At 66.1% G+C, this 55,485-nt stretch carries 51 protein-coding genes and 1 pseudogene (1 of these 52 only partly in view); 21 read left to right on the top strand and 31 right to left on the bottom strand.

Going from position 1 to position 55,485, the window contains the following annotated elements:
- On the bottom strand, nucleotides 1-1,095 hold the 5' portion of the coding sequence (gene urtA, locus NAO55_RS08985; protein ID WP_041108008.1) for an urea ABC transporter substrate-binding protein. The gene continues 174 nt to the left of window position 1, outside the view; only the first 1,095 of its 1,269 coding nucleotides appear in the window; the start codon lies at nucleotides 1,093-1,095; the stop codon falls past the left edge of the window.
- A gap of 280 nt (nucleotides 1,096-1,375) precedes the next feature.
- Between urtA and NAO55_RS08980 the strand changes: the two genes are divergently transcribed.
- A complete protein-coding gene (locus NAO55_RS08980; protein WP_102838730.1) occupies nucleotides 1,376-2,005 on the top strand; it encodes a pseudouridine synthase in 630 nt (209 codons plus the stop codon).
- A 21-nt stretch (nucleotides 2,006-2,026) separates the two neighbouring features.
- Here the strand turns inward: NAO55_RS08980 and NAO55_RS08975 are convergent, their stop codons facing one another.
- From NAO55_RS08975 to pmcY, 5 genes are all read right to left on the bottom strand, one after another.
- The gene (locus tag NAO55_RS08975; protein WP_003298283.1) at nucleotides 2,027-2,245 is read right to left on the bottom strand and encodes a DUF2788 domain-containing protein; all 219 of its coding nucleotides are present in this window, start codon (nucleotides 2,243-2,245) and stop codon (nucleotides 2,027-2,029) included.
- Nucleotides 2,246-2,420: 175 nt separating this feature from the next.
- Complete coding sequence (locus NAO55_RS08970) at nucleotides 2,421-2,813, bottom strand: globin (protein WP_063540890.1); 393 nt, start codon at nucleotides 2,811-2,813, stop codon at nucleotides 2,421-2,423.
- Nucleotides 2,814-2,962: 149 nt separating this feature from the next.
- Nucleotides 2,963-3,442, bottom strand: a complete 480-nt coding sequence (locus tag NAO55_RS08965) for an Lrp/AsnC family transcriptional regulator (protein ID WP_017246503.1) — start codon at nucleotides 3,440-3,442, stop codon at nucleotides 2,963-2,965.
- 322 nt (nucleotides 3,443-3,764) lie between these two features.
- Complete coding sequence (locus NAO55_RS08960; RefSeq protein WP_063540891.1) at nucleotides 3,765-4,655, bottom strand: cation diffusion facilitator family transporter; 891 nt, start codon at nucleotides 4,653-4,655, stop codon at nucleotides 3,765-3,767.
- Between the two features lie 25 nt (nucleotides 4,656-4,680).
- Nucleotides 4,681-5,097: a periplasmic Zn2+ metallochaperone PmcY gene (gene pmcY / locus NAO55_RS08955; protein ID WP_102838729.1), complete on the bottom strand. Its 417-nt coding sequence runs from the start codon at nucleotides 5,095-5,097 to the stop codon at nucleotides 4,681-4,683.
- Between the two features lie 214 nt (nucleotides 5,098-5,311).
- Here pmcY and NAO55_RS08950 point away from each other — a divergent pair, with 214 nt between their 5' ends.
- Complete coding sequence (locus NAO55_RS08950) at nucleotides 5,312-5,812, top strand: hypothetical protein (protein ID WP_232244572.1); 501 nt, start codon at nucleotides 5,312-5,314, stop codon at nucleotides 5,810-5,812.
- A 59-nt stretch (nucleotides 5,813-5,871) separates the two neighbouring features.
- A complete protein-coding gene (gene hrpB, locus NAO55_RS08945) occupies nucleotides 5,872-8,397 on the top strand; it encodes an ATP-dependent helicase HrpB (protein WP_102838728.1) in 2,526 nt (841 codons plus the stop codon).
- A 3-nt stretch (nucleotides 8,398-8,400) separates the two neighbouring features.
- On the opposite strand, the gene NAO55_RS08940 is transcribed toward hrpB, so the two are convergent.
- A complete protein-coding gene (locus NAO55_RS08940) occupies nucleotides 8,401-9,216 on the bottom strand; it encodes a substrate-binding periplasmic protein (protein WP_102838727.1) in 816 nt (271 codons plus the stop codon).
- An 81-nt stretch (nucleotides 9,217-9,297) separates the two neighbouring features.
- Here NAO55_RS08940 and NAO55_RS08935 point away from each other — a divergent pair, with 81 nt between their 5' ends.
- Complete coding sequence (locus NAO55_RS08935) at nucleotides 9,298-10,125, top strand: SDR family oxidoreductase (protein WP_102838726.1); 828 nt, start codon at nucleotides 9,298-9,300, stop codon at nucleotides 10,123-10,125.
- 10 nt (nucleotides 10,126-10,135) lie between these two features.
- On the opposite strand, the gene NAO55_RS08930 is transcribed toward NAO55_RS08935, so the two are convergent.
- Both NAO55_RS08930 and NAO55_RS08925 read right to left on the bottom strand, forming a co-directional pair.
- A complete protein-coding gene (locus NAO55_RS08930) occupies nucleotides 10,136-10,564 on the bottom strand; it encodes a VOC family protein (protein ID WP_011914724.1) in 429 nt (142 codons plus the stop codon).
- A gap of 76 nt (nucleotides 10,565-10,640) precedes the next feature.
- A complete protein-coding gene (locus tag NAO55_RS08925; RefSeq protein WP_102838725.1) occupies nucleotides 10,641-11,321 on the bottom strand; it encodes a YciC family protein in 681 nt (226 codons plus the stop codon).
- A gap of 117 nt (nucleotides 11,322-11,438) precedes the next feature.
- On the opposite strand from NAO55_RS08925, the gene NAO55_RS08920 reads away from it, so the two are divergent.
- Nucleotides 11,439-11,915, top strand: coding sequence for a LabA-like NYN domain-containing protein (locus NAO55_RS08920; protein WP_102838724.1), 477 nt, complete (start codon nucleotides 11,439-11,441; stop codon nucleotides 11,913-11,915).
- A 202-nt stretch (nucleotides 11,916-12,117) separates the two neighbouring features.
- Here the strand turns inward: NAO55_RS08920 and dxs are convergent, their stop codons facing one another.
- The 16 genes and pseudogenes from dxs to NAO55_RS08840 all read right to left on the bottom strand — a co-directional run bounded on the left by dxs (nucleotide 12,118) and on the right by NAO55_RS08840 (nucleotide 29,465).
- Complete coding sequence (gene dxs / locus NAO55_RS08915) at nucleotides 12,118-14,016, bottom strand: 1-deoxy-D-xylulose-5-phosphate synthase (protein WP_102838723.1); 1,899 nt, start codon at nucleotides 14,014-14,016, stop codon at nucleotides 12,118-12,120.
- Nucleotides 14,017-14,124: 108 nt separating this feature from the next.
- Nucleotides 14,125-15,012 (bottom strand): polyprenyl synthetase family protein, encoded by an 888-nt coding sequence (locus tag NAO55_RS08910; RefSeq protein ID WP_102839653.1) that lies wholly within the window; start codon nucleotides 15,010-15,012, stop codon nucleotides 14,125-14,127.
- Nucleotides 15,012-15,254, bottom strand: coding sequence for an exodeoxyribonuclease VII small subunit (locus tag NAO55_RS08905; RefSeq protein WP_003283056.1), 243 nt, complete (start codon nucleotides 15,252-15,254; stop codon nucleotides 15,012-15,014). The genes NAO55_RS08910 and NAO55_RS08905 overlap by 1 nt, the downstream gene beginning before the upstream one ends.
- A 141-nt stretch (nucleotides 15,255-15,395) precedes the next feature.
- Nucleotides 15,396-16,157, bottom strand: coding sequence for a siderophore ferric iron reductase (locus NAO55_RS08900; protein ID WP_102838722.1), 762 nt, complete (start codon nucleotides 16,155-16,157; stop codon nucleotides 15,396-15,398).
- Entirely contained in the window at nucleotides 16,141-17,949 is a 1,809-nt protein-coding gene (locus tag NAO55_RS08895) for an IucA/IucC family protein (protein WP_102838721.1), read from the bottom strand. Before NAO55_RS08895 ends, NAO55_RS08900 begins: the two co-directional genes overlap by 17 nt.
- The gene (locus NAO55_RS08890; protein ID WP_017246493.1) at nucleotides 17,946-18,533 is read right to left on the bottom strand and encodes a GNAT family N-acetyltransferase; all 588 of its coding nucleotides are present in this window, start codon (nucleotides 18,531-18,533) and stop codon (nucleotides 17,946-17,948) included. The genes NAO55_RS08895 and NAO55_RS08890 overlap by 4 nt, the downstream gene beginning before the upstream one ends.
- On the bottom strand, nucleotides 18,530-19,684 hold the full coding sequence (locus tag NAO55_RS08885) for an MFS transporter (protein WP_102838720.1): 1,155 nt from the start codon (nucleotides 19,682-19,684) through the stop codon (nucleotides 18,530-18,532). Before NAO55_RS08885 ends, NAO55_RS08890 begins: the two co-directional genes overlap by 4 nt.
- Nucleotides 19,681-21,000 carry a lysine N(6)-hydroxylase/L-ornithine N(5)-oxygenase family protein gene (locus tag NAO55_RS08880; protein WP_102838719.1) on the bottom strand — a complete coding sequence of 440 codons (1,320 nt, stop codon included), beginning with the start codon at nucleotides 20,998-21,000 and terminating at the stop codon, nucleotides 19,681-19,683. The genes NAO55_RS08885 and NAO55_RS08880 overlap by 4 nt, the downstream gene beginning before the upstream one ends.
- Nucleotides 20,997-22,523 carry a pyridoxal phosphate-dependent decarboxylase family protein gene (locus tag NAO55_RS08875; protein WP_102838718.1) on the bottom strand — a complete coding sequence of 509 codons (1,527 nt, stop codon included), beginning with the start codon at nucleotides 22,521-22,523 and terminating at the stop codon, nucleotides 20,997-20,999. The genes NAO55_RS08880 and NAO55_RS08875 overlap by 4 nt, the downstream gene beginning before the upstream one ends.
- A gap of 195 nt (nucleotides 22,524-22,718) precedes the next feature.
- Nucleotides 22,719-23,216, bottom strand: a complete 498-nt coding sequence (locus NAO55_RS08870) for an RNA polymerase sigma factor (RefSeq protein WP_102838717.1) — start codon at nucleotides 23,214-23,216, stop codon at nucleotides 22,719-22,721.
- A gap of 89 nt (nucleotides 23,217-23,305) precedes the next feature.
- Nucleotides 23,306-25,696, bottom strand: coding sequence for an EAL domain-containing protein (locus tag NAO55_RS08865; protein WP_102838716.1), 2,391 nt, complete (start codon nucleotides 25,694-25,696; stop codon nucleotides 23,306-23,308).
- Nucleotides 25,690-26,625 (bottom strand): ABC transporter substrate-binding protein, encoded by a 936-nt coding sequence (locus NAO55_RS08860; RefSeq protein WP_102838715.1) that lies wholly within the window; start codon nucleotides 26,623-26,625, stop codon nucleotides 25,690-25,692. Before NAO55_RS08860 ends, NAO55_RS08865 begins: the two co-directional genes overlap by 7 nt.
- 142 nt (nucleotides 26,626-26,767) lie before the next feature.
- Nucleotides 26,768-26,902: pseudogene (locus NAO55_RS08855) on the bottom strand (chemotaxis protein CheB); the annotation flags it as partial.
- 108 nt (nucleotides 26,903-27,010) lie between these two features.
- A complete protein-coding gene (locus NAO55_RS08850; RefSeq protein WP_102838714.1) occupies nucleotides 27,011-27,772 on the bottom strand; it encodes a TerC family protein in 762 nt (253 codons plus the stop codon).
- Nucleotides 27,773-28,017: 245 nt separating this feature from the next.
- Nucleotides 28,018-28,545, bottom strand: coding sequence for an inorganic diphosphatase (gene ppa, locus NAO55_RS08845; RefSeq protein ID WP_063541497.1), 528 nt, complete (start codon nucleotides 28,543-28,545; stop codon nucleotides 28,018-28,020).
- A gap of 107 nt (nucleotides 28,546-28,652) precedes the next feature.
- Nucleotides 28,653-29,465: a M90 family metallopeptidase gene (locus tag NAO55_RS08840; RefSeq protein ID WP_102838713.1), complete on the bottom strand. Its 813-nt coding sequence runs from the start codon at nucleotides 29,463-29,465 to the stop codon at nucleotides 28,653-28,655.
- 148 nt (nucleotides 29,466-29,613) lie between these two features.
- Between NAO55_RS08840 and NAO55_RS08835 the strand changes: the two genes are divergently transcribed.
- Nucleotides 29,614-31,185, top strand: a complete 1,572-nt coding sequence (locus tag NAO55_RS08835) for an alkaline phosphatase D family protein (RefSeq protein ID WP_102838712.1) — start codon at nucleotides 29,614-29,616, stop codon at nucleotides 31,183-31,185.
- A gap of 6 nt (nucleotides 31,186-31,191) precedes the next feature.
- On the opposite strand, the gene eutC is transcribed toward NAO55_RS08835, so the two are convergent.
- From eutC to exaC, 5 genes are all read right to left on the bottom strand, one after another.
- Nucleotides 31,192-31,974, bottom strand: coding sequence for an ethanolamine ammonia-lyase subunit EutC (eutC, locus tag NAO55_RS08830; protein WP_102838711.1), 783 nt, complete (start codon nucleotides 31,972-31,974; stop codon nucleotides 31,192-31,194).
- Nucleotides 31,971-32,099 (bottom strand): hypothetical protein, encoded by a 129-nt coding sequence (locus NAO55_RS08825; protein WP_256070137.1) that lies wholly within the window; start codon nucleotides 32,097-32,099, stop codon nucleotides 31,971-31,973. Before NAO55_RS08825 ends, eutC begins: the two co-directional genes overlap by 4 nt.
- Nucleotides 32,096-33,487: an ethanolamine ammonia-lyase subunit EutB gene (locus NAO55_RS08820; RefSeq protein ID WP_102838710.1), complete on the bottom strand. Its 1,392-nt coding sequence runs from the start codon at nucleotides 33,485-33,487 to the stop codon at nucleotides 32,096-32,098. The genes NAO55_RS08825 and NAO55_RS08820 overlap by 4 nt, the downstream gene beginning before the upstream one ends.
- A gap of 11 nt (nucleotides 33,488-33,498) precedes the next feature.
- A complete protein-coding gene (gene eat / locus NAO55_RS08815) occupies nucleotides 33,499-34,947 on the bottom strand; it encodes an ethanolamine permease (RefSeq protein ID WP_102838709.1) in 1,449 nt (482 codons plus the stop codon).
- Nucleotides 34,948-35,142: 195 nt separating this feature from the next.
- Complete coding sequence (exaC, locus tag NAO55_RS08810; protein WP_102838708.1) at nucleotides 35,143-36,663, bottom strand: acetaldehyde dehydrogenase ExaC; 1,521 nt, start codon at nucleotides 36,661-36,663, stop codon at nucleotides 35,143-35,145.
- Between the two features lie 189 nt (nucleotides 36,664-36,852).
- Here exaC and mpl point away from each other — a divergent pair, with 189 nt between their 5' ends.
- The 4 genes from mpl to ftsH all read left to right on the top strand — a co-directional run bounded on the left by mpl (nucleotide 36,853) and on the right by ftsH (nucleotide 41,244).
- Nucleotides 36,853-38,202, top strand: a complete 1,350-nt coding sequence (gene mpl / locus NAO55_RS08805) for a UDP-N-acetylmuramate:L-alanyl-gamma-D-glutamyl-meso-diaminopimelate ligase (protein WP_102838707.1) — start codon at nucleotides 36,853-36,855, stop codon at nucleotides 38,200-38,202.
- Between the two features lie 189 nt (nucleotides 38,203-38,391).
- On the top strand, nucleotides 38,392-39,021 hold the full coding sequence (ubiX, locus tag NAO55_RS08800; RefSeq protein ID WP_013984098.1) for a flavin prenyltransferase UbiX: 630 nt from the start codon (nucleotides 38,392-38,394) through the stop codon (nucleotides 39,019-39,021).
- A 1-nt stretch (nucleotide 39,022) separates the two neighbouring features.
- The gene (locus NAO55_RS08795) at nucleotides 39,023-39,313 is read left to right on the top strand and encodes a YceK/YidQ family lipoprotein (RefSeq protein ID WP_102838706.1); all 291 of its coding nucleotides are present in this window, start codon (nucleotides 39,023-39,025) and stop codon (nucleotides 39,311-39,313) included.
- Nucleotides 39,314-39,405: 92 nt separating this feature from the next.
- Nucleotides 39,406-41,244: an ATP-dependent zinc metalloprotease FtsH gene (gene ftsH, locus NAO55_RS08790; RefSeq protein ID WP_102838705.1), complete on the top strand. Its 1,839-nt coding sequence runs from the start codon at nucleotides 39,406-39,408 to the stop codon at nucleotides 41,242-41,244.
- On the opposite strand, the gene queG is transcribed toward ftsH, so the two are convergent.
- Nucleotides 41,241-42,311 (bottom strand): tRNA epoxyqueuosine(34) reductase QueG, encoded by a 1,071-nt coding sequence (queG, locus tag NAO55_RS08785; protein ID WP_102838704.1) that lies wholly within the window; start codon nucleotides 42,309-42,311, stop codon nucleotides 41,241-41,243. The genes ftsH and queG overlap by 4 nt on opposite strands.
- A 73-nt stretch (nucleotides 42,312-42,384) precedes the next feature.
- Here queG and NAO55_RS08780 point away from each other — a divergent pair, with 73 nt between their 5' ends.
- From NAO55_RS08780 to NAO55_RS08730, 11 genes are all read left to right on the top strand, one after another.
- Nucleotides 42,385-43,875: an NAD(P)H-hydrate dehydratase gene (locus NAO55_RS08780; protein ID WP_102838703.1), complete on the top strand. Its 1,491-nt coding sequence runs from the start codon at nucleotides 42,385-42,387 to the stop codon at nucleotides 43,873-43,875.
- The gene (gene tsaE, locus NAO55_RS08775) at nucleotides 43,863-44,333 is read left to right on the top strand and encodes a tRNA (adenosine(37)-N6)-threonylcarbamoyltransferase complex ATPase subunit type 1 TsaE (protein ID WP_102838702.1); all 471 of its coding nucleotides are present in this window, start codon (nucleotides 43,863-43,865) and stop codon (nucleotides 44,331-44,333) included. Before NAO55_RS08780 ends, tsaE begins: the two co-directional genes overlap by 13 nt.
- A 17-nt stretch (nucleotides 44,334-44,350) precedes the next feature.
- The gene (locus NAO55_RS08770) at nucleotides 44,351-45,766 is read left to right on the top strand and encodes an N-acetylmuramoyl-L-alanine amidase (RefSeq protein ID WP_102839652.1); all 1,416 of its coding nucleotides are present in this window, start codon (nucleotides 44,351-44,353) and stop codon (nucleotides 45,764-45,766) included.
- Nucleotides 45,763-47,640: a DNA mismatch repair endonuclease MutL gene (gene mutL / locus NAO55_RS08765; RefSeq protein WP_102838701.1), complete on the top strand. Its 1,878-nt coding sequence runs from the start codon at nucleotides 45,763-45,765 to the stop codon at nucleotides 47,638-47,640. Before NAO55_RS08770 ends, mutL begins: the two co-directional genes overlap by 4 nt.
- An 80-nt stretch (nucleotides 47,641-47,720) precedes the next feature.
- Complete coding sequence (gene miaA / locus NAO55_RS08760) at nucleotides 47,721-48,692, top strand: tRNA (adenosine(37)-N6)-dimethylallyltransferase MiaA (protein WP_102839651.1); 972 nt, start codon at nucleotides 47,721-47,723, stop codon at nucleotides 48,690-48,692.
- Between the two features lie 93 nt (nucleotides 48,693-48,785).
- Complete coding sequence (gene hfq / locus NAO55_RS08755; RefSeq protein ID WP_003298547.1) at nucleotides 48,786-49,040, top strand: RNA chaperone Hfq; 255 nt, start codon at nucleotides 48,786-48,788, stop codon at nucleotides 49,038-49,040.
- 11 nt (nucleotides 49,041-49,051) lie between these two features.
- Nucleotides 49,052-50,353, top strand: a complete 1,302-nt coding sequence (gene hflX, locus NAO55_RS08750; RefSeq protein WP_102838700.1) for a ribosome rescue GTPase HflX — start codon at nucleotides 49,052-49,054, stop codon at nucleotides 50,351-50,353.
- A 98-nt stretch (nucleotides 50,354-50,451) separates the two neighbouring features.
- Nucleotides 50,452-51,627: an FtsH protease activity modulator HflK gene (gene hflK / locus NAO55_RS08745; protein ID WP_102838699.1), complete on the top strand. Its 1,176-nt coding sequence runs from the start codon at nucleotides 50,452-50,454 to the stop codon at nucleotides 51,625-51,627.
- Nucleotides 51,627-52,493: a protease modulator HflC gene (hflC, locus tag NAO55_RS08740; RefSeq protein ID WP_102838698.1), complete on the top strand. Its 867-nt coding sequence runs from the start codon at nucleotides 51,627-51,629 to the stop codon at nucleotides 52,491-52,493. Before hflK ends, hflC begins: the two co-directional genes overlap by 1 nt.
- A gap of 284 nt (nucleotides 52,494-52,777) precedes the next feature.
- Entirely contained in the window at nucleotides 52,778-53,965 is a 1,188-nt protein-coding gene (locus NAO55_RS08735) for an ATP phosphoribosyltransferase regulatory subunit (protein WP_102838697.1), read from the top strand.
- Between the two features lie 90 nt (nucleotides 53,966-54,055).
- Nucleotides 54,056-55,351: an adenylosuccinate synthase gene (locus NAO55_RS08730; protein WP_102838696.1), complete on the top strand. Its 1,296-nt coding sequence runs from the start codon at nucleotides 54,056-54,058 to the stop codon at nucleotides 55,349-55,351.
- Nucleotides 55,352-55,485 lie beyond the last annotated feature (134 nt).

The following is a 55,485-nucleotide window of genomic DNA, read 5'->3' as shown; positions in this document are numbered from 1 at the left end:
CAGGGTGTAGCCGCTCGGCGCCTCGAAGGTCTGCCCTGCGAGGGCATCGCGCACCTTGTCCACCTCGGTGCTGCCGGCCTTCTCGACCGCCTGCGCCCACATATGGATGCCGACGTAGGTGGCTTCCATCGGGTCGTTGGTCACCGCCTTGTCGGCGCCCGGCAGGTTCTGGGCCTTGGCGTAGGCCTTCCACTTGCTGACGAAGGCTTCGTTGACCGGGTTCTCCACCGACTGGAAGTAGTTCCAGGCGGCCAGGTGGCCGACCAGCGGCTTGGTGTCGATGCCGCGCAGCTCTTCCTCGCCGACCGAGAAGGCGACGACCGGAACGTCGGTGGCGTCCAGGCCCTGGTTGGCCAGCTCCTTGTAGAAGGGCACGTTGGAGTCGCCATTGATGGTCGACACCACGGCGGTCTTGCCGCCGGCGGAGAACTTTTTGATGTTGGCGACGATGGTCTGGTAATCGCTGTGACCGAAGGGGGTGTAGACCTCTTCGATGCTGGATTCGGGCACGCCCTTGCTGATCAGGAAGGCGCGCAGGATCTTGTTGGTGGTGCGCGGGTAGACGTAGTCGGTACCGAGCAGGAAGAAGCGCTCGGCGCTGCCGCCGTCTTCGCTCATCAGGTACTCGACGGCCGGGATGGCCTGCTGGTTCGGTGCGGCGCCGGTGTAGAAGACGTTCGGCGACAGTTCCTCGCCTTCGTACTGCACCGGGTAGAACAGCAGGCCGTTGAGTTCTTCATAGACCGGCAGCACGGATTTGCGCGAAACCGAAGTCCAGCAACCGAAGGTCACCGCGACCTTGTCCTGGGTCAGCAGCTGACGGCCTTTCTCGGCGAACAGCGGCCAGTTGGAAGCCGGATCGACCACCACCGGCTCGAGCTGCTTGCCGAGCACGCCGCCCTTGGCGTTGATCTCGTCGATCGTCATCAGCGCCATGTCCTTGAGCGAGGTCTCGGAGATGGCCATGGTGCCGGACAGCGAATGCAGGATGCCGACCTTGATGGTTTCGGCGGCCTGCAGGGTGAAGGGGAACAGACCGCTGAGCATCAGGGCACTGGCGGCGAGGGTGGTCTTGATCAGAGGACGGCGTTTCATTTGGGGCTCCTTGGCTGTCCGTGCGCAACTGTGGGCTGGGTACATCGGAACGCCTGGAGCAATGGCAGCATCCGTGCCAAATGGCGCAAAGCCTTCTACGACGCCGCTTTGCGCCGATCCTGGGTTGATCCGGCAGCTTGCGTGGTGAGCCATGCTGGTGCATCGCAGGGCGCCTGGTGCACTGCCAGGGCCCGCTTTGCCCGATTTCGGTGCCGGCCCGCCACTTGCCCGTTGCAGGCCTGGCTTCTAGCATGGCCGGCCCGCTCCGAGACCCGTCGCCATGCCCCGTCCACCGCGCTCTCCATCCTCGCGATCGCCTGCCAGACCGCCTGCGCCGCGGCGCGTCGCCAAGGCACCGCTGGCCGAGCCGCGGCTGTTGCTGCTGAACAAGCCGTTCGACGTGCTGACGCAATTCAACGATGCCGATGGTCGCGCGACGCTGAAGGATTACGTGCAGGTGCCGGGCGTCTACCCGGCCGGCCGACTGGATCGCGACAGCGAGGGGCTGTTGCTCTTGACCAACGACGGTCGGTTGCAGGCGCGCATCGCCGACCCCAAGCACAAGCTGCCCAAGACCTACTGGGTGCAGGTGGAGGGCGAGGTGGACGAGACACAGCTGGAGCGGCTGCGTCAGGGCGTCGAGCTGAACGACGGCATGACCCTGCCGGCCGAAGCGCGGCAGCTCGATGAGCCCGAGCTATGGCCACGCAACCCGCCGGTACGCTTTCGCAAGAGCGTGCCGACCTGCTGGCTGGAACTGGTGATTCGCGAAGGGCGCAATCGCCAGGTCAGGCGCATGACGGCGGCGGTTGGCTTGCCGACCCTGCGTCTGGTACGGGTGCGCATCGGGCCGTGGGCGCTCGATGGCCTGCAGCCGGGTGAGTGGCGGGAGGTGCCGGCGCAGCTGTAGCGCGCCGGCCGGTGCCTCAACTCAGTGCGGGATGCCCTGAGTCACTTCGATGACGTAACCGATGACCGGCTTGGCGAGAAAGGCGAACAGGCACAGCCCCAGACCGAGGAAGAGAATGGCGGTGCCGAGGCGACCGGCCTTCGACTTCTTGGCCAGGTCCCAGATGATGAACGCCATGAAGGCCATCAGCCCGCCGACGAGCACGATCATCATCCACTTTTCGAAAACTTCGGGCTCCACAGGGATCTCCTGAGTGACTTCGACGAATGCGCCCGTGGCAGGCCGGGCGCGAAAGCGGCGCAGTATACGCCGCCAGCGAGTGGCGGGTGTGCCACCGCTGGTTGGACGGTCGAGCTCGCAAAGCGTTCGGATCGCGCCGGCCGGGCGCCGGTGCGGCGAAATGTCTCACCGGTATTCAGTAGGCCGCCTTGATCACGTCGATGCCCTTGTTCAAGACCATGTGCCAGGCCTTCAGGTCCTGTTGCTGCAGTTCGCCATCGTGCTGGCGGATGGTCTTGAGCAGCGCGTCGATCCATAGGTCATAGAGCTCCGGGCGGATGTCCAGGCGTGCCCGTGAATGGCTCTCGCCCAGCGCGCGAAGCTTGGTGTCCGGCATGCCGCGGGCGAACAGCACCAGGTTGAGAATGCCGGCGCGTAGCAGCTGCTTTTGCGCGGTCATGTCGGTGCGGGCGAACTTCTCCCGTATCGCCGGCGAGCTGGCGAGGAAAGTCACGTAGAAATCGTCGAAGAAGCTGGGGCTCGCGCAGCAGCGGCCATAGCTCTGCATGACGCGGTTGGTGTCGTTCATGGGGCGTCCCTTGCACGAAGGATCTGGAGCGGCGCCTGCATGGGGCGTCGCATTCGGTAGTCCGGCTCGCCCAGGCGGGCCGGAAAACAAGGGCGCGGATTATAGGCAGTAACCCTGCGAAAAGTAGGGCGCAAGCTGTGCGCTGCGTCTCAGCTGCGCAAATGCTCCAGCGGCAGCTCGGTGCTTGACGCCACCTGACGCAGGACGAAGCTGGAACGCACGCTGGAGACGCCTTCGATACGCGTCAGCGTGCCGAGCAGGAACTGCTGGTAGTGGTCCATGTCGGGCACGACCACCTTGAGCTGGTAGTCGGCATCCATGCCGGTGACCAGGCTGCATTCCAGCACCTCCGGGCAGCGTCCGATCACCCCCTCGAAATGCTCGAAGCGCTCCGGAGTGTGCCGGTCCATGCCGATCAGCACGTAGGCGGTCAGCGTCAGACCGAGCTTCTTGCGGTCGAGCAGAGCGACCTGGCGCGCGATATAGCCGTCGTCTTCCAGCTGCTTGACGCGGCGCGAGCAGGGCGAGGGCGACAGACCGATGCGTTCGGCCAGCTCCTGATTGGAGATTCGGGCGTCGTGCTGCAATTCGGCGAGAATGCGCAGGTCGTAGCGGTCGAGTTTGCTCATGGAGGGAGGCCTTTGGGATCGGATTGCGCGTGATGATGGATCTAGGGCTGTCGATTGCGCAAGAGGTGCCGTGATCAGCAATCTTCGCAATCCGATGCCGGTCGGGGCGGCGTAAGCTTTATCTCAACTTCAGCCCCCGGCAGAATGACCACGGCACGCGATCCCCGCTGCGGTCACCGAAAGTCTTACCGAGACCGACGGTCCGGGCCTCCGGCGCTCACGAGGCACCGTGCGAAGCAGCCGTTACCATCGGCCAGACGAATCGAAGAGACCACGCCCAGGCGTGGTCTTTTTCGTTGTGGGCGTTGTGGTGGTCAAACTGTTACCGCTTAGGCGGCGCTACCTCAAGCGGGTCGGCATGCACCAGCACCTCCGCATTCGGATAGCGATCGTGAATCGCGTTCTCCACTGCTACACACAGATCATGTGCCTGCGACAGCGGCAGTTCACCAGGCAGCTCCAGGTGCAACTGCACGAACCAGCGCGTGCCGGAAACCCGCGTGCGGAAGTCGTGGCAGCCATGCACACCCGGCACTTCGCAGACCAGTTGCTGCATCTGTTCGCTGATTTCCGGCGACAGCTCGGTATCCATCAGCACGGCACCGGCCTCGCGGACGATGCTGATTGCGCTCCAGAAGATGTACAGCGCGATAGCGATGCCGAACAGCGCGTCCACTCGCTCCCAACCAAAGCTGGCCAGCACCAGCGCGAGCAGGATGCTGGTATTCAGCAGGAGGTCGGAGCGGTAGTGCAGCGAATCGGCGCGGATGGCGGTGGAGCCGGTGAGCTTGACCACGTGGTGCTGGTAGGTCAGCAGCACGGCGGTCATCACCAGTGAGAAGATCATCACCGCGATGCCTACACCCTGCGCGCCCAAGGGTTGCGGATGCAGCAGGCGGTCGACGCCTTGCACGCCGACGAGGATCGCGCTGACGCAGATGAATGCCGCCTGCCCCAGCCCGGCCAGTGCCTCGGCCTTGCCATGGCCGTAGCGGTGATCGTCGTCCGCCGGGCGCAGCGAGTAGTGCACCGCCAGCAGGTTGAGCAGCGAGGCGGCGCCGTCCAGCAGCGAGTCGGTGAGGCCCGCCAGCAGGCTCACCGAGCCGCTCAGCCACCAGGCCACCGCCTTGCTCAGCGCCAGCAGGATGGCCGTCGCCAGGGCCGCAGCGGTGGCCCGGCGCATGAGCCGGGCGTGGTCGCGATTGATGCTCATCGGCGGCGGCTGTCCCCCGTGCGCATCAAGCGGCCGGGCGCAGGCCGAAGGCGGCCAGCTGCTCGACGCTGCCGTTGTGCTGGATCAGTCGCGGGTCGTCCAGCGGCAGGCTGCGGCCGGTTTCCGCCTCGATGATGGCTTTCAGACGAGCCTGATCGATCACGCCGTCGGCACCAATGGCTTCCTGCAGTTTCTCCGGCGCAACGGAGTACTGGTCGTCGGGCAGGTAGATCGCGCCAGTTGCGAAGTCGATGCCGAAAGCAATTAGGCCAGGGAGGAGGTAAAAGATCAGGCCGACTGCATTCAGAGCCGCAATCGCCGGGTCGATGCGGCCTTCGATCTGCCCGCGGCGATCCGGGTAGAACAGCGTGCCGCAGGCGGTCAGCTGGGTGAACAGGGAAGCGGCCAACACGCCGCCGATGAATCGGTTACGAGTACGCATAAGGACCTCCTGGAAAAGTGGCGCAACTATACAAGGGCCGGAAGACAGCTGGATGATGTTTTCTCGATATCAGACCATGCCGCGGGCTCGGGTGTTCGGCGTGTGCGCTGACGCATGGGGTGGCTTTACCCAGTCCTTACCGAGGCCTGACGGACCGCTGCATCGGCCGGGCAGATAATCGCGCTGCGATTTCATCCCATCCCGGAGTTCAATCATGTCCAGGTTACTGCCGCGCGCCGCGCTTGGCGCCGTTCTTTCCCTCTGCATCGCCTTGCCGGTCACCGCCGCACCACCCGGTCCGGGGCCGGGTGGGCATAGAGGGCCGGCGGGACCGGGGCCGCAGCATGTGCCGGGCCCGCGTCACGGCCACGGTCTTCCGGCCGGTGCGCGGGAAATCTGGATCGGCAGCATGCTCTACTTCATCGCCGCCGGTACCTATTACCTGTGGAATGCCGAGCGCAACGTCTACGAACCCGTCAGCCAGCCGCCGCTGCCGGCCAGCGAGGCCACGCGATATGATGTGATCGCCTATCCGGCCAAGGGCCAGAGTGCCGAGCAGCAGAGCCGCGACCGCTACGAGTGCCATAGCTGGGCGGTCAGCCAGAGCGGTTTCGACCCGGCCAGCGCCCGGACGGCTCCGGCGGCCAGCGTTGCCGACACCTACAAGCGTGCCCTCGGTGCCTGCCTGACCGGACGCGGCTACAGCGTCAACTGATGCGCCCAGCTTCGGGCGGGCGCTTCGGTTGTTGGATCGTCTGCCCGAAGCGAGTGCTCATGAATTCCCTACCGATCGACGAAGTCCTGCCGGCGTTGCGCCAGGCTCTGCAGCAGCGCGACGAAGCCGTGCTCGAGGCGCCGCCCGGCGCCGGCAAGACCACCCGCGTGCCGCTGGCGCTGCTCGGCGAAGCCTGGCTGGCCGGGCAGACCATCATCATGCTCGAACCCCGCCGGCTGGCCGCCCGCGCCGCCGCCGAACGCCTGGCCAGCGAGCTGGGCGAGCGGGTCGGCGAGACGGTGGGCTACCGCATCCGCCTGGACAGCAGGGTCGGGCCGAACACCCGCATCGAGGTGGTCACCGAGGGCATCCTTGCGCGCCGCCTGCAGGACGACCCGGCACTGGAAGGCGTCGGGCTGGTGATCTTCGACGAATTCCACGAGCGCAGCCTGGATGCCGATCTGGCCCTGGCGCTGACCCTCAATGCGCGTCAGCTGCTGCGCGACGAGCCGCTCAAGCTGCTGCTGATGTCGGCGACGCTGGAGGGCCAGCGCCTGTCGGCGTTGCTCGACGAGGCACCGGTGGTGCGCAGCGAGGGACGCATGCACCCGGTGGAGCAGCGCTGGGGCCGCCCGCTGGCGCCGGGCGAGCGCATCGAGCCGCGGGTGGTGCAGACGGTGCTGCAGGCGCTGCAGGACGAGCGCGGCAGCGTGCTGGTGTTCCTGCCGGGGCAGGCCGAGATCCGTCGGGTGAACGAAGCGCTGACCGAACAGCTGGAGGGGCGCGGCGACATCCTGCTCTGCCCGCTGCATGGCGAACTGGAGCTGGCCCAGCAGCGTGCGGCCATCGAGCCTGCACCGGCAGGCCTGCGCAAGGTCGTGCTGGCGACCAATATCGCCGAGACCAGTCTGACCATCGAAGGTGTGCGGGTGGTGGTGGACGCCGGGCTGGCGCGGGTGCCGCGCTTCGATCCCGGCAGTGGCATGACCCGCCTGGAAACCCGGCGCATCTCCCGTGCCTCGGCCACGCAACGGGCGGGGCGGGCCGGGCGGCTGGAGCCGGGCGCCTGCTACCGGCTGTGGTCGGAGGAGCAGCACGGGCAGCTGGCGGCCTACGGTGAGGCGGAAATTCTCCAGGCGGACCTTGCCGGCGTCGCGCTGCAGCTGGCGCGCTGGGGCGTCGAGCCGGACGAGCTGGCCTGGCTCGATCGTCCGCCGACCGCCGCCTACGGTCAGGCGCAGGCCCTGCTGGAGCGCCTCGGTGCGCTGCAGCGCAGCGAGCATGGCGGCTGGCAGCTGACCCGCCACGGCCAGGCGATGGCCGAGCTGCCGGTGCATCCGCGCCTGGCGCACATGCTGCTGCGCGGGCAGGCGTTGGGCGTGGCTGCCTTGGCTGCCGACGTGGCGGCGCTGCTGGTCGAGCGTGATATTCAATCCGGCGGGCAGCGCGGCGGCGGAGCCGATCTCGCCCTGCGGCTGCATCAGTTGCAGGATGGTCGTGGTGCTGGGGTGCAGCGCGTCCGGCAACTGGCCCGGCAGTTTCGCAGCTTTCTGCGCGCTGCCGCGGCGGCGCGTGTTGCTCAACTCGATGAGCAACACGCCCTGGCCGCGCTGCTGGCCTTCGCCTATCCGGACCGGGTGGCCCGGCAGCGCCGCGAGGGCGGCGGTGGCTATCGGCTGGCCAACGGCCGCGCGGCGCAGTTCGGCGAGCCGGACCAGTTGATGAAGGAGCCGTGGCTGGTGATCGCCGAACTGGGCAGTCATCAGGGCCAGCGCGAGGAGCGCATCTATCGCGCCGTGGCGCTGGACGCGGCATTGTTCGAGAGCGCGCTGGCCGAGCAGGTCGCCGTGCGCGACGAGCTGGAATGGGACGAGCGCGAGGGCGTGCTGCGTGCCGAGCGGCAGCGGCGGGTCGGCGAGCTGGTGCTCAGTCGCGAATCGCTGCCGACGCTGGATGAAGCGGAACGCGGCAAGGCGCTGCTCGCGCTGGTGCGGCGCAAGGGGCTGGAGCTGCTGGCCTGGACGCCGGAGCTGCGCCAGTGGCAGGCGCGCATCGGCCTGCTGCGTCAGCTCGATCTGGCTGCGAGTGGCGTCAGTGACTGGCCGGACGTCAGCGACACCGCACTGCTGGCACGCCTGGAGGACTGGCTGCTGCCCTATCTCGGCAAGGTCACCCGGCTGGCGCACTTCGCCCAGCTCGATCTCGCCGCGATGCTCGCCACCCTGCTGCCCTGGCCGCTGCCGCAGCGCCTGGAGGAGCTGGCACCGGTGGCCGTGACGGTGCCCTCCGGCTCGCGCATTCGGCTGGACTACAGCGAGCAGCCGCCGGTGCTGGCGGTGCGCCTGCAGGAGCTGTTCGGCCTGGCCGACACGCCGCGTATCGCCGGCGGCCGGCAGGTCGTCAAGCTGCACCTGCTGTCGCCGGCGCGCCGGCCGGTACAGGTCACCCAGGACCTGGCCAGCTTCTGGGCCAATACCTATGCCGAGGTGAAGAAGGATCTGAAGGGGCGCTATCCCAAGCACTACTGGCCGGACGATCCGCTGGTCGCCGAGCCCACCGCCCGGGCCAAGCCACGCGGGCAGTGAGGCTCAGTCGGAGGGCAGGCTGAGGTCTTCGCCTGCCTGGCGCAGCGTTTCGTAGGCCTGGTCCAGTGCATCGACGATGGTTTCGGCGTCGTGCGCGTGGCGCGAAACGATGAAGTGGATCGGCACCTGGGTCAGGCGCAGGTAGGGCAGCTCTTCCATCTGCAGCCGCTGCCGGGCCTGCTCCACGGGAATCTGATAGTCCAGCAGATAGTCGCCACGCTTGCGCCGCAGCATTTCCAGCGCCGAAAGGTGGTTGCTGGTGCGCAGCAGGCGCAGATCGAGCGCCGGGTTCTCGAGCATCGTGTTGACGTTCGGCCAGTAGCTGTAGCCGCCGATCAGGATCAGCGACTTGCCGGCCAGATCCTCGGGAATGCGCGGCGCCGGTGTGCCTGCACGGTGGTACAGGTTGAGGTTGATCTGACTGAGGGTATGCCGCCCCTCCAGGGTATGCGCGGTGAGCTCAGGCTTGCCCCGGGCACCTGGCCAGACGTCGATACTGCCGTTTTCCAGTGCCGCATACAGGCGCGCACTGGGCAGCGGACGGAAGCGTGCCTCATAGCCGGCCTGGCGCGCCACGCGGCGGGTCAGCTCGGCCAGCTCGCCGCGTGCCGTGCCGTGGACGTCGGTATAGATGGCAGGCGCGAATTCGTAATAGCCGATATTGAGGACTCGCGGCGAAACGGAATCTGCCATCGCCACGGCGGACAGGCCGCAGAGCAGGGCCACGCCCAGTTGGAGGAATGCTTTCAAAGGATCGATCACTGGCTTGCGCTGTTCCGGCAAGCATGCGCAGGCGTTGCGTCGTTGTCCATGAGGCATCTTGCGGCGGCGTGAGGTACGTCTGCTTATCTCGACCTATGCTCAAGGCTAGGCGCGATGTCGCAGGCGAGGAGTAAAGATATGCAGCGCAAGGTGTTCGATCGCAAGGTGTTCAACCGCAAACTGGTGCTGATCACCGGTGGCTGCGCCGGAATCGGCCGTGCCCTGGCGGTGCGTATGGCCCAGGCCGGCGCGCGGCTGGTGATCTTCGATCTGCATCAGGATGCGCTGGATGGCCTGGTGCAGCATCTGGCCGATCACCACAACGCCGAGGCTCTGGGGCTGTGCTGCGACGTCAGCGATGCCGAGGCGGTGCAGCGCGCGGTGACGCTGGTGATCGAGCGTTATGGCGGCATCGACGTGCTGGTCAACAACGCCGGCATCACCCATCGCAGCCCGGTGGCCAATACCAGCCTGGCGGTGTTCCAGCGGGTGATGGCGGTGAATTTCTACGGCGCGCTGCATTGCACCCAGGCGGCACTGCCCAGCCTGGTCGCCCGGGACGGGCAGATCATCGTGCTCAGCTCGCTTTCGCAGTATGCCCCGGTGCCCAACCGCGCCGCCTACAACGCCAGCAAACACGCGCTGCACGGGCTGTTCGAGACGCTGCGCGGCGAGCTGAGCGATACCGGGGTGCATGTGATGCTGGTCTGCCCCGGTTACACCGCCACCGACCTGCGCAAGAACGTGCTGGTCGGCGACGGCTCCACCGCGCCGTCGCCGGTGCTGGACATCGGCCGGGTCGCCTCGCCACAGGATGTCGCCGAGGCGATCTACCAGGGCGCGCTGCGTCGGCGCCCGCTGCTGGTGCACTCCAATCTGGACTGGAAGGCGCGACTGCTGGCGCGCTGGTGTCCGCGCCTGTACCAGAACCTGCTGCTGCCACGGCTGCTCGGCAGTCGAACCTGATGTCCCGCGGTTACTCGCCGCTGCCGTAGAGCTGCTCCATCAGCGCGGCGTCCCAGTAGGCCGCCTCGATCTTGTGGCCGTCCAGATCACGGACGAAGCACCCGTAATAGGGCTCGCCATACTCCGGTCGTGGTCCCGGGGCGCCTTCATCGACCGCGCCGGCGGCGATGGCGGCTCGGTGGAAGGCATCCACGGCAGCCTGATCGGCGGCGAAGAAGCCTACATGGGTACCGTTGCCGACGGAGGCCGTGCCGCCGTCGAACGGGCGCTGGACCCAGAATTCCGGGTATTCGCGGCCCCAGGCGACCGCGCCCGGGTGTTCGAGGATGCGTTTGCAGCCGAGGGTGGCGAGGACCTGGTCATAGAAGGCAACCGCCTCGTCGAAGCGATTGCTGCCCAGGGAAATGTGGGAAAGGATGCTGGGGTTCTGTTCGGCCATGGTGCGTTCTCCTTGAATGGCCAAGCAAGCCTAGCAGGCCATCGGCGCCTGGCCGCGGGACCAGCCGAACGGCGACTCAGCCGGGCTCCGACTGCCTTGCCGGCGGTTCGCTGCAGAGCATGAAGCAGCGGAACAGCATGATGGTCGGCAGCAGTTGCAGCAGGCCGACCACGCCATCCAGCAGCATTGCCGGCAGCAGTGGCGGCGTCTGCTCGGCGAACAGCTGAGCGGCGATCCAGACCTCGAGCATCCAGACCGGCAACAGCACGGTCATCACACAGCCCAGGATCAGCAGGAAATGCCCGCGGGTGAGGAGGAAGCTCTGCTTCAGCGCTGCCAGCGGTGTCAGCCCGCGCAAGACCAGCAGGTACTCGGCGAAGGCGATTTTGACCATTACCCAGATGCCCGGCAGCACGAACAGCGAGGCGCCGAGCAGGATCAACAGCGTGCCCAGCCCCGAGAGCACCGCCAATGCCGGCCACAACGGCAGCGCCCGGGCATAGACCGCGCCGAGAGCCGGATCATGGCCACGGCTGCGCGCATCCAGAAAGAGGATCAGCGCGCCGACGTACAGCGGGTAGAAGATCAGGCCCACCAGCAGGTCCAGGGCGGGCGGTGCGTTATCGCCGAGCCAGTGGTCGAGCGCCAGACGGGTCAGACTTTCCAGCAGGATCAGCGGCAGGCAGAGCCGGACGATGGTCAGGAAGTGGCGGGAGTAGAAAAACCAGGCGTCACGCAGGATGGCAAGAACGTTCATTGCAGACCGAAGGTGAGGTAGTCGTTTCGGGGCGCCACTGTAACGGATGCGGCAAGGACGGGACATGCGCGATTTCGCCGTCCATACTGGCGGTCCATTCAGATTTCAGGCTGCCGCGTGAAGAAGATCGCCCTGTTCGCCGATGTGCAGAACCTCTACTACACCGTGCGCCAGGCCCATGGCTGTCATTTCAATTATTCGGCGCTGTGGGCCGATGTCAGCCGGCGCGGCAGCATCGTCGAGGCCTATGCCTACGCCATCGAGCGCGGTGACGCGCGTCAGCAGCAGTTCCAGCAGATCCTGCGCAACCTTGGCTTCACGGTGAAGCTCAAGCCCTATATCCAGCGCAGCGACGGCTCGGCCAAGGGCGACTGGGATGTGGGCATCACCATCGATGTGCTGGATGCGGCGGCGCGGGTCGATGAGGTGGTGCTGGCGTCCGGTGACGGTGATTTCGATCTGCTGCTCGAGCGGGTGCGGGCCGGTGGCGCCGAAGCGACAGCCTACGGCGTGCCGGGCCTCACCGCGCAGTCGTTGATCCGTGCGGCAACGCGTTACGTGCCGATCGAGGGTGATTTGCTGTTGCGTGGCTGAGATCCGCCGCTTTGAGAGAACGACGATTGTCTGCCAACGGGGCGACTCGGAGTTGCCAGTGTAGGGTGGATGACGCTCCACCCATCCACCGCAGCGGAGCCACGCCGTGGAAAAAGCTGCGCAGTTTTCCACCCTACGCCTCCCACTCAGCGGCGCTGTGATCGTAGGGTGGATGACGCTTCACCCATCCACCAAAACGACCTCAGGCTTTGCCCAGCGCCGCCAGGCGCTTGCGCACCGCTGCCTCGATGCCGGCTGCATCCAGGCCGCATTCGGCGAGCATTTCGCTGGGCTTGGCGTGCTCGACGTAGTAGTCCGGCAGGCCCAGGTGCAGGATCGGTCGCAGCACGCCTTCGGCAGCGAGGAACTCGGCCACCGCACTGCCGGCACCGCCCATGATGCTGTTCTCCTCGACCGTCACCAGCAGCTCGTGGCTGCCCGCCAGTTCGCGCAGCAGGGCTTCGTCCAGCGGTTTGACGAAACGCATGTCGACCACCGTGGCGTCCAGCGCCTCGCCGACCTGCAGCGCCTCTGGCAGCTGCACGCCGAACACCAGCAGCGCCACCTTGCTGCCCTGACGGCGTACCACGGCCTTGCCGATTTCCAGCGGTTCCAGCCCCGGCTCGATGGCGGCATTGGGGCCGCTGCCTCGCGGGTAGCGCACCGCGGCCGGGCCTTCGAAGTGGTAGCCGGTGGTGAGCATGCGGCGCATCTCGTTCTCGTCGCTGGGCGTCATCACCAGCATGCCGGGGATGCAGCGCAGGTAGGAGAGGTCGAAACTGCCGGCATGGGTCGGGCCGTCCTCGCCGACCAGGCCGGCGCGGTCGATGGCAAACAGCACATCGAGGTTCTGCACCGCGACGTCGTGGATCAGCTGATCGTAGGCGCGCTGGAGGAACGTCGAGTAGATCGCCACCACCGGCTTCATGCCTTCGCAGGCCATGCCGGCCGCTAGCGTCACGGCGTGTTGCTCGGCGATCGCGACGTCGAAGTAGCGGTCCGGATAGCGTTCGCTGAACGCCACCAGGTCGGAGCCTTCCTTCATCGCCGGGGTGATGCCGGTCAAACGCGGGTCGGCGGCGGCCATGTCGCACAGCCACTGGCCGAAGACGTTGGAGTATTTCGGCCCCGCGGGCTTCTTCGGCGCTGGCGGCGCGCCCACCGGTTCCAATTTGCTGATCGCATGCCAGGTGATGGGGTCGGCCTCGGCCGGGGCGAAGCCCTTGCCCTTCTTCGTCACCACATGGAGGAACTGCGGGCCGTCGAGGTCGCGCATGTTGCGCAGGGTGGCGATCAGGGTCGGCAGGTCGTGGCCGTCGATGGGGCCGATGTAGTTCCAGCCCAGTTCCTCGAACAGGGTGCCAGGCACCAGCATGCCCTTGGCGTATTCCTCGGTGCGGCGGGCGATTTCCCAGGCGCCTGGCAGGCGCGAGAGGATCTTCTTGCTGCCTTCGCGCATGCTCGAATAGGTGCGGCTGGAGAGGATCTTGGCCAGGTAGTTGGACAGGCCGCCGACGTTGCGCGAGATCGACATGTCGTTGTCGTTGAGCACGACCAGCATGTTGGCGCCGACTTCCGGGGCGTGGTTGAGCGCCTCGAAGGCCATGCCGGCGGTCAGTGCGCCGTCACCGATCACTGCGATGGACTTGCGCTGCTCGCCTTTCAGACGGGCGGCGACCGCCATGCCCAGGGCGGCGCTGATCGAGGTGCTGGAATGGCCGACACCGAAGGTGTCGTACTCGCTCTCGGCCCGACGCGGAAAGGCGGCCAGGCCGTCCTTCTGGCGCAGGGTCGCCATTCGCTCGCGGCGGCCGGTGAGGATCTTGTGCGGATAGGCCTGGTGGCCCACGTCCCAGACCAGCCGGTCGTCCGGTGTGTCATAGACGTAGTGCAGGGCGATGGTCAGTTCGATCACGCCGAGGCCGGCGCCGAAGTGCCCGCCGGTGCGGCCGACGCTGTACAGCAGCTCCTGGCGCAGTTCGTTGGCAAGCTCTTCGAGTTCCGCCTCGCCCAGTCGGCGCAGCTGCTCGGGGGTCGCCGCTCGGTCAAGAACGGGCGTCGCGGGGCGCACCCGAGGAATCTCATGGAACGTCTTGGGCATCAGGCGGATCGTTGTCGTTGGAAAAAAGAGCGGCAGTTTACCCGATGGGCCCCTCGATAAGAACGGCCCCGGGTCCGGTAGGGGTTTGACTGCGATTTCGGCGAAAGGTCAATTGCGCCGTTCGACAATGTAGCGCGCCAGCTCGCGCAGCGGCTCGGCGGCGGTATCGAACGGCCGCAGGGCGTGCAATGCCTGGTCGCGCAACTCCAGTGCATAGGCCTTGGCCGCGTCCATGCCGAGCAGGGCCGGGTAGGTCGGTTTGTCCCGCGCGATGTCGGCGCCCTGATGCTTGCCGAGCGTGGCGGTGTCGCTTTCCACGTCGAGGATGTCGTCCTGGACCTGGAAGGCCAGGCCGATGGCGCGTGCATACTGGCTCAGCGAGGCGAGGTTGTCGGCATCGGCACGGCCACTGGCCAGCGCGCCGAGTTGCACGCTGGCCTCGATCAGCGCCCCGGTCTTGTGCCGGTGCATCAGCTCGAGGGCATCGCGATCCAGCTTGAGGCCCACCGAGCCGAGGTCGATGGCCTGACCGCCGACCATGCCCGCCGGCCCGGCGGCGCGCGCCAGCACGGCGAACATGCGCAGGCGCAGTGTGGCGTCCTGCGGATTGTGTTCGGCCTGGGCCATGGCCTCGAAAGCGAGACTCTGCAGGCCATCGCCGGCGAGGATCGCGCAGGCTTCGTCGAAGGCCTTGTGGGTGGTGGGCTGGCCGCGACGCAGGTCGTCGTCGTCCATGGCCGGCAGATCGTCGTGCACCAGCGAATAGGCATGGATCAGCTCGACCGCGCAGGCGGCGCCGTCGGCGCTGGCCTTGTCACCGTTCAGTGCTTCGCAGGCGGCGTAGACCAGCAGCGGGCGGACGCGCTTGCCGCCGTTCATAACGCTGTAGCGCATGGCCTGGTAGAGCCGCTCGAGCTGCGGCAGCGGCGAGACGAAGAGGGCTTCGAGGCAGCCGTCGACGCGCTGCTGACAGCCTTTCTGGTAGTCGCCGATCATCATGCTTCGGGGTCCGACTCGAAGGGGGCTTCCTGCAGGCTGCCGTCGCGTTCCAGCAGGATCTGCACCTTCTGCTCGGCCTGGCTCAGTGCCGCCTGGCAGTCGCGGGTCAGGCCGATGCCCTGTTCGAAGCAGGTCAGCGAGTCTTCCAGCGACAGCTCGCCGCTCTCCAGGCGCTCCACCAGCTGTTGCAGCTCGGCAAGGGATTGTTCGAAATCGAGTGCAGCTTTCTTGCGGGCCATGGCGGGAACCTGTCGTCGGCGGCGAGTCGGAAACGGGCGCGACATTAGCAAAGAAACGCCAGTGGCAGCCACAAGGTTTGCCCGCGTGATGTGTATCGACCTGCGTAGGTCGGCGGAGTGCCCTGCAACCCGCGCCGCCGCTCAGTGGCCCTGCTCGCGCAGTCGCCTTTCCCGTTCGGCGAGCGGCAGCTTCGGGCAGCTGTCGCAGAGTTCGCCATCGGCGCGGCGAAAGTGCTGGCAGCACGCCTTGCGCTGCAGGCCCAGGCGCGTACCGCCTTCGGCCAGCGGTACCGCGAGCAGGCCGCTGGCGCCGGACATGGCGCAAGCCGCCAGCCAGACGTCAGCCGCCCGGCAAAGTTGCAGGTTGCCGCAACCGTCGAGGCGCTGGCTATGCAGCAGTGCGGCCATGACGCTGTCGGCCGCCAGCCTCTGCGCCAGTTTGGGGTGCAGCCCGAGCAGCGGCCCGCTGACGGCCTGGGCCTGTTCACAGAAGCCACGGATCTGGGCGCCGGCATGGCGCAGCAGGCGCTGGGACTCGCCCTGCAGTGGCTGGTGATCGGGCAGGCAGAACCCGGCGACGAAGCCCTGTTCGACGCCCTGCGCCAGGCCGTCCAGACACGGGGCCTGGCCGGCCAGGCGCACCGCGAGCACCTGCAGGTAGATGGGCTGCCAGACCAGCAGCGTCCAGCAGCGCGCCGCCCAGTAGTGGCGGCCCGCTTCCGGCCAGGCCTCCCTCCAGTGCGCCAGCAGCCTGGCCACAGACTGCGGATGCTCCAGCGTCAGCTCGTCGGCGCGGGGTGCGCCGACCCGGCCATCGAGGCCCGGCAGCACGCGACGCAGGCGCAGCAGCAGGCTGCCCAGCGAATCCGTGGCCGGCCAGCGCGCTTCAGCGCTCCGGTGCATAGCGCGCCACGGGGTTCTTCAGGGTGCCCGCGAATTTCAGCGCTCCGGCCGGATCGGCGAGGTCGAGCATCTGTCGGTTGTTGCCCAGCTGCAGGCGGTTCAGGCAGGAGCGGGCGAATTCCTCGGCGAACAGGTCGTAACGGGCGAACTTGTCGCGCAGCTGCGGCTGGCTGGCCTGGTAGTCGGCGATGCAGTCGGCGACCTGCTGCCAGAAGCGCTGCTCCGGCAGGCCGCCCTGTTCGTCGAGAATCTGCGCCAAGTAGCGGAAGAAGCCGTCGAACACGTCGGTGAAGATCGACAGCACCTTGAGCTCGTCCGGCACCGAGACGGCGAGACGGCCGACCGCTTCGGGAATCTTCGCCTCGGCATCGAGGATCACCGCTTCCTCACCGATGTCCTTCATCAGCACGCGGACCGGCACATGGTCTTCCAGCACCAGGATCAGGTTTTCGCCGTGGGGCATGAAGACCAGGTCATGGGCATAGAAGCAGTGCAGCAGCGGCTTCAGGTAGGCATTGAGGTACTGCCGCAGCCAGCGGTCGGCGGTGAGTCCCGAGGCGCTGATCAGCGTCGGCAGCAGGGCGCGCTCGTCGCCGTCGCTGTGCAGCAGCGCGGCCATAGTCATCAGCCGCTGGCCAGGTTCGATGTGGCCCAGCGGGCTCTCGCGCCAGAGCGCCGAGAGCATCTTGCGGTAGGGGCTGCTGGCCGGCAGCGCCTGCTCGTAGTAAGGGTTGCGATAGCCGATCGCCGCCACCTCGCGCAGCAGCTGGAAGCCGCAGCCGCGCAGCAGCGGGTCGCGCGCCACGCGGCCGGCGAGGTAGGCGTTGATCGCCGGGGTCGCCTGCATGTAATAGGGCGACAGCCCGCGCATGAAGCCCATGTTGAGGATCGACAGGGCGGTCTTCACGTAGCGCCGCTGCGGCTCGCTCTGGTTGAAGAAGGTGCGGATCGACTGCTGCGCCAGGTAACGGTCGTTGCTCAGGCCGAGATAGACGATCTGCCGGTTGGCGATCTCCGCGGCGAAACCGATGGCCAGGATGTTGTGCCACTGCCAGGGATGCGCCGGCATCAGCAGATAGTCGTCCGGGTCGAGCTGCAGCGCCTGCAGCTGGTTGTGGAACACGCCGAGCTGGCCACCCAGTTCCTCGCGCAGCAGGGTCGCCTGGTCGAGCCCGTCGATGGCGCTGTAGCTGGCGCGGCTGCGATGCACGGCGAGCCAGACCAGACGCACCGGGCTGGCGGCTTCCGGCGCGTAGGCGCGGTAATCCTGGGCGTCGAACCCCATCCGCCCGTTGTTGGCGACGAATCCCGGATGACCTTCGCGCATGCCGGTCTCGATCTGCTGGAAGTCCGACAGGGCCAGCTGGGCCGCGCTCAGCGGGCTGTTGGCGAGCTTGTAGGCGCTGCCGAACAGGGTGCTGCTGATCTCGTCCAGGTAGAGCGGCAGGTTGGTTTCGGAAAGGCCGAGGACGTCGCTGAACTCGATGATGAATGCAAGGGCATCCAGCGGCTGTGGTTCCCCGTTGCTGAGCTTTTCGATGGAGTCGGTCGCGATCGACCAGTGATCCAGCGCCAGCCGCCGCGCCTTGAAGCGGTACTCGGTCGAGCTGTCCGGCACGGCGACGCGGTAGTGGCTGTCGCCCAGCGGCTCGGGGCTGAGCAGCTTCTCGTGGCTGAACTCGGCCAGCGCCTTTTTCAGCAGCAGGCGATTGGCGCGGGCCCAGAGTTCGGCTTGCAGATGGTCGGTGGCCAGGTCGCTGGTAGCGGTCGGCAGGCGTACGAGCTGATTCATTGCGGGTTCTCCTGAAGGGTGGCGAGGAACTGCGCACGGGTGCAGAACGCCAGGCAGGCGTCCTTCTCCGGCAGATGCAGCAGGCACTGGTAGACGAAGCCGACCCGGCGGTTGAGCGCATGTACCTTGGCGTTGCGCGCGTCGGGCTCGACGACGATGCGGCGGGCGAAAGGGTCGGCGAACTGATAGGCGAGGATGCTGCGCATCACCTCCAGGCTGAAGCCGTGCACCGGGCGCTCGCAGGGGGCGAGCAGCAGGTGCATGCCGCGGTCGCCGGGGCGCACCTGATAGTGGTCGGCGAGCCGGTCGTGGGCAGGGTGGTAGCCCTCGAACAGGAAGGCCGGCTCGCCGTTCCACAGGCCGAGGGCGATGTCGCGGTGACTGCTGCGCTGGATCTCGTCAACGTAGTCGGCCAGCTGCGTCAGACTCATGTGGCCCATGCCCCAGAAGCGCGCGTAGTCGCGGCGCAGCCAGTCCTGCAGCAGCGGCAGGTGCTCGGGTTGCAGGGTTTCGAAGTGCATCGCGCCGAGGGCGCAGTAGCGGACGAAGCGCGGACCGTCCGCGCGGGAAAGAGCGGTGTTCATGGTTTGGCTCCACAGAGAGGCGCCCCGGCTGGTGCCGAAACCAGCAGCCAGCGCAGGGTGCATGCGGTGAGAACGAGGCCCAGCGCCGAGAGCAGGAACGGCGCGGCGAGGCCGGCATCACGTACCACCACGCCGGCCAGCCAGGAGGCGGTGAGTACGCCGAGGTTCTGGAAGATGTTGATCAGGCTGTAGTCGCGGCCGTAGTGCTCCGGCCGGCTGAGGGCGAACAGTCGCGCATCCAGCGCCACGGTGAGCTGGTACAGCGCCCAGCCGAACAGCACGCGCCCGGCCAGCACCAGCGGCATCTGCTCGACGCCCTGCAACGCCAGCCCGGCGGCACCGAGCAGCAGCCAGGCGGTCAGGTGCTGCCCGGCGTGGTAGTGCAGGGCGAGGGCGAGCAGTGCCAGCATGCCGGGAATGGCATAGACCAGGCCGGTGATCCAGCTGGCCTGTGGTCCGCCGAGCTGTTCCCAGTACAGCGTGAAGAACGGCCGCGCCAGGTAGACGCAGAAGTAGAAAGCCAGCATCAGCAGGCACAGGCGGATGATCGCAAGGTGTTCCTGCGCAGCCCGTGGCGGCGTGCTCGCATCGGCCCGTGCCGGCTGCGGCGCATGGCGCAACAGCAGCAGGCTGACGGCCATCTGCACGAAGTCCATCAGCCCCATCAGCACGAACATCCGCGCCGGACTGAGGTAGTGCAGCACGCCGCCGCCCAGCGTCGCGCCGGCAATTGCGCCCAGGTGCACCACCACCGAGAGCAGGCCGATGGTGCGTACCTGCTGGTCGGTGCCTACCAAGCCCATGACGTAGGGATACATCAGCAGATAGCTGGCCTTGACGGCGATCATCGCCAGCGACACCGGCCAGAACAGCCACTGCCGGTCGATGGCCGCGCAGGCCAGTGCCAGCACGCCGGCTACCAGCTGACCGAGGATCAGCAGCCGCAGCGGGTGAGCATGGCGTGCAAGGCGCACCCACACGGGCAGTGCGAGCATCGCCACCAGGCACACCGCGGCCAGGTACAGCCCGACCTGCTCGCTGCGCAGCTCGCCGAAACGCTCGGCGAAGTATTGCGGGTAGAACGGCATCAGCAGGCTGTCGCCGAGCACGGCCAGCAGCGTCATGCCGATCAGTGCGCGTCGCAGCGTCATCGCGCCGCCACCGCGCCCTGGGGCGTGAGCGGCTGCGGCAGGCTGAACTGCTGGAAGGCGATCTTCGTCTCCACCGCGTAGTGCTCGCGCCCGCAGATCTCGCGCAGGATGCAGGCGTTGCGGTAGCAGCCCATGCCGAGATCCGGCGTCACCAGACCGTGATCGGCAAGCCCGGCGTTCTGCACGAAGACCTCGCCGCCGTTGCGGTCGATGCTGTAGTTGCGCGCCACGGCGAAGCGCTCCGGCGCCTGCCAGACGATGCGTTCGGCGATCGGCTGGATGAAGCGTGGCAGGCGGTACTGATACCCGCTGGCCATCACCAGCGCCTCGCAGCGGTGCCGGTAGCTCTGCTGCAGTTCGTGCTGGAAGAACTCCAGCTCCAGCGTGCCGTCGGCCAGGCGCTGGCAGCGGCGCAGTTCGGCGTTGGTCAGCAGCTGGGTCGGCACCTCGCCCTTGAGGCTCTGGTTGTACAGCTCGTCGTAGATGGCATTGATCAGCGTACCGTTGATGCCCTTGTACAGGCCCTTCTGGCTGTCGATGAGCTTTTCCCGGGTGCTGCGCGGCAGGCTGTGGAAGTAGTCGATGTACTCAGGGCTGGTCATTTCCAGCGTCAGCTTGGTGTATTCCAGCGGGAAGAAGCGCGGCGCGCGGGTGATCCAGTTCAGCTGATAGTCGTGGCGGTCGATTTCCTGCAGCAGGTCGTAGTAGATCTCCGCAGCGCTCTGGCCGCTGCCGACCACGGTGATCGAGCGCTTGCCCTGCAGGCGTGGCTTGTCCTGCAGGTAGTTGCCGCTGTGGCTGACGTGGTCGGCCACGCCTTCGCAGCAGCTCGGCAGATAGGGCGTGGTGCCGGTGCCGAGTACCAGGCGGCGGGTGAGGAACTCGAAACCCTCGCCGCTGCGCGCATGTACCCCGCGCACGCGGTAGCAGCGACGCTCGTCGAGGTAGTCGACGTGCTGGACGAAATGCCCGAAGCGCAGGCTGTCGAGCTGCTCCACCACCCACTGGCAGTACTGGTTGTATTCGCGGCGCATCAGGAAGAAGTCTTCCTTGATGTAGAAGGCGTACAGCCGCCCGATCTGCTTGGCGTAGTTGAGAAAGCTGAAACGGCTGGTGGGGTCGGCCAGGGTCACCAGATCGGCCATGAACGGCGTCTGAAGGGTGGCGCTGTCGAGCATCATGCCGGGATGCCAGTTGAAGCCCTCGGCGCGGTCGAGGAACAGGCAGTCGAGTCCGTCGATGGGCTCTGCCAGGCAGGCCAGGCCAAGGTTGAACGGGCCGATGCCGATGCCTATGAAGTCGTAGATCTTGTTCATGAGCGATCTCCTACTGGTTGACGGTCGTCGAGCAGGCGGGCGCCGTGGTCACGAATCAGCTCGACGATGGCGCGCAGGTCGTCCAGCGTGGTTTCCGGGTTGAGCAGGGTGAACTTGAGGTACTGCCGACCCTTGACCACGGTGGCGGCAATGACCGCCGCGCCGGAGCGGAAGATCGCTTTGCGGATCTCGCGGTTGATCTCGTCCAGGCGCTCGTCCGCCACGCCTGCGGCGACGAAGCGGAACACCAGCGTGCTCAGGCGCGGGGCGAAGACCTCGAAGGCCGGGTCGTCGGCGAGCAGGCGATGGGTGTCGGCGGCGCGGTCGATGACTTCCTCGAACATCGCGCCGAGATGCTCGGCACCGAGGATGCGCAGGGTCAGCCAGAGCTTCAGCGCGTCGAAGCGGCGGGTGGTCTGGATGCTCTTGTTGACCAGGTTCGGCGTGCCCTCGCGGGTCTGGCTGCGCGGGTTGAGGTAGTCGGCGTGGTGGGTGATGTAGCTCAGGTGCTGACGCTGGCGAACGAAGAAGCCGCTGCAGCTGACCGGCTGGAAGAACGACTTATGGTAGTCCACGGTGACCGAGTCGGCGTGTTCGATGCCGGTCAGCCAGCCGCGATAGCGCGGCGCGACCAGCAGGCCGCCGCCATAGGCCGCATCGACGTGCAACCAGACGCCATAGTGCTGGCACAGCGCGGCGATTTCCGGCAGCGGGTCGATGCTGCCGAAGTCGGTGGTGCCGGCGGTGGCGACCACGGCCATGGGCAGCTCGCCCAGGCGCTGACAGTCCGCCAACGCCTGGGCCAGCGCCGGCACGCTCATGCATTGGGCACTATCGGTTTCGATGCTGCGCACGGCGTCGTAGCCCAACCCCAGCAGCGCGGCGGATTTCTGCACGCTGAAGTGGCTGGCGCGGGAGGCGAAGATGCGCAGTCGGCCCGCGTCCGGCGGTAGCCCGTGCTGGAGGTTGCCGCCGTGGCCGGGCAAACGGTTGCAGACGTGCTCACGGGCCAGCAGCAGCCCCATCAGATTGGACTGGGTGCCGCCGCTGGTGAAGACGCCGTCGGCCTGACTGCCGAGGCCGATGCGCGCGCAGGTCCAGTCGATCAGGCGTTGTTCGATCAGCGTGCCGCCGGCGCTCTGGTCCCAGGTGTCCAGCGAGGAATTGAGCGATGACACCAGCACTTCGGCGAGCAGCGCCGGCAGCACCACCGGGCAGTTGAGATGGGCGACGTAGCGCGGATGGTGGAAATACACCGCGTCGCGCAGATAGAGCTGATCCAGCTCGCGCAGCGCGGCGCCGGCGTCGCCCAGCGGGCGCTCGAGATCGACGCGTTCGAAGTCGGCGGCCAGCTCTTGCGGAAGGATGCCGCTGAACGGCTGCTGCTGACGCTGCACGCACTGCTGCACCAGGTTCAGACCCTGCTGCAGGAGCCGGCGGTAGTCATCATGATTGCTGCGGGTGAACAACCCGCTGCTGGCGGGGCCGGGGGCGAAGGGCACTACGGTACTGGACGGGGGCATGCACATTCCTCGGGCCGAGCGCGGCCGCGACCCGGAGCGGGCCGTTTTCGCGGCGTCGGTGGTTTCTTGTCTGGCGGCGTGGCCGCACGAAAGCATCTGCGAGGATGCCGTTTAATCGAGAATTACTCTCAATTGCGCAAGGGCACAGGCAAGACGAATCAGCGCGGAAAAACCATTACGGGGTCGAAGAAAAAATTACGGGCGCTCCAGGCGCTGGCGCGCCTTGGCCAGCTGAGCGATCACGGTGTTCACCGAAATGCCCAGACGCTCGGCGATCTCCGCCTGGCTGAGCCCTTCCAGCCGCGCCAGTTCGAACACCTGGCGACAGCGTGGCGGCAAGTCGTCGAGCTGGCGTAGGACGCATCGCAGCGCACACTGGTGTTCCACCAGCCCGCAGGGGTCGGCCTGCACGGCCTCGATCAGTTCCAGCGGTGCCTCGTCGCCGGCACCGACAAGCGCGCGGCGGCGCAGGGCATCGCGCAAGAGATTGGTGGCGATGCGAAAGAGATAGGCCTTGGGGTTGGCGAGGCTCTGCTCGGGCATGACCTGCGCCAGTTTCAGCCAGGCATCCTGAGCCAGGTCCTCGGCCAGCGCGCGACAGCCGCCGAGGCGCGTGAGATGGGCCACCAGCTGTTGGCGGTGATGGACATAGCATTGCAGGCAGGCATCGGGAATCTTGTTGTTGTCGCGCATGGGTGCGTGCCACCGGGAGGGGGCACGAACCTAACTCAGATGCGAACGCTTCGCAATTGCAGGCTTAATGCTGGCACGCCGTCCGCCGATCAGCCGTCCAGCGGCAGCTGCAGGTTGATCGGCCGGTTGCCATGCTGCAGGCGGCATTGGGCGGCGGGTAGCGGCCATGCGTAGTGGAAACCCTGCAGGCTGGGGCAGCCGTTGAGGCGCAGGAAAGCCGCCTGGCGCTCGTTCTCCACGCCTTCGGCGACCACATGCAGGCCGAGGTGACTGGCCATGGTGAGGATGCCTCGCACCAGCGCGACGGACTGCTCGCTATCCGGTAGTCCGCTGACGAATTCCCGATCGATCTTGATGCCATCGAAGCGGAAGCGTTGCAGATAGGTCAGCGAGGCATAGCCGGTGCCGAAGTCGTCGAGCAGCAGCGGCAGCCCGGCGGCCTTCAGACGGCCGAGGGTCTGCTGGACATGCTCGTCGGCTTCGAGCAGCGCGCTCTCGGTGACCTCCAGTTCCAGCATGCTTGCCGATGCGCCTTCTTCCTCGAGAATCGCCAGCAGGCTGCCGGCCAGATCCGCCTGGCGGAAGTCCAGTGGCGAGAGGTTGACCGCGATGCGCAGCGCATGCCCCATGGCGTGCCAGCGACACGCCTGGCGGCAGGCTTCGCGAAACACCCAGCGGGTCGCCTCGATGATCATGCCGCTGTCTTCCAGCACCGGGATGAACACCCCGGGCGGCACCAGGCCTCGCTCCGGCGAGTTCCAGCGCAGCAGGGCCTCCATGACTTCCGGTTCACCCTGGGCGTTGACCTGCGGCTGGTAGTGGAGCACGAACTCGTCGTGATCCAGTGCACGGCGTAGCGCCTGCTCCAGTTCATGGCGTTGCGCGGCGGCTTCGCTTAGGGATTCGTTGTAGAAGACCGTGTAGTTGCGCCCCGCGTCCTTGGCCGAATACAGCGCCAGGTCCACCTGCCTGAGCAGGTCGCTGGCACTGTGCCGGCCGTCGCTGATGGCAACGCCGATGCTCGGGCTGACGTAGCACTCGTACTGGCCGATGCGCACCGGCGGCTGGAAGCCTTCGATGATGCACTGGGCCAGCTGCTCGGCGCGGGCGTGGTCGCTGCCGTCGAGCAGCAGCATGAATTCGTCGCCGCCGCTGCGTGACAGCAGCGCATGCTCCGGCATCAGCCGGCCCAGGCGGTCGCCGATCTGCACCAGCAGCTTGTCGCCGATCTCATGGCCGAGGCTGTCGTTGATGCGCTTGAAGTGGTCCAGGTCGAGGTAGAGCAGTGTCAGCGGCAGGCGCGCCGCGAGCAACTGTTCGAGGCGCTGCACCAGGTAGTTGCGATTGGCCAGCTGCGTCAGCGGATCGAAGTGGGCGAGAAAACGCAGGCGCTGTTCGGCGCGCAGGCGGTCGCTGATGTCGCGCAGCAGCACGAGGAAATGGCGAACGCCGTAGCGCTGGAATGGCGTGCAGCTGATCTCCAGCGGCACCTCCCGATCATGACGGCGACCGGTCAGCTCCAGCGGCGTGTTCGCCGGGGTGCTCAGCAGCCGGGTGGTGGCGTCGCTTTCCAGCAGGCGATCACTCGGCAGGTTGCCCAGCAGCTCCGCCGGGGTACAGCCGAACAGCGCTGCCGCCGCAGGGTTGGCCTGCAGCACGCGCAGCTCGCGGTCGACCACCAGCATGCCGATCGGCGCGGTGTCCACCAGGTCGCGGAACAGCTGCTCGCTTTCGCTGAGCGCCAGTTGGCGCTCGTGCAGCTGGTTCATCATCCGATTGAGGGTTCTGGCCAGCCGGGCGATCTCGTCGCGGCCGCCGACCGACAGGTTCTGCGGTTGCTGATCGATGGCGAACTGGCGTGCGGCCTGGTCGATGCGGGCCAGGCGGCGTGTCAGCAGGCGACCGTAGAGGCGGTTGAGGATCACGCCAAGCAACAACAGCAGGGCCAGCGTTTGCACGAGGTAGAACCAGGCCTCGCGCTTGGTCTGCGCCAGCATCGGCGCGAAGTCGTACGCCACCAGCAGCGCTTCGCGCAGCGGCGTGCCGTCCTGGGCGACGCGGTCCAGCGGGTAGATCGCCAGCTGCCTGGAGCCTTTGCCGAACCAGCCCGCGCGGCCGCCGTTCACCTGCTTGGCGAGCTCACCGGCATCGATCAGCGTCAGGCGCTCGGGGGACAGGCCCAGCTGGGTCGTGGCGATCACCTGTAGCCCACGGTCGATCACCATCGCCCAGCGCACGCCTTCCAGGCTGGCCAGATCGGCCAGCTCGGTCTCCAGCTCGGCGTTGCGGCCGAGGCGGCGATGATCGCTCAGGCTGCTCTGCAGCAGGGCAAGATGCTGCGAGGTGTGGTTGCGCCAGCCGGCGAGGTTTTCCTCGATACGGGTCGGCAGGTGCCAGGCGGTCAGCATGACCGTGAACAGCAGACCGAAGATGCCCAGCAGCAGGGGCATTGATCGACGCAGCGACAAACTTGTCAGCATGTTGGGCCCTCGCAGCGAGCGATCAGATTGACCGGGTTCGAACCGTTGAGCAGCCGGCGTTCGCGCAGATACTGGCTGAGCTGGCCGATGCTCTGCTGCAACTGGCCCTCGTCGAACCATTCACGGTTGACGGCGCGATCACCCATCAACAAGCCGTCAAGGGTGACCTGCAGTGCCATCGGCGTCAGGCCGAGGCGCGCATGCAGGCGTGGATCGGTTTCACCGCGATTGTCCTGCCAGGTGCGCAGCGCATCGAACCAGAGGGCCCGGAGGCGCCGGCGCTGCTCGTGGGTGACGCGTTGCCGGTCGACCACCAGTACGTCGACGATCTCGCCCGGCAGCTGGCGGCTATCGAAGATGCGCCGGGCGCCCTTGCTTTCCAGCGCCGGGCCCTCCGAAGCAAAGGTGATGACAGCGTCGACATCGCCGGCGGCGAAGGCGGCGGTCTGCTCATGCACTGGCAGGCTGACCACCTGCAGATCGTCGATCCGCAGCCCGGCCTGATCCAGCACGCGGGAAAGGAAGTAGGCGCCCAGCGCAGTGTTCTCCACGCCAATGCGCTGGCCGGCCAAGTCCTTGAGGTTGGTCAGCGGCGCGCGGGCGAACAGCGCATCGGCGCCAGCTGAGACGTTGGTGACCAGAATGATCTCCAGGTCGAGCTCCGCCGCGCTGTCCTGCAGCAGCAGCGTTTCGTCGAGGGTGAGCATGGCGGCGTCCAGCATGCCGTTGCGAAAGCCGCGCAGCACACCTGTGGTGTTCGGGTATTCCACCAGACGGATGCCGCTGGGGGCAGTCCAGCCCAGATCGTCCGCCAGATAGATCGGTGCATAGCCAAGCCAGCGGTTGCTGCCGATACGGATCGAATCCGATTCGGGCTGGCAGCCGAGCAAGGCGACAAACAACAGCAAGAGGATTGAGCCCCGAACCATGCGATCACTCCGTGATACCTGTTAGCCACCATAGCGAAACCGTACGGTCACGGGAATCCCTTCGAAAGCAGGGGATATAGGCACGCCGTATCGGCGGTGCGCTGAATCGCATCAGCGCCGCTCGTCTGCAGCGGCGCCGTGCTCAACTCCGGCAAGTGGCACGGGCATAGTCGGTGATCAACCTGGGCAGGTTTTCCAGGGCCTCGGTGCTCTGGGCGGCACCGATCTGCAGCGCCTCCTTGGGCATGCCGAAAACCACGCAGCTGGCTTCGTCCTGGGGCCGGCGTGCAGGTGCTCGCTCGCTCGGGCGCCGCAGAATCGTCCAGACGGTTGTGCCGGGTAGGCGAGCCGAGCGGTGCCCGGCTCACCAGCACCTAGACAGCCGTCAGCGTGCCCCTTCGAGCTGCTTGCGCTTGGCCCGTCGCGCCAGCATGTTCAGCACCTCGATGCCCGCCGAGAACGCCATGGCGGCATAGACGTAGCCTTTCGGCACGTGGGCGCCGAAGCCTTCGGCGATCAGGGTCATGCCGATCATCAGCAGGAACCCCAGGGCCAGCATGACCACTGTCGGGTTGTCGTTGATGAACTTGGCGAGCGGGTTGGCCGCCACCAGCATCACGGTCACCGCAACGATTACCGCGACCACCATGATGGCCACATGGTCGGTCATGCCGACGGCGGTGATGATGCTGTCGATGGAAAACACCAGGTCCAGCAGCAGGATCTGCGCGATTGCCGAGCCGAAGCCCATGGTGACCGCATTGCCGACCGACTTGCCCTCGAACATGTCGCCGCCCGGCGTCGGGTCCATGCTGTGGTGGATTTCCTTGGTCGCCTTCCACAGCAGGAACAGGCCGCCGGCGATCAGGATCATGTCCTTCCAGGAGAAGGCATGGCCGAACGCCTCGAAGACCGGCTCGGTCAACTGGACGATCCAGGCCACGGTCCCCAGCAGGCCCAGGCGCATGATCAGGGCCAGGCCGATGCCGATGCGTCTGGCCCGCTCGCGATGCTGCTCCGGCAGCTTGTTGGTCAGGATCGAAATGAAGATCAGGTTATCGATGCCGAGTACCACCTCCATGGTGATCAGCGTGGCCAGGGCCACCCAGGTGGTGGGTTCGGAAAAAAGCTGGATGAGCGATTCCATCGGAAATCTCGGGCTGGTGGCAGTCAGCCTCCGCGCGCAGCTGCACGGGGCGGCGAATCTTAGCGATAACGCTGTTCGCAGCGATGCAGATTGAGAGGCTGATTTGTATCAAGTCGTTCCCGACTTGGGAGCCGACAGACTGCGGCGGCGAGCGCCGAGGGACCAGGACGTAGCAGAGGAAAGCGTGCCGAATTGCGGGCATTAAAAAGCCGGCTTGTGGCCGGCTTTCAGGGGGTGGCGTTGGCTTATTTTTGGTAAGCCGCAACCGCCTTGGTGATTGCGGCGCGGGCGGCGTCGGCGCCTTCCCAGCCTTCGACCTTGACCCACTTGCCCTTCTCGAGATCCTTGTAGTTCTCGAAGAAGTGCTTGATCTGCTCGATCAGCAGCGGTGGCAGGTCGGTGTATTCCTTCACGTCCTTGTACAGCTGGGTCAGCTTGTCGTGCGGGACGGCGATCAGCTTGGCGTCACCGCCGGCTTCGTCGGTCATGTTCAGCACGCCGACCGGACGGCAGCGGATGACCGAGCCCGGTGCGACCGGATAGGGGGTCACGACCAGCACGTCCAGCGGGTCGCCGTCGTCAGCCAGGGTGTGCGGGATGAAGCCGTAGTTGGCCGGGTAGAACATCGGGGTGGCCATGAAGCGGTCGACGAACAGACAGTCGGTGTCGTGATCGATTTCGTACTTGATCGGCGCGTGGTTGGCCGGGATCTCGATGGCGACGTAGATGTCGTTCGGCAGGTCTTTGCCAGCCGGGACTTTGCTGTAGCTCATGAACGATGGGCTCCTGATCGGCCAGCGCGGCCTGGGGGCGGAAAAAAGTGGGCGCGATTATAGGCGCAATGTCGCGTGCAATGCACGCCGGCTTCGACGCGCCCGGCCTACGCAGGTTCCCGGTAGGCAGGGTGTTCGGCCTGCAGGCGCTGCAGGCGCGCTAGCGGGTCCTGCCGGTAGAACGCTGCCAGCTGCGCATAGACCTCGGGAAAGGCCTGCTGCAGCACGTCCGGTGCGCTGAAGAAGTACTCGCTGGTAACGGCGAAGAACTCTGCCGGGTTCTCGGCGGCGTAGGGGTCGATCGGCGTCTCGGCATCCGGGTCGGCGTCGAGCGTGCGGTCGAGCTGGTCGTAGGCGCGCTGCATGGCGCTGGCCCAGGCTTCGATGCGCATCTGCCGGTGCAGCGGCGGCAGGCCGTTGGCATCGCCGTTGAGCATGTCCAGCTTGTGCGCCAGCTCGTGGATCACCAGGTTGTAGGCTTCCCAGCCACCACTCTGCTGCACGCCAGGCCAGGCCAGGATCACCGGGCCCTGCAACCAGGCTTCGCCGCTGTGCTCGGCGTCCCATTCATGCTCGACGCCAGCAGCGTCGCGGTGCTTCTGCGGGCTGAGGAAGTCGTCGGGGTAGATCACGATCTCGTGAAAGCCGCGATACCAGCCGAGATCGGCCAGGTGCAGCAGCGGCAACTGCGCCTGTAGCGCCAGGCGCAGGCGGTCCTGGGGTTGCAGCTCGACGCCCGCCAGCGGTGTCAGGCGCTTGTCGTGCAGGAACAGCACGGCGCGCTCACGCAGACGATCCAGCTGGTCGTCGCTCAGGCCATCGAGTATCGGCAGGCTGTCGAGTACCTGCTGCCACAGCTCAGGCGCGACCGGGTTGCGGGCAAGGACGCGTTTGCGCTGCCAGGCGCGGAAGGACCACATGGACGGAGGCTCCAGCGAAGTGGGCGCCCACATTAAGCGTGGCTGCGGGATGCGACAAGCAGTGAAGTACCGTCGGTCGGTGCGTCATGGGACTGTCAAGCGGGCCGGCTACATCAGGAGAACCACCCACTCGCAAGGAGACCTCGAGATGACCGCACCGGATCAGAAACGCCGTCAGCTGCTGCAGGGCATCGGCGCCGGCATCGCCCTGCCGGCCCTGGGCATTGCGCCCGCCATCATCGCCGCGCCGCGCGAGCGGCCGCAGATGCTCGACGGTGTACAGTCCGGCGACGTGACGGATGGCCGCGCATTGATCTGGAGCCGCTGCGACAGGCCCGGGCGACTGGTCGTCGAGTGGGATACGCGCAGCCGTTTCGGCAATCCGCGGCGCATGCTGTCTTCGATCACCGATGCCGGTCAGGACTTCACGGCTCGCGTCGATCTGCGTGGGCTGCCGGCAGATCAGTCGATCTTCTACCGCGCGCGCTTCGAGGATGCCCGCAGTGGCGTGCTCAGCGAGCCCTGGTTCGGCTATCTGCGCAGCGCACCGACGCGCCCGCGCAATATCCGTTTCGTCTGGGGTGGCGATACCTGCGGCCAGGGCTACGGCATCAACCCGGACTTCGGCGGCATGCGCATCTACGAAAGCATGCGCATGCGCCGACCGGACTTCTTCCTGCACAGCGGAGACGTGATCTACGCCGACGGGCCGATCCCAGCCGAGCTGACTGCCGAGGACGGCAGCATCTGGCGCAATCTGGTCACCGAAGAGAAGAGCAAGGTCGCCGAGACGCTCAATGAGTTTCGCGGCAACTACCGCTACAACCTGCTGGATGAGAACCTGCGGGCCTTCAACGCGGAGGTGCCGCAGATCTGGCAGTGGGACGATCACGAGGTGACCAACAACTGGTCGCCGAGCAAGGAGCTGGACGATCGCTATCAGCAGGTGCGCGACATCGACACCCTGGTCCGCCGTGCGCGCCAGGCCTACCTGGAATACGCGCCGATGCGCGTGGCCCGTGGCGACAAGCTCGGGCGCATCTACCGCAAGGTCAGCTACGGCCCGTTGCTGGACGTGTACGTGCTGGATATGCGCAGCTACCGCGGGCCGAACACCGATAATCTGCAGAGCGAGCAGGGCGCGCAGACGGCTTTCCTCGGCCGTGAGCAGTTGCGCTGGCTCAAACGCGAGCTGCGCGCCTCGCGGGCGACCTGGAAAGTGATCGCCGGCGACATGCCCATCGGCCTGCATGTGCCGGACGGCGTGGACGCCCAGGGCATGCGTCGCTGGGAGGCGATCGCCAACGGTGACGATGGTCAGGCGCTCGGTCGCGAGCTGGAAATCGCCGAGCTTCTCGCCTTCATCCAGCGTGCGCGGGTGCGCAACACCGTCTGGCTGACCGCCGATGTGCACTATTGCGCCGCGCACCACTACCACCCCAACCGCGCCGCTTTCCAGCAGTTCGAGCCGTTCTGGGAGTTCGTCGCAGGCCCCTTGAACGCCGGCAGCTTCGGGCCTAATCCGCTGGACGGCACCTTCGGTCCGGAGGTGGTGTTCCAGAAGGCGCCGCCCACGCCAAACAGCTCGCCGCGGGCGGGCTTCCAGTTCTTCGGCGAGGTGGAGATCGACGCCCAGAGCGGTGCGCTGAGCGTGAGCCTGCGCGACATCGACGGCGCGGTGGTGTACAGCCAGACGCTGGAGCCCTGGCAGCCGGCCTGATGCCGGCTAGCCGAGCAGGAAGTTGCCGGCGCGCGGCTGACCGTCCAGCGCCGGCACGTCGGCCTCGTCCTTGAGCTGGACGCCGGAGAGCTGTCGGCGGCTGGCTTCGCGCATCAGGTAGAGCAGGCGGTGCGCGGCCAGGTTGTAGCTCAGCCCCTCGGGGCGGATGTTGGAGATGCAGTTGCGCTGCGCATCGTGCCGACCGACCTGCGGTGCCCAGGTGAAGTAAAGGCCCAGGCTGTCCGGCGAGCTGAGGCCCGGTCGCTCCCCGAGCAGGATCACCACCATGCGCGCCTTGAGGCGCTGACCGATCTCGTCGGCCACCGCCACGCGGCCCTGTTCCACCAGCGCGACGGGGCCGAGGGACCAGCCTTCGGCCTGGCATTGTTCGGCGATCTTCAGTGCCATGGGTGCCGCATGACGCTGCACGGCCAGGGCCGAGAGGCCATCGGCGATCACCAGCGCCAGGTCGCAGCCGTCGCCGGCCTCGGCGTCGAGCGTGGCGGCGCTGGATTCGTCCAGGCGTCGGCCGAGGTCAGGGCGTTGCAGATAGGTCTGGCGGTCGCTGGCGGCGCTGTGTAGCGGCAGGCAGGCGAGGCCGTGCTTGTCCAGCTCGGCGGTCAGCGCGGTGCAGTCCAGCGGCAGGTGCACGGCATCACGGGCCTGCGCGTGGGCGAACTGGAAATCCAGTTGCGCCACCGTCGGCAGACTGGTGCCGGCACGGCCAAGGGCGATGCGCGCCGGGGTCAGCTGGCGCAGGTGCTGCCAGGGATTGGGGATGTGGTTCATTGCGGCTCCCTATGGTCGATACGCTGGCCCAGGCGTCGGACGCTCATGGCGGCGGCCTCGTCGGCGAAGCCGTGCGCGGCCACTGTGCGGTCGAGGCCGCTGCCGGATTTGCCCTGGCATCTCATGCCTGCTGCTCCAGCGCCCGGCGGAATGCTTCGGGCAGGTCACGGCCGAGCTGCAGGCGATTGCCGTCCTGTCGGAGGATCTGCATCTTCGCCAGCCATTCCTCGAATTCCGGGGCGGGCCGCAGGCCGAGCACCTGACGCACGTAGAGCGCGTCGTGGAAGGAGGTGGTCTGGTAGTTGAGCATCACGTCGTCCGAGCCCGGGATGCCCATGATGAAGTTGATGCCCGCCGTGCCGAGCAGGGTCAACAGCATGTCCATGTCGTCCTGGTCGGCTTCGGCGTGGTTGGTGTAGCAGATGTCGCAACCCATGGGCACGCCGAGCAGCTTGCCGCAGAAGTGGTCCTCCAGCCCGGCGCGGATGATCTGCTTGCCGTTGTAGAGGTATTCCGGGCCGATGAAACCGACCACGGTATTCACCAGCAGCGGCTTGTAGCGGCGCGCGACGGCGTAGGCGCGGGCTTCGCAGGTCTGCTGATCGACGCCGTGATGGGCGTTGGCCGAGAGCGCGCTGCCCTGGCCGGTCTCGAAATACATCAGGTTGTCGCCGAGGGTGCCGCGCTTTTGCGACAGGCCGGCCTCGTAGCCTTCCTGCAGCGTTGCCAGGTTGATGCCGAAGCTGGCGTTGGCCGCCTCGGTGCCGGCGATGGACTGGAACACCAGGTCCAGCGGCGCGCCGCGGTTGATCGCCTCGATGGAGGTGGTGACGTGGGTGAGGATGCAACCCTGGGTCGGGATCCCGTAGCGGCTGATCACCGCGTCGAGCATTTTCAGCAGCTCGCAGATGCCGGCGGTGCTGTCGGTGGCCGGGTTGATGCCGATCACCGCGTCGCCGTTGCCGTAGAGCAGGCCGTCGAGAATGCTCGCGGCGATGCCGGCGCCGTCGTCGGTGGGATGGTTCGGCTGCAGCCGGGTGGACATGCGTCCGGCCAGGCCGATGCTATTGCGAAAGCGGGTGACGACGCGGACCTTCTGCGCGACCAGGATCAGGTCCTGCACGCGCATGATCTTCGACACCGCGGCGACCATCTCCGGCGTCAGCCCCGGTGCGAGGGCTTTCAGCGACGACTCGTCCGCCTCCTCGCCGAGCAGCCAGTTGCGGAAATCGCCCACGGTCAGGTGGCTGATCGGAGCGAAGGCGGCGGCGTCATGGCTGTCGATGATCAGCCGAGTGACTTCATCGCTTTCGTAGGGGATCAGTGCTTCTTCGAGAAAACGCCTGAGCGGCACATCGGCCAGGCACATCTGCGCCGCCACTCGCTCGGCGTCGCTGCCCGCCGCGACCCCGGCGAGCAGGTCGCCGGAGCGCGCCGGGCTGGCCTTGGCCATCACCTCGCGCAGATCGTCGAAGCGCCAGGTGGTGCCGCCCACGCTGTGCGAGTACGTCATGGCTGCTCTCCCTACTTGAGTGTCGCCTCGGCCTGCTCGATCGCCGCGAATTCCTCTTCCGGCGTGCCGGCCACCAGGTGGTGTCGACTGTAGAGCGCGAAATAGGCAATGAAGATCCCGTAGATGATCGCGGCGCCGATCACCACCCTCGGGTCGACCAGGAAGCCCGCGATGACCGCGATGCAGGCCAGTACCAGCGCCACGCCCGAGGTGACGATGCCGCCGGGTGTCCGGTACGGGCGATGCAGGTCCGGCCGGCGCAGGCGCAGCACGATGTGCGAAGCCATCATCAACACGTAGGAGATGGTCGCGCCGAACACCGCGACGAGGATCAGCAGGTCACCCTCGCCAGTCAGCGAGAGGGCGAAGCCGATCACGCCGGGGATCACCAGGGCCAGCACCGGCGCCTTGTTCTTGTTGGTCAGTGAGAGGTTGCGCGGCAGGTAGCCGGCCCGCGACAGGGCAAAGATCTGCCGCGAGTAGGCGAAGATGATCGAGAAGAAGCTGGCGATCAGCCCGGCCAGGCCGACCAGGTTGACGAAGCCGCTCATCCAGGTGGACGAGCCGTAGGCCGTGGTCAGCGCTTCCACCAGCGGGTTGCCGGATGCCACCAGAGTGCTGGAGCCGGCGCCGCCCGGGCCGACCAGGAGGATCAGCCCGGCGAAGGCGACCAGGATCAGCATGGCGCCGATCAGCCCGCGGGGCATGTCGCGCTGCGGGTTCTTGGTTTCCTCGGCGGCCAGCGGCACGCCTTCGACGGCGAGGAAGAACCAGATCGCGTAGGGAATCGCCGCCCAGATGCCGACATAGCCATAGGGCAGGAAGTTGCTGGCACCGGCAGCGGTGGTCGGCGCGATATCGAGCAGCTTGTCCACCGAGAAGTGCGGCACCATGGCGACGATGAACACCGCCAGGGCAAGGGCGGCGACGGCGGTGATGATGAACATCAGCTTCAGCGCCTCGCCGACGCCGAAGATGTGGATGCCGATGAAGACGATGTAGAAGGCCAGATAGATCATCCAGCCGCCGATGCCGAACAGTGACTCGCAATAGGCGCCGATGAACACGGCGATCGCCGCCGGCGCGATGGCGTATTCGATGAGGATCGCCGTGCCGGTGAGAAAGCCGCCCAATGGGCCGAAGGCGGTGCGGGCAAAACCGTAGCCGCCGCCCGCGGTCGGGACCATCGAGGACAGCTCGGCCAGCGAGAAGCACATGCACAGGTACATGGTCGCCATCAGCAGCGTGGCGATGAACAGCCCGCCCCAACCGCCCTGGGCGAGGCCGAAGTTCCAGCCGGCGTAGTCGCCGGAAATCACATAGGCGACGCCAAGGCCGACCAGCAGCACCCAGCCGGCGGCGCCTTTCTTCAGTTCGCGTTCCTGGAAATAACTACTGCCAACGGTTTCGAAATCGATCGCATGCTGCGGTGGCGCGGAGCGGCTGTGTTCGAGAGCCATGGGGAAATCCTCTTGGATAGGTTGGCAGTCTCTCCCTAGCAAGCGTCATGCCCCGGCACCGGAATGCAGGATTGCCGGTGTTTTGTCAGCGGATGTCGACAGAAACGCACCTTTTGCGCGCCCTCAGCACCACGGCGGGGCCCGGCAGGTGTCTTGTTCAAGGCGCGGGCGGCAGGTGCCACCCGCGCCGGCCCATCAGAAGAAGCCCAGCGGATTGATGTCGTAGCTCACCAAGAGGTTCTTGGTCTGCTGGTAGTGGTCGAGAATCATCTTGTGCGTCTCGCGACCAACGCCGGACTTCTTGTAACCCCCGAACGCCGCGTGCGCCGGATAGAGGTGGTAGCAGTTGGTCCACACGCGGCCCGCCTTGATCGCCCGGCCCATGCGGTAGGCGCGGTTGATGTCGCGGGTCCAGACGCCGGCGCCGAGGCCGTACTCGGTGTCGTTGGCGATGGCCAGCGCTTCGGCCTCGTCCTTGAAGGTGGTGACGCCGATCACCGGGCCGAAGATCTCCTCCTGGAACACGCGCATCTTGTTGGTGCCCTTGAGCAGGGTCGGCTGGATGTAATAGCCGGTGGCGAGCGAGCCTTCGAGCTTCTCCGCGGCACCGCCGGTGAGCACCTCGGCGCCTTCCTCGCGAGCGATATCGAGGTAGGACATGATCTTGTCGAACTGCTGCTGGCTGGCCTGGGCGCCGACCATGGTGTCGGTGTCCAGCGGGTCGCCACGCTTGATCTGCCCGACCTTCTTCATCACCGCTTCCATGAACGGCGCGTAGATCGACTCCTGCACCAGTGCGCGGGATGGGCAGGTGCACACCTCGCCCTGGTTGAAGAAACCCAGCACCAGCCCCTCGGCGGCCTTTTCGATGAAGGCCGGTTCGGCCTGCATGATGTCCTCGAAATAGATGTTCGGGCTCTTGCCGCCCAGCTCTACGGTGCTCGGGATGATGCTCTCTGCGGCGCGCTTCATGATGTGCGAGCCCACCGGAGTGGAGCCGGTGAAGGCGATTTTGGCGATGCGCTTGCTCGAGGCCAGTGCCTCGCCGGCCTCACGGCCAAAGCCGTGCACCACGTTGAGCACGCCCGGCGGCAGCAGGTCGCCGATGCATTCGAGCAGCACGTTGATGCCCAGCGGGGTCTGCTCGGCCGGTTTGAGCACCACGCAGTTGCCGGCCGCCAGCGCCGGGGCGAGCTTCCAGGCGGCCATCAGGATCGGGAAGTTCCACGGGATGATCTGCCCCACCACGCCCAGCGGCTCGTGGAAGTGATAGGCCGCGGTGTGTTCGTCGATCTCGGCGGCGGTGCCTTCCTGGGCGCGGATGCAGCCGGCGAAGTAGCGGAAGTGGTCGGCGGCCAGCGGGATATCGGCGTTCAGCGTCTCGCGCACCGCCTTGCCGTTGTCCCAGGTCTCGGTGATGGCGAGCATTTCCAGGTTCTGCTCGATGCGGTCGGCGATCTGCAACAGGATCAGCGAACGCGCCTGCACGCTGGTCTTGCCCCAGGCATCGGCGGCGGCATGGGCGGCGTCCAGGGCCTTCTCGATGTCGGCGGCGTCGGAGCGCGGAAACTCGGCGATGGGCTGACCGTTGACCGGGGAAAGGTTGGTGAAATACTGCCCGCCGGCCGGCTCGACGAACTGGCCGTTGATGTAGTTGCCGTAGCGGGATTTGAAGGAAACGACAGCGCCTTCGCTGCCGGGATGGGCGTAACGCATGATGAGTCTCCGGTCTTGTAATTGTGATGACTGCTGTCTTTCAGCGTAGAACAGGCTCCGTTCGTCGGCAGGCGAGGCGACGTGCGGTGCGACCGCCCCGCAGCGGACCCTGTGCTAATCTGCGCCGCAGTTTTCCAGCGTCGAATGCGCGGCCATGCCGTCTGGTGCGGCGTCTTTCAGAGGTCATCAATGCATATCCATATTCTCGGCATCTGCGGCACCTTCATGGGTTCGCTCGCGGTGCTGGCCAAGGAACTCGGCCATCGCGTCACCGGCTCCGATGCCAACGTCTATCCGCCGATGAGCACGCAGCTCGAGGCTCAGGGTATCGAGCTGATGCAGGGCTACGAGCCGGCGCATCTGGAACCGGCACCCGATCTGGTGGTGGTGGGCAACGCCATGTCGCGTGGCAACCCGGCAGTGGAATACGTGCTGAACAAGGGGCTGCCCTATGTCTCCGGCCCGCAGTGGCTGGCCGATCATGTGCTGCAGGGGCGCTGGGTACTGGCGGCGGCCGGTACCCATGGCAAGACCACCACCAGCAGCATGCTGGCCTGGGTGCTGGAACATGCCGGCATGAGCCCGGGCTTTCTCATCGGTGGCGTGCCGCAGAACTTCGGCATCTCCGCGCGCCTGGGCGGTACGCCGTTCTTCGTGGTAGAGGCCGACGAGTACGACAGCGCCTTCTTCGACAAGCGCAGCAAGTTCGTCCACTACCGCCCGCGCACCGCGATCCTGAACAATCTGGAGTTCGATCACGCTGATATCTTCCCGGATCTCGCCGCGATCGAGCGACAGTTTCATCACTTGGTGCGTACCGTGCCGGGCGAAGGGCTGATCATCCATCCCGAGTCGGAAACGGCGCTCAAGCGCGTCATCGAGATGGGCTGCTGGACGCCGGTGCAGACCACCGGTGAGGGTGGCCAGTGGCAGGCCAGGTTGCTCAGCGAGGACGGCTCGCGCTTCGAGGTGATCTTCGACGGCGAGGTGCAGGGCGTGGTGGAGTGGGAGCTGACCGGCCGGCATAACGTCAACAATGCGCTGGCGACGTTGGCGGCGGCACGGCATGTCGGCGTGCTGCCGAAGCAGGGCGCCGAGGCGCTGAGCGAGTTCCGTAGCGTCAAGCGGCGCATGGAGAAGGTCGCCGAGGTCAATGGCGTGACCATCTATGACGACTTCGCGCATCACCCGACCGCCATCGCCACCACCCTCGACGGTCTGCGCAAGCGCGTCGGCGATACGCCGATCATCGCGGTGGTCGAGCCGCGTTCGAACTCGATGAAGCTCGGCGCGCACCGCGAGGGCCTTGCCGAGTCGGTGGCGCTGGCCGATCAGGCGATCTGGTACGCACCGGCCAACCTCGGCTGGGATCTCGCCGCGACCGTCGCCGGCTCGCCGGTGCCGACCACGGTCTGCGATTCGCTTGAGGCGATCATTGCCAAAGTGAAAGCCGATGCCGTGCCGGGCACCCAGGTGGTGGTGATGAGCAATGGCGGTTTCGGTGGGTTGCACGGCCAATTGGCCGCCGCGCTGGCGTAGGGTGGAAAACGCTTCGCGGTTTTCCACCCTACGAGATTGGGATAGGGCGAATTTGCTTCCAACGCGTCGCGAGCGAAGCTTGGGCAAGGCGAAACCTTGCGAGAAGGCGGAGCTTGCTGGTGCAAGTGAGCATTTCGAGTAAGGTTTCAACGCGGCATAAGCAAGCGCAGCAGCTTTGGGAGCAAATTCATGAGCGGACCGGAACGCATCACCCTGGCCATGACCGGCGCCTCCGGCGCGCAGTACGGTCTGCGCCTGCTCGATTGCCTGATCCAGGAAGACCGCGAGGTGCACTTCCTGATTTCCAAGGCCGCGCAACTGGTGATGGCCACCGAGACCGACGTGGTACTGCCGGCCAAGCCGCAGGCCATGCAGGCCTTCCTCTCCGAGTACACCGGTGCCGCCGCCGGGCAGATCCGTGTGTTCGCCAAGGAGGATTGGATGGCACCGCCGGCGTCCGGCTCCGGCGCACCGACGGCGATGGTGGTGGTGCCCTGTTCCACCGGCACGCTGTCGGCAATCGCCACCGGCGCCTGCAACAACCTGATCGAACGCGCCGCCGACGTCACCCTCAAGGAGCGCCGCCAGCTGATTCTGGTGCCACGCGAGGCGCCCTATTCGAGCATTCATCTGGAAAACATGCTCAAGCTGTCGAATCTGGGCGCGGTGATCCTGCCGGCCTCGCCCGGCTTCTATCACCAGCCGCAAAGCATCGACGACCTGGTGGATTTCGTCGTCGCGCGCATCCTCAACCTGCTCAACATTCCCCAGGACATGCTGCCGCGCTGGGGCGAGCACCATATCGTCAGCGACGACTGAGATGATCGGTCGGGCGCTGCTGGTACTGACGACGCTGAGCGTGCTGGGTGGCTGCGCCACGGTGCGCACGCTGGACGCGGCCAAGCCCGGCGCGCCGATTATCTATTCCGGCACGCGTCTGGACTGGTACAGCCTCAACGGTGGCTGCTGCCCGCTGGAACGCTTCGGTGCCGTGGCGCCCAAGCATGCCGCGCTCGATCTGCCGGCCAGCGCCCTGCTGGACACGCTGTTGCTGCCCTTCGCCGTCGCGGCGGAGCTGGGCGTCGGCCTCGGCGTGCGCGGCGGGCTCTGATTGCAGCAACCGTGGCATAACTGATCTGAGTCCAGGCGACGTCTTCGCCGAACAGGCATAGTTGGCAGGTCCGCGCCACAAGGAGAACCGGTGTGAAAGACCGCGCTCAGTTCCACTTCAACTACTGGATGATCGCCATCCTGGTGTTTCTCGGCCTTCAGTACCTGCTGTCGACCCAGCAGCAAGTGGCGACCATCCCTTACAGCGAGTTCGAGCAGCACCTCAAGGACGGGCGCATCGATGAACTGGCCATCACGGACCGGCGCATCGAAGGCCGGCTCAAGGAGCCCCTGGCCGGCGGCCAGCGTCGTTTCATCACCAACCGCGTCGAGCCACAGCTGGCCGAGCATCTGCAGCAGTACCCGGTACGCTACACCGGCAAGGTGGAAAGCACGCTGGTGCGCGACCTGCTGTCGTGGATCATCCCGGCGGCGATGTTCTTCGGCATCTGGCTGTTCCTGCTCAAGCGCATCGGCAGCGGCCTGGGTGGCGGCGGCATGATGCAGATCGGCAAGAGCAAGGCGCGGGTCTACGTCGAGACCGACATGAAGGTGAGCTTCGCCGATGTTGCCGGCGTGGACGAGGCCAAGGACGAGCTCAAGGAAATCATCGAGTTCCTGCGCGACCCGCAAACCTACGGCCGCCTCGGCGGGCGCATGCCCAAGGGCGTGCTGTTGGTCGGCCCGCCGGGCACCGGCAAGACGCTGCTGGCGCGCGCCGTGGCGGGCGAGGCGAAGGTGCCATTCTTCTCCATTTCCGGTTCCGAGTTCGTCGAGCTGTTCGTCGGTGTCGGTGCGGCGCGGGTGCGCGATCTGTTCGAGCAGGCGCGGGCGCAGGCACCGGCGATCATCTTCATCGACGAACTGGACGCCCTCGGTCGCGCCCGCGGTGCCGGCCCCCTGTCCGGCGGGCATGACGAGAAGGAGCAGACGCTCAACCAGCTACTGGTGGAGATGGACGGCTTCGACACCTCCAGTGGGCTGGTCCTCTTGGCGGCCACCAATCGCCCGGAAATCCTCGATCCGGCACTGCTGCGCGCCGGCCGCTTCGACCGTCAGGTGCTGGTCGATCGTCCGGACAAGGTCGGGCGGGTGCAGATTCTCAACGTGCACCTTAAAAAATCGCGACTGGGCACCGATGTCGATCCGCAGGCCATCGCCGCGCTGACCCCGGGCTTCACCGGTGCCGACCTGGCCAACCTGGTCAACGAAGCGACGCTGCTGGCAACCCGACGCAATGCCGACGCGGTGGCGATGGAGGACTTCACCGCGGCCATCGAACGCATCATCGCCGGGCTGGAGAAACGCAACCGCCTGCTCAACCCGCGCGAGCGCGAGATCGTCGCCTATCACGAGATGGGCCATGCGCTGGTGGCGATGGCGCTGCCGGGCGTCGATCCGGTGCACAAGGTGTCGATCATTCCGCGCGGCATGGGGGCGCTGGGTTACACCATACAGCGGCCGATCGAGGATCGCTTCCTGATGACCCGTGAGGAGTTGGAGAACAAGATGGCCGTGCTGCTCGGCGGGCGTGCCGCGGAGTGGCTGATCTTCGCGCATCTGTCCACCGGCGCGGCGGACGACCTGGCCAAGGTCACCGACATCGCCCGGGCGATGGTGACGCGCTACGGCATGTCCAAGCGCCTCGGTCACCTGGCGTTGGAGCGCGAGCCCAATTCCTTCCTCGGCAACGAGGCGATGCTCGGCCTCAAGCCCCAACACGACTATGCCGAGAGCACGGCGACGGCGATCGACGAGGAAGTGCAGGAGCTGGTTCAGTCGGCCTTCCAGCGTAGCGTCGATCTGCTGCAGGCGCGTCGTGCACTGCTCGAGCGCTGCGCCCGGCAGCTGCTGCAACAGGAGACGCTGGATGCAGGACAACTGCGTGCGTTGAGCGCCGAGCTCGGCGCTCAGTTGCCGTCGTCGGACTAGCCTGCCCGCTTGGCGTGCTGGGCCAGGGCCCACTCCACATGCTCGCGCACCAGCTCCGACGGATCGTCGCGGCGTGCCTGAAGCGCTTCCAGCACCGGGATGCTCGACGGCGCATTGCCCAGGCCCACTGCGAGATTACGTAGCCAGCGTTCGTAGCCGGCGCGGCGTAGCGGCGAGCCCTCGGTGCGGCTGAGAAATTCCTCTTCCGTCCAGCGGAACAAGGTCGCCAGTTCAGCGTTGTCCAGGCTATGGCGCGGTTGAAAGTCGCTCTGCTCGGTGGGGCGTGCGAAGCGGTTCCAGGGGCAGACGATCTGGCAATCGTCGCAACCGAATACGCGGTTGCCGATCTTGTCGCGCAGCTCGACCGGGATCGGCCCCTTCAGCTCGATGGTGAGGTAGGAAATGCAGCGCCGTGCGTCCAGCAGCCGTTCACCGACGAACGCCTCGGTGGGGCAGATGTCCAGGCAGGCGTGGCAGCTGCCGCAGTGATCGCGGGTCACCGGCTCGTCGACCGGCAGCGCGATGTCTACGAACAGCTCGCCGAGAAAGAACCAGCTGCCGGCCTTGCGGTTGAGTAGCAGGGTGTTCTTGCCGATCCAGCCGAGCCCGGCCTGCTGGCCGGCGGCCTTTTCCAGCACCGGCGCGCTGTCGACGAAGGCGCGAAAGCCGAACGGGCCGACCACCTGCTGAATGCGCTCGGCCAGCTGCTGGATGCGCTTGCGGATCAGCTTGTGATAATCGCGGCCCAGGGCATAGCGCGACACATAGGCCTTCTCCGGGTCGGCCAGCTGCTGGCTCATGCGCGTGTCGCCGGGCAGGTAGTCCATGCGCAGCGAGATGACCCGCAGCGTACCGGGCACCAGTTCGTCCGGCCGCGAGCGTTTGCTGCCGTGGGCGGCCATGTAGTCCATCTCGCCTTGGTAGCCCGCCGCCAGCCAGGCCTCGAGATGCGCTTCGTGCTCGCCGAGATCGACGCCAGTGATCCCCACCTGCTGGAAGCCGAGCTCGCGGCCCCACTCCTTGATGGAGTCGGCGAGGGCGATTGGGTCGAGAGCGGAGCTGGACATCGGAGACTGCGGCGGGAAGTGAGCGGGTGCGTATAATTCTGCCAGACATTCCGCCGCGATGATCCCTGCACCGATGACCGATTCCCTGCCCGTCGCCCTGTACAACGCCGCCCAGGTGCGCGAACTCGATGCGCGCCTGATTGCCGCCGGCACGTCCGGCTTCGACCTGATGCAACGCGCCGCCCATGCCGCCTGGCGCGCGCTGCGTCGGAGTTGGCCCGATGCAGGGGCTGTCACCGTGCTCGCGGGGCGCGGCAACAATGCCGGCGATGGCTACCTGCTGGCGGCGCTGGCGCAGCGCGCTGGCTGGCAGGTGCGGGTGCTGGCGGTGGGCGATCCGCAAACGCTGCAGGGCGACGCGGCGCTGGCCTGCGCCGAAGCGCGTGATTGCGGGGTGGCCATCGAACCCTGGCGAGCAGAGGCGCCGCTGCAGGGCGTGCTGGTGGATGCGCTGCTCGGCACCGGCCTGAGCGGTGCGGTGCGCGAGCCCTATGCGAGCGCGATCGCGGCGATCAGCGCCAGCGGCCGTCCGGTGCTGGCAGTTGACCTGCCCAGCGGGCTGTGCGCCAACACCGGTCAGGTGCTGGGGCAGGCAGTGCGGGCCGATCTCAGCGTGACCTTCATTGGCCTCAAGCTCGGCCTGTTCACCGCCGACGGTCCTGATCGTGTTGGCGCGCTGGTGTTCGATGATCTGCAGGCTGATCCGGGAATCGTCGCGCAGGTGCCGAGCGAGGCCGTGCGCCTCGACCACGGCTCGCTGGCGCGGGTCGCACCTCGTTCGCCGACAGCGCACAAGGGCAGTTTCGGCCAGGTGCTGGTGATCGGCGGTGACCTCGGTACCGGCGGCGCCGCGCTGCTCAGCGCCGAGGCGGCGCTGCGTTGTGGGGCCGGCATGGTGACCCTGGCGACCCGACCGGAACACGTCGGCGCTTCGCTGGTGCGCCGGCCGGAGGTCATGTGCAGTGGCGTCGAGTCCACCTACAGCCTGACGGCGCTGCTGGAACGTGCCGATGTGCTGGTGGTTGGCCCCGGCCTCGGCCAGGCGCCGTGGGGGCGTAGCCTGATTTCCGCGGCTGCGCAGCGCGAGCAGCCGCAGGTCTGGGATGCCGATGCGTTGAACCTGCTGGCGAGCGGCGCCGTCGAATTGCCGTCCGGCTGCCTGATTACGCCGCATCCGGGGGAGGCCGCGCGACTGCTGCAGTGCTCGGTCGGCGAGGTTCAGGCCGATCGCCCGGCGGCGGCGCGGGCGCTGGCGCAGCGTTATGGGTGCGTCGCTTTGCTCAAGGGGGCCGGCACGCTGATCGCGGCGCCGGATGGCCGGCTGGCGCTGTGTGATCGCGGCCATCCGGCGATGGCCAGCGCCGGGCTCGGCGACGTGCTGGCCGGTGTGCTCGGTGCCTTGCTGGCACAGCAGCTGGCGCCGTTCGAGGCGGCCTGCCTGGGCGCCTGGCTGCACGCCAGCGCGGGTGAGCGCCTTGGCACGCTGGGGCGCGGCCTGGCTGCCAGTGATCTGATTCCGGTGATCCGTCAGTTGTTCGAGGAGCAGTCGCCATGCCTGAAATGAATCTGTATGCCGGTGACGAGGCGGCTATGCTCGCACTGGGCGCGCGCATTGCCCGGGTGACCGGTGGTCGGGGCGTCATCTATCTGCATGGTGACCTCGGCGCCGGCAAGACCACGCTGTCACGCGGCCTGATCCGTGGTTTCGGCCACGAGGGCAAGGTCAAGAGCCCGACCTTCACGCTGGTCGAGCCCTACGAACTGGGCGAGGTCCAGGTGTTCCATTTCGATCTGTATCGTCTGGTCGATCCCGAAGAGCTGGAGTTTCTCGGCATCCGCGATTATTTCGAGGGCAACGCGCTGTGCCTGATCGAGTGGCCGGAGCGCGGGGCCGGCATTTTGCCAAAGGCCGACATGGACATTACCATTACGCCGCATGAGGCCGGCCGAACGCTGCGCCTGTCGCCCCATACCGCGCGGGGCGAAGCCTGGTGTGTCGCCCTGACCGACGGAGAGCTATGAATAACATGGGTTTGGGGATGCGCATTCGCACCCTGGTTGTTGGCCTGGTGCTGTCGCTGATGGCGACGGACCTGTTTGCTGCCAGCGATGTACAGAGCGTGCGTCTGTGGCGTGCGCCGGACAACACCCGCCTGGTGTTCGACCTGTCAGGGCCGGTCGAGCACAAGATCTTCACCCTCACCGCACCCGATCGGCTGGTCATCGACGTCACCAACGCCACGCTCAAGGCGCAGCTCGATCAGTTGCCGCTGAGCAATACCCCTGTTGCCTCCCTGCGCGCCGGTCAACACGATGCCGATACGCTGCGTGTAGTCGTTGATCTGCATGCGCCGGTTACGCCTAAGAGCTTCAGCCTGGCGCCGAACCAGCAGTACGGCCACCGGCTGGTGGTCGATCTGTTCGATCAGGCAACGGCCGCCCGCGCCGCTACTCAACCGCCGGTCACGGCAACGCCGTCCAAACCTGTCGCACCGGTCTCGCCGACGCTGCCTGCGGTCAAGCTGCCCGCTCCGGTCGGTGGCAAGCGTGACATCGTGATCGCGATCGATGCCGGTCATGGTGGCGAAGACCCAGGCGCCATTGGCCCCGGCAAGGTCTACGAAAAACACGTCGTACTACAGATTTCCAAGGAGTTGCAGCGCCAGATCAATGCCGATAAAGGCTTCCGCGCCGAGCTGGTGCGCACCGGCGATTACTTCATTCCGCTGCGCAAACGCACCGAGATCGCCCGCAAGAAGGGCGCCGACCTGTTCGTCTCGATCCATGCCGATGCCGCGCCGCGTTCAGCGGCCTATGGTGCTTCCGTATTTGCCCTGTCGGATCGCGGCGCCACCTCGGAAACCGCGCGTTGGCTGGCCGACAGCGAAAACCGTTCCGACCTCATCGGCGGTGCCGGCAACGTCAGCCTCGGCGACAAGGACCAGATGCTCGCAGGCGTGCTGCTGGACCTGTCGATGACCGCCTCGCTGTCCTCGAGTCTGAACGTCGGGCAGAAGGTGCTGAGCAACATGGGCCGCATCACGCCGCTGCACAAACGGCGGGTGGAGCAGGCCGGCTTCATGGTACTGAAGTCGCCGGACATCCCGTCGATCCTGGTCGAGACCGGCTTCATCTCCAATCCGTCGGAAGCCAAAAAGCTGCAGACGTCCGGCCATCAACAGGCGCTGGCTCGCTCCATTCACAGTGGCGTGCGGCAGTTCTTCCACGAGAATCCGCCTCCGGGAACCTACGTCGCCTGGTTGCGCGATTCCGGCAAGATAGCCGCCGGTCCTCGCGAGCATGTCGTGCGCTCGGGCGAAAGCCTGGCCTTGCTCGCCCAGCGCTATCAGGTCAGCCTGACCTCGCTGCGCAGTGCCAACAATCTGCGCAACGACGTGATCAAGATCGGCCAGACGCTGAACATTCCCGCTACCACCCTGGCGTCCCAGCCATGACGCAAGCGCCACGCATCCAGCTGCTCAGCCCGCGGCTGGCGAACCAGATCGCCGCTGGCGAGGTGGTCGAACGCCCGGCCTCGGTGATCAAGGAGCTGCTGGAGAACAGCCTGGACTCCGGCGCCGGCCGCATCGAAGTAGACGTCGAACAGGGTGGCGTCAAACTGCTGCGTGTGCGCGACGACGGCTGCGGCATCCCGCCGGACGACTTACCGCTGGCCCTGGCCCGCCATGCCACCAGCAAGATCCGCGATCTGGAAGATCTCGAGCGGGTGATGAGCCTGGGCTTTCGTGGCGAAGCGCTGGCCTCGATCAGCTCCGTCTCGCGGCTGACCCTGACCTCGCGTACCGCCGATGCCAGCGAGGCCTGGCAGGTGGAAACCGAGGGGCGCGAAATGGAAGCGCGGGTGCAGCCGGCGGCTCATCCGGTGGGTACCTCGGTGGAAGTGCGTGACCTGTTTTTCAACACGCCGGCGCGGCGCAAGTTCTTGCGCACCGAGAAGACCGAGTTCGACCACCTGCAAGAGGTCATCAAGCGCCTGGCGCTGGCACGCTTCGATGTGGCCTTCCATCTGCGCCACAACGGCAAGGGCGTGCTGGCGTTGCATCAGGCCAACGACGATGGCGCCCGTGCGCGGCGCGTCGCTGCGGTGTGCGGGCCGGCCTTCCTCGAGCAGGCGCTGCCGATCGAGATCGAGCGTAACGGCTTGCGACTGTGGGGGTGGGTCGGGCTGCCGACCTTCTCGCGTAGCCAGGCGGACCTGCAGTACTTCTACGTCAACGGGCGCATGGTGCGCGACAAGCTGGTCGCCCATGCGGTGCGCCAGGCCTATCGCGACGTGCTGTTCAATGGCCGACACCCGACCTTCGTGCTCTTCCTCGACGTCGATCCGGCAGTGGTGGACGTCAATGTGCATCCCACCAAGCACGAGGTGCGTTTCCGCGACAGTCGTATGGTCCACGACTTCCTCTACGGCACGCTGCACCGCGCGCTGGGCGATGTGCGTCCCGAGGACCAGCTGGCCGCGCCGGCGAGCGTGGCGCCGATGACCCAGGTTTCCGGACTGGCTGCCGGCGAGTTCGCCGGGCAGAACGAGATGAGCCTGTCGGCCAGCGTGCTCGAGCGGCCACAGGGGGAGACGCCGGTCTGGCGCGGTGCCGGCGCGGGCTATCAGGCGCCACGCCCGACATCGGCCGGCTATACCGCCGAAGCCCAGGGCGCCTACCGCGAGTTTTTTACTCCGCTGCCCGAAAGCACCCCGGCGCCACTGCCTGCCAGTCAGGATGACGTACCCCCGCTGGGCTACGCGCTGGCGCAGCTCAAGGGGGTCTACATCCTCGCCGAGAATGCCCAGGGCATGGTGCTGGTAGACATGCACGCCGCCCACGAACGAATTACCTATGAGCGCCTGAAGACCGCCATGGCCAGCGAAGGGCTGCGCGGCCAGCCGCTGCTGGTGCCTGAAGCCATCGCCCTCAGCCAGCGTGAGGCCGACTGCGCGGAAGAGCATGCACAGTGGTTCCAGATGCTCGGCTTCGAGCTGCAGCGCCTCGGCCCGGAAACCCTGGCGATCCGTCAGATTCCCTCGCTGCTCAAGCAGGCCGAAGCTACCCAGCTGGTGCGCGATGTGCTCGCCGACCTGCTGGAATACGGTACCAGCGACCGTATCCAGGCCCACCTCAACGAATTGCTAGCGACCATGGCTTGCCATGGCGCGGTCCGCGCCAATCGCCGCCTGACGCTGCCGGAGATGAATGCCTTGCTGCGTGACATGGAACACACCGAGCGTAGCGGACAGTGTAACCACGGCCGTCCGACCTGGACGCAACTGGGCATGGACGATCTGGATAAGCTGTTCCTGCGCGGTCGCTGACCGGCTCCGGACGGCAGGCCGCGCTTGCGGGCAACCGTCCGCCACTGGAAACTATGCGGCCACGCCTGCCGAGCCCGCCGATGTCTTTTCTGCCTCCCGCCATCTTTCTCATGGGTCCCACCGCCTCGGGCAAGACCGATCTGGCGCTGGAGCTGGCGCGTGTGCTGCCCTGCGAGCTGATCAGCGTCGACTCGGCGCTGGTCTACCGTGGCATGGACATCGGCACGGCGAAGCCTTCTCCAGAGCTGCTGGCAGAGTTCCCGCATCGGCTAGTGGATATTCTCGATCCGGCCGAGAGTTACTCGGCAGCCGAATTCAGCAGCGATGCCCTGGCGGCTATGTCGGAGATCAGCGCCGCCGGCCGCATTCCGCTGCTGGTCGGCGGAACCATGTTGTATTTCAAGGCGTTGCGCGATGGTCTGGCCGACATGCCGGGTGCCGATCCGTCGGTGCGTGCCGGACTGGAAGCGCAGGCGGCGGCTGAGGGGTTGCAGGCGTTGCACGACGAGCTGGCGCGGATCGATCCCGAGTCGGCGGCGCGCATACATCCCAACGATCCACAGCGGTTGGTTCGCGCCCTTGAGGTCTATCGTGTCAGCGGTTCGACCATGAGCGAGCACCGTGCCCGACAAAGGTCGCAAAAAGCCGTTGCAGACGCTCCAGGCTCCGGTGTCTTGCCTTATACTGTGGCGCATCTGTGCATTGCTCCGGCGCAGCGCAGCATTCTTCATGAACGTATCGAAAGGCGTTTCCTGGGGATGGTTGAACAGGGGTTCATCGAAGAGGTCGAAGCCCTGAGGTGCCGCGGTGATCTGCATCCCGGCATGCCATCAATTCGCTCGGTTGGTTATCGGCAAGTCTGGGAGTACCTGGGCGGTCGGTCGAGCCGGGACGAGATGGTAGAGCGCGGCATCGTCGCGACCCGGCAACTCGCCAAGCGACAGTTCACCTGGTTGCGGAGTTGGGGGGAAAGTTATTGGTTGGACAGTTTGTCCCGCGACAATCTGCCGCGCGCATTGAAATACCTGCAATCGCTCTCCATATTGAGCTGACACTGCAAGCTGACCGTCTATTCTCAGACAAGTGGATCGTCGGTTGTACTTTATAGAACACTAATGAAACAGATCCTCTAAGGAGTGCGGCACATGTCAAAAGGGCATTCGCTACAAGACCCTTACCTCAACACACTGCGTAAGGAACGCGTCCCGGTCTCCATCTATCTGGTCAATGGCATCAAGCTGCAGGGTCAGATCGAATCCTTCGACCAGTTCGTCATTCTGCTGAAGAACACCGTCAGCCAGATGGTGTACAAGCATGCGATCTCCACCGTTGTTCCCGGGCGTCCTGTGCGCCTGCCGACCGCTGGCGATGCCGAGCAATCCGAGTCGAGCAACGACTGAGGTAGGTTTCTTTGTTCTTCGAACGTCCCGGTGGTGGTGAGCGGGCTATCCTGGTGCACCTGGACGGCCAGGACCCCGCGGCGCGCGAGGATCCTCAGGAGTTCCAGGAACTGGCGCGTTCGGCAGGTGCAGAAACGGTTGGCTTCGTCAATGTGTCCCGCCACCAGCCGTCCGCCAAGTTTCTGATCGGCAGTGGCAAGGTCGAAGAGCTGCATGACCTCGTCAAGGATGGCGAGGTCGAGTTGGTGATCTTCAATCACACGCTTACCCCCAGCCAGGAGCGCAACCTCGAGCGTGCCCTCGAATGTCGCGTGCTCGATCGCACCGGTCTGATCCTGGACATCTTCGCCCAGCGTGCGCGTACCCATGAGGGCAAGCTGCAGGTCGAACTGGCACAGCTGGAACACATGAGCACGCGGCTGGTTCGCGGCTGGACTCACCTCGAGCGGCAGAAGGGCGGTATCGGCCTGCGAGGGCCGGGTGAAACCCAGCTGGAAACCGACCGTCGTCTGTTGCGTGTCCGTATTCGGCAGATCAAGCAGCGCCTGGAAAAAGTGCGCGGCCAGCGTGAGCAGGCCCGTCGCGGGCGGCGTCGCGCGGATATTCCTTCCGTGTCGCTGGTGGGCTACACCAACGCCGGTAAGTCCACTCTGTTCAATGCCCTCACCGAATCCGAGGTCTACGCTGCCAATCAGCTGTTCGCCACGCTCGATCCCACGCTGCGCCGCCTCGAGCTCGAGGATGTCGGTCCGGTGATCCTGGCCGACACGGTGGGCTTCATTCGTCATCTGCCGCACAAACTGGTGGAATCCTTTCGGGCGACGCTGGAGGAGTCCAGCAACGCCGACCTCCTGCTGCACGTGATCGATGCTCACGAGCCCGAACGTGATCAGCAGATCGAGCAGGTGCTCGCGGTGCTTGGCGAGATCGGCGCCAACGAGCTGCCGATGCTCGAGGTGTACAACAAGCTCGACCTTCTCGAGGGCATCGAGCCGCAGATACAGCGCGATGCCGATGGCAAGCCGCAGCGCGTCTGGGTGTCCGCCCGTGACGGTCTGGGGCTCGACCTGCTGCGTCAGGCCGTCGCCGAGCTGCTCGGCGACGACCTCTTCGTCGGCACGTTGTGCCTGCCGCAGAGGCTGGGCCGCTTGCGTGCGCAGTTCTTCGAGCTGGGTGCGGTGCAGCGCGAGACGCACGACGAGGAGGGTGGCAGCCTGCTGGAAGTTCGCTTGCCGCGGGTCGAACTGAATCGCTTGATCAGCCGCGAAGGGTTGCGGGTGGACGAGTTCATCGAGCAACACACTTTGCAATAAAGCCTCGATCGGCAATTTTGCCGGTCGTTCGGGGCTTTCTGTAGCATTGGCGGGCGCGCCGTGGGCGCGTCTTTAGCTTTATTTGAATGGAGAGCGCTATGGCTTGGAATGAGCCGGGTGGCAACTCGAACAACCAGGATCCCTGGGGCAGTGGTGGCGGCGGCCGTCGTGGCGGCGGTGGCGACCAGAAGGGGCCACCGGATCTCGATGAGGCTTTCCGCAAGCTGCAGGACAGCCTGAACGGCATGTTCGGTGGCAAGAAGCGTGGCAGCGGCAATTTTGGCGGCAGTGGCAAGCGCGGCGGATTCGGCCTGGTGTGGGTCGCCCTGGTCGTATTGCTGGCTGTGTGGCTGTTCAATGCCATCTACATCGTTGACGAGCAGGAGCAGGCTGTGGTGCTGCGCTTCGGCAAGTACCACGAGACTGTCGGGCCGGGCCTGAACATCTATTTCCCGCCGATCGATCGCAAGTTCCAGGAGAACGTCACTCGCGAGCGCTCGTACAGCAAGCAGGGACAGATGCTCACCGAGGACGAGAACATCATCGAGGTGCCGCTGACCGTTCAGTACAAGATCAGCAACCTGCAGTCTTTCGTGCTGAATGTCGATCAGCCTGAAGTGAGCCTGCAGCACGCCACCGACAGCGCCGTGCGGCATGTCGTGGGCTCGACGGCCATGGATCAGGTGCTCACCGAGGGGCGTGAGGTCATGGCCGGTGAGGTCAAGGAGCGTCTGCAGCGGTTCCTCGACAACTACGGTACCGGCATCGTCGTTACCCAGGTCAACCTGCAGAGTGCGGCCGCGCCGCGTGAAGTCCAGGAAGCCTTCGATGACGTCATTCGGGCGCGCGAGGACGAGCAGCGCGAGAAGAACCAGGCCGAGTCCTACGCCAACGGTGTGATTCCCGAGGCGCGTGGTCAGGCCCAGCGCATGCTGGAAGAAGCCAGTGGTTACCGCGACGCGGTGATCTCCCGTGCCCAGGGTGAGGCGGATCGCTTCAGCAAGCTGGTCGCCGAGTATCGCAAGGCGCCGGACGTCACGCGCGAGCGTCTGTATCTGGAAACCATGCAGGAAGTCATGAGCAATACCAGTAAGGTCATGGTGAGTGGCGACAGTGGGCAGAACCTGCTCTATTTGCCGCTGGACAAGATGATCAACGGTCGTGGTGCGAGCACGCCAGCCCCGGCTGGGGTTGCGTCGGGTGCGGCGGCTCAGGGCACACGTATGCCGCCAGAGCTGGGTCCGCGTGAAGTCCGTACGAGGGAGGGCCGCTGATGAGCAATAAATCCCTTACTGCCCTGATCGTGGGTGTGGTGGCTGCAATCGTTCTGTGGAACAGCTTTTACATCGTTTCGCAGACCGAGCGCGCGGTACTGCTGCGGTTCGGGCGTATCGTCGAGCCGGACGTGAAGCCGGGCCTGCACATGAAGATTCCGTACGTGAACTCGGTGCGCAAGTTCGATGCGCGTCTGCTGACGCTGGATACCACCACCTCGCGTTTCCTGACGCTGGAGAAGAAGGCGCTGATGGTCGACTCCTACGCCAAATGGCGTGTGGACGATGCCGAGCGCTTCTATACCGCGACCTCGGGCATGAAGCAGATCGCCGATGAGCGTCTGGCGCGTCGTCTCGAGGCGGCGCTGCGCGATCAGTTCGGCAAGCGCACGCTGCATGAGTCGGTCTCCGGCCAGCGTGATGAGCTGATGGCTCAGGTCACTCGAAGCTTGAATCGTGCGGCTCAGCAAGAGCTGGGGATCGAAGTCGTCGACGTCCGCGTCAAGGGCATCGACCTGCCGCGTGAAGTCAATCGCAGTGTCTTCGAGCGTATGAGTTCCGAGCGGGAGCGTGAGGCGCGCGAGCATCGCGCCAAAGGTAAGGAGCTTGCCGAGGGTATCCGCGCCGACGCCGATCGCCAGCGCCGTGTCCTGCTGGCCGAAGCATTCCGCGAAGCCGAAGAGCTGCGTGGTGACGGTGACGCCAAGGCTGCTGCAATCTATGCCGCCGCGTACGGCCAGGATCAGGAGTTCTACGCCTTCCACCGTAGCCTGCAGGCTTACCGTGAGAGCTTCTCCAGTAAGGAAGACGTGCTGGTACTTGATCCGAAGAGCGACTTCTTCCGTTATCTGCAGAGCAACAAATAGCATCTCACTGCCAGTTGGCTAAGGTTCTCCGGCGGCACGCGCGTGTCGCCGGGTGACCCATGGGGAAAAGGTTGCTATGATCCGCCAGCCGGGGAAATCCCGGCTTTTTTGCGTCTGTGCCCTTGAGGTCGCAGGCTATCCCAGGCATGCGGTGGTCATGCCGACCCCTCAGGGGCATGGCTCGGATGCCATGGTTCGAACACAACTGCACGCAACCGGAGGCCAGCTGAGGCTGCAGCCGCGGTTTTCGTCTGGGCTTACCGGAACGAGAGGTGATTTCGCGAATGGCAACGGTAGACCGCTGGCTCTTGCCAGATGGCATCGAAGAAGTGCTGCCGCCCGAGGCAGCGCGTATCGAAACGGCGCGTCGGCGCGTGCTGGATCTGTTCCAGCGCTGGGGCTACGAGCTGGTCATCACCCCGCACGTGGAATTCCTCGAGTCATTGCTCACCGGTTCCGGGCAGGATTTGGATCTGCGCACCTTCAAGGTCATCGATCCGCTTTCCGGTCGCCAGATGGGGCTGCGTGCCGATATCACGCCCCAGGTGGCCCGCGTCGATGCGCATACCCTGCGTCGTGAAGGGCCGAGCCGGCTCTGCTACGCCGGCAGCGTGCTGCATGCCAAGCCGCAGGCGCTTTCCACTTCGCGCAGCCCCATTCAGCTCGGCGCGGAACTGTATGGCGATGCCTCGGCTTCCAGTGATCTCGAAGTCATCAGTCTGATGCTGGAAATGCTCGAGCTGGCCGATGTGCCCGACGTGCACATGGATCTCGGTCATGTCGGCATCTACCGCGGCCTGGCAAAGGCCGCCGCGCTGAGCGGTGAGGCCGAGCAGCGCCTGTTCGACGCGCTGCAGCGCAAGGCTATGGATGAGATCGAGCAGCTGACCGCGGCGCTTGATCCGGCGCTCGCCGCGATGCTGCGCTCGCTGGCGCGCCTGTGTGGCGGGCGCGAGACGCTCGATGATGCTCGGCAGGCTCTGGCTGGCGCGCCCGCGGATGTGCAGGCGGCGCTGGAGACCCTTTCGGCGGTGGCCGACCAGCTCGCGCTGCGCTACCCACAGGTGCCGCTGTACTTCGACTTGGGCGAATTGCGTGGCTATCACTACCATACTGGAGTTGTGTTCGCCGTGTTCGTGCCGGGCATGGGGCAGTCGATTGCCCAGGGCGGGCGTTACGACGATATCGGTGCCGATTTCGGGCGTGCCCGTCCGGCGACCGGCTTCTCCGCTGATTTGAAAACGCTGGTCAGTCTCGGAAATGCCGATCTGAGCGCGCCAATTTCCGGGATCTGGGCTCCACACGGCGATGAGTCGGGCCTCTGGAATGCGATTCGCGAGCTGCGGCGCCAGGGCGAGCGCGTGGTGCAGGCGCTGGATGGCCAGTCGCGGGCCGATGCCGCGCAGCTGGGCTGCGACCGGCAATTGCGGTTGAGTAATGGTGTCTGGACGGTGGTTTCGCTGGCGTCCTGACGGCTATGGCGCCGCGCGCTCGCGGTGCCGGCCAGGTTTCGATTATCGCCGGTTGCGACCGGTATGCTTCGCCGAAGAGGACAAAGGGTTATGGGTAAGAATGTCGTGGTCCTGGGCACCCAATGGGGTGATGAGGGCAAGGGCAAGATCGTCGATCTGCTGACCGATCAGGCGGCTGCGGTCGTGCGTTATCAGGGCGGCCACAATGCCGGTCATACCCTGGTCATCGATGGCGAGAAGACCGTGCTGCATCTGATTCCGTCCGGCATCCTGCGCGACAACGTGCAATGCCTGATCGGCAATGGCGTGGTGGTCGCGCCCGATGCGCTGCTACGGGAAATCACCAAGCTGGAAGAGAAGGGTGTGCCAGTGCGCGAGCGCCTGCGCATCAGCCCGTCCTGCACCCTGATCCTGCCGTACCACGTGGCGCTGGATCAGGCCCGCGAGGCCGCGCGTTCGGAAGGCAAGATCGGTACTACCGGGCGTGGCATCGGTCCGGCCTACGAGGACAAGGTGGCGCGTCGCGGCCTGCGCATTGGCGACCTGTTCAATCCAGAGCGCTTCACGGTCAAGCTGCGTGAGTTGCTGGACTACCACAACTTCGTGCTGCAGAACTTCTACAAGGTCGAGCCGGTAGATTTCCAGAAGACCCTCGACGAGGCCCTGGGCTACGCCGAGATCCTCAAGCCGCTGATCACCGACGTCACCGCCCGTCTGCACGAGCTGCGCAAGCAGGGTGCCTGCATCATGTTCGAAGGTGCGCAGGGCTCGCTGCTGGACATCGACCATGGCACCTATCCGTACGTGACCAGCTCCAGCACCACGGCTGGCGGCACGGCGACTGGTTCCGGCTTCGGTCCGCTGTACCTGGACTACATCCTCGGCATTACCAAGGCCTATACCACGCGCGTGGGCTCCGGTCCGTTCCCCACCGAGCTGTTCGATGGTGTCGGTGCGCGCCTGGCCGAGCGTGGCCACGAGTTTGGCTCAACCACTGGGCGTGCGCGTCGTTGCGGCTGGTTCGATGCCGTCATCCTGCGTCGTGCCATCGAGATCAATAGCATCTCCGGGATCTGCCTGACCAAGCTCGACGTGCTCGACGGGCTGGAGACCATCCGCATCTGCGTCGGCTACAAGGATCGCAACGGCGAAGTGTTGGTCGATGCGCCGACCGATGCCGATAGCTACGACGGTCTGCAGCCGGTGTACGAGGAAATGCCGGGTTGGAGCGAGTCGACCGTTGGCGCCAAGAGTCTTGACGAGCTGCCCGTCAATGCCCGCGCCTACATCAAGCGTCTGGAAGAGCTGATCGAGGCGCCGGTGGATATCATCTCCACCGGTCCGGACCGCAACGAAACCATCGTGTTGCGTCATCCGTACGCCTGATCGGGCGCATGCTAGAAGACCGCCTCCGGGCGGTCTTTTGCTGTCTGGAGGTGACGGCAGCGCGAGTATCGGCTGGCGGGGATGATTTCTATTGGGCTGAAACGAAAAAACCGAGCCATAGGCTCGGTTTTTTC

This window comes from Stutzerimonas frequens, from assembly GCF_024448335.1.
Taxonomy (GTDB): Bacteria; Pseudomonadota; Gammaproteobacteria; order Pseudomonadales; family Pseudomonadaceae; genus Stutzerimonas; species Stutzerimonas frequens.
Note: the sequence above shows the minus strand (reverse complement) of the source record. Positions and strands in the feature narration are given on the sequence as shown.

What these genes read in the sequence shown, in the direction of transcription:
- NAO55_RS08735 (WP_102838697.1), top strand. Translation starts at nt 52,778, where the DNA reads ATGGCAACGGTAGACCGCTGGCTCTTGCCAGATGGCATCGAAGAAGTG.
- NAO55_RS08840 (WP_102838713.1), bottom strand. Translation starts at nt 29,465, where the DNA reads ATGTGGTCCTTCCGCGCCTGGCAGCGCAAACGCGTCCTTGCCCGCAAC.
- hflK (WP_102838699.1), top strand. Translation starts at nt 50,452, where the DNA reads ATGGCTTGGAATGAGCCGGGTGGCAACTCGAACAACCAGGATCCCTGG.
- NAO55_RS08980 (WP_102838730.1), top strand. Translation starts at nt 1,376, where the DNA reads ATGCCCCGTCCACCGCGCTCTCCATCCTCGCGATCGCCTGCCAGACCG.
- exaC (WP_102838708.1), bottom strand. Translation starts at nt 36,663, where the DNA reads ATGCGTTACGCCCATCCCGGCAGCGAAGGCGCTGTCGTTTCCTTCAAA.
- NAO55_RS08910 (WP_102839653.1), bottom strand. Translation starts at nt 15,012, where the DNA reads ATGATCGGCGACTACCAGAAAGGCTGTCAGCAGCGCGTCGACGGCTGC.
- NAO55_RS08935 (WP_102838726.1), top strand. Translation starts at nt 9,298, where the DNA reads ATGCAGCGCAAGGTGTTCGATCGCAAGGTGTTCAACCGCAAACTGGTG.
- NAO55_RS08825 (WP_256070137.1), bottom strand. Translation starts at nt 32,099, where the DNA reads ATGAGATGCCAGGGCAAATCCGGCAGCGGCCTCGACCGCACAGTGGCC.
- eutC (WP_102838711.1), bottom strand. Translation starts at nt 31,974, where the DNA reads ATGAACCACATCCCCAATCCCTGGCAGCACCTGCGCCAGCTGACCCCG.
- NAO55_RS08780 (WP_102838703.1), top strand. Translation starts at nt 42,385, where the DNA reads ATGACCGATTCCCTGCCCGTCGCCCTGTACAACGCCGCCCAGGTGCGC.
- ubiX (WP_013984098.1), top strand. Translation starts at nt 38,392, where the DNA reads ATGAGCGGACCGGAACGCATCACCCTGGCCATGACCGGCGCCTCCGGC.
- NAO55_RS08900 (WP_102838722.1), bottom strand. Translation starts at nt 16,157, where the DNA reads ATGCACCGGAGCGCTGAAGCGCGCTGGCCGGCCACGGATTCGCTGGGC.
- pmcY (WP_102838729.1), bottom strand. Translation starts at nt 5,097, where the DNA reads ATGCGTACTCGTAACCGATTCATCGGCGGCGTGTTGGCCGCTTCCCTG.
- hrpB (WP_102838728.1), top strand. Translation starts at nt 5,872, where the DNA reads ATGAATTCCCTACCGATCGACGAAGTCCTGCCGGCGTTGCGCCAGGCT.
- mutL (WP_102838701.1), top strand. Translation starts at nt 45,763, where the DNA reads ATGACGCAAGCGCCACGCATCCAGCTGCTCAGCCCGCGGCTGGCGAAC.
- NAO55_RS08940 (WP_102838727.1), bottom strand. Translation starts at nt 9,216, where the DNA reads ATGCCTCATGGACAACGACGCAACGCCTGCGCATGCTTGCCGGAACAG.
- hfq (WP_003298547.1), top strand. Translation starts at nt 48,786, where the DNA reads ATGTCAAAAGGGCATTCGCTACAAGACCCTTACCTCAACACACTGCGT.
- ppa (WP_063541497.1), bottom strand. Translation starts at nt 28,545, where the DNA reads ATGAGCTACAGCAAAGTCCCGGCTGGCAAAGACCTGCCGAACGACATC.
- NAO55_RS08905 (WP_003283056.1), bottom strand. Translation starts at nt 15,254, where the DNA reads ATGGCCCGCAAGAAAGCTGCACTCGATTTCGAACAATCCCTTGCCGAG.
- tsaE (WP_102838702.1), top strand. Translation starts at nt 43,863, where the DNA reads ATGCCTGAAATGAATCTGTATGCCGGTGACGAGGCGGCTATGCTCGCA.
- NAO55_RS08950 (WP_232244572.1), top strand. Translation starts at nt 5,312, where the DNA reads ATGTCCAGGTTACTGCCGCGCGCCGCGCTTGGCGCCGTTCTTTCCCTC.
- NAO55_RS08875 (WP_102838718.1), bottom strand. Translation starts at nt 22,523, where the DNA reads ATGCCCCCGTCCAGTACCGTAGTGCCCTTCGCCCCCGGCCCCGCCAGC.
- NAO55_RS08895 (WP_102838721.1), bottom strand. Translation starts at nt 17,949, where the DNA reads ATGAATCAGCTCGTACGCCTGCCGACCGCTACCAGCGACCTGGCCACC.
- NAO55_RS08850 (WP_102838714.1), bottom strand. Translation starts at nt 27,772, where the DNA reads ATGGAATCGCTCATCCAGCTTTTTTCCGAACCCACCACCTGGGTGGCC.
- NAO55_RS08970 (WP_063540890.1), bottom strand. Translation starts at nt 2,813, where the DNA reads ATGAACGACACCAACCGCGTCATGCAGAGCTATGGCCGCTGCTGCGCG.
- NAO55_RS08885 (WP_102838720.1), bottom strand. Translation starts at nt 19,684, where the DNA reads ATGACGCTGCGACGCGCACTGATCGGCATGACGCTGCTGGCCGTGCTC.
- NAO55_RS08930 (WP_011914724.1), bottom strand. Translation starts at nt 10,564, where the DNA reads ATGGCCGAACAGAACCCCAGCATCCTTTCCCACATTTCCCTGGGCAGC.
- NAO55_RS08870 (WP_102838717.1), bottom strand. Translation starts at nt 23,216, where the DNA reads ATGCGCGACAACAACAAGATTCCCGATGCCTGCCTGCAATGCTATGTC.
- NAO55_RS08835 (WP_102838712.1), top strand. Translation starts at nt 29,614, where the DNA reads ATGACCGCACCGGATCAGAAACGCCGTCAGCTGCTGCAGGGCATCGGC.
- eat (WP_102838709.1), bottom strand. Translation starts at nt 34,947, where the DNA reads ATGGCTCTCGAACACAGCCGCTCCGCGCCACCGCAGCATGCGATCGAT.
- mpl (WP_102838707.1), top strand. Translation starts at nt 36,853, where the DNA reads ATGCATATCCATATTCTCGGCATCTGCGGCACCTTCATGGGTTCGCTC.
- NAO55_RS08960 (WP_063540891.1), bottom strand. Translation starts at nt 4,655, where the DNA reads ATGAGCATCAATCGCGACCACGCCCGGCTCATGCGCCGGGCCACCGCT.
- hflC (WP_102838698.1), top strand. Translation starts at nt 51,627, where the DNA reads ATGAGCAATAAATCCCTTACTGCCCTGATCGTGGGTGTGGTGGCTGCA.
- NAO55_RS08730 (WP_102838696.1), top strand. Translation starts at nt 54,056, where the DNA reads ATGGGTAAGAATGTCGTGGTCCTGGGCACCCAATGGGGTGATGAGGGC.
- queG (WP_102838704.1), bottom strand. Translation starts at nt 42,311, where the DNA reads ATGTCCAGCTCCGCTCTCGACCCAATCGCCCTCGCCGACTCCATCAAG.
- NAO55_RS08880 (WP_102838719.1), bottom strand. Translation starts at nt 21,000, where the DNA reads ATGAACAAGATCTACGACTTCATAGGCATCGGCATCGGCCCGTTCAAC.
- miaA (WP_102839651.1), top strand. Translation starts at nt 47,721, where the DNA reads ATGTCTTTTCTGCCTCCCGCCATCTTTCTCATGGGTCCCACCGCCTCG.
- NAO55_RS08860 (WP_102838715.1), bottom strand. Translation starts at nt 26,625, where the DNA reads ATGGTTCGGGGCTCAATCCTCTTGCTGTTGTTTGTCGCCTTGCTCGGC.
- NAO55_RS08865 (WP_102838716.1), bottom strand. Translation starts at nt 25,696, where the DNA reads ATGCTGACAAGTTTGTCGCTGCGTCGATCAATGCCCCTGCTGCTGGGC.
- NAO55_RS08965 (WP_017246503.1), bottom strand. Translation starts at nt 3,442, where the DNA reads ATGAGCAAACTCGACCGCTACGACCTGCGCATTCTCGCCGAATTGCAG.
- NAO55_RS08820 (WP_102838710.1), bottom strand. Translation starts at nt 33,487, where the DNA reads ATGACGTACTCGCACAGCGTGGGCGGCACCACCTGGCGCTTCGACGAT.
- NAO55_RS08890 (WP_017246493.1), bottom strand. Translation starts at nt 18,533, where the DNA reads ATGAACACCGCTCTTTCCCGCGCGGACGGTCCGCGCTTCGTCCGCTAC.
- NAO55_RS08770 (WP_102839652.1), top strand. Translation starts at nt 44,351, where the DNA reads ATGCGCATTCGCACCCTGGTTGTTGGCCTGGTGCTGTCGCTGATGGCG.
- NAO55_RS08795 (WP_102838706.1), top strand. Translation starts at nt 39,023, where the DNA reads ATGATCGGTCGGGCGCTGCTGGTACTGACGACGCTGAGCGTGCTGGGT.
- NAO55_RS08925 (WP_102838725.1), bottom strand. Translation starts at nt 11,321, where the DNA reads ATGAACGTTCTTGCCATCCTGCGTGACGCCTGGTTTTTCTACTCCCGC.
- dxs (WP_102838723.1), bottom strand. Translation starts at nt 14,016, where the DNA reads ATGCCCAAGACGTTCCATGAGATTCCTCGGGTGCGCCCCGCGACGCCC.